This window comes from Nostoc sp. FACHB-190, assembly GCF_014696905.1.
Lineage (GTDB): Bacteria > Cyanobacteriota > Cyanobacteriia > Cyanobacteriales > Nostocaceae > Nostoc_B.
In genome coordinates this window covers 1-56,700 of the sequence record NZ_JACJQW010000043.1, presented here as the reverse complement: position 1 = coordinate 56,700, position 56,700 = coordinate 1, and the positions used below count along the sequence as shown (strand labels likewise).

The following is a 56,700-nucleotide window of genomic DNA, read 5'->3' as shown; positions in this document are numbered from 1 at the left end:
TATTTGAGTCACCCCATCCACGTCACCCACTCAGGAGCCTGTGCTACCAACTCCCCGAACACCTCTGGCTGCGCCTCCTCAAACGCCAGCATCACGCCCCACCGTTCATCACTTGTGAGGGTGGAGAGGAACTCTTTGATTAATTCCACACCATCTTTCACTCGTTCCATAAACCCAGCAGCGTAAAACTTGATCTGCTGCCACCAAGAATCCGTAGAGTTTTCCTGTCCGCCCGTATCCTGATTACTGGGGAGTGATAGTGATGTTGTGTCAGTGATTGGTGTTGGTACATTTATATTACTAGTGACTGACACCGAGCTATTCGCAATTACCGCTTCATCTCGATTTAACCACTTCTCAAAAATCCCATCACGCCCATCATCAGGAGCAACAAACTTATAAACACACTCCCGCTTACCCCGTGGCCCCAACCGACCAACATACGATAGCCGCAGATCAATCTTGTCCAGCAACTTTTGTGCGATCGCCACAGGAGTCAGCTTCTCCGAAATAGTCACATTCAGGTAATTCTTGATCAAATACCGATGCTGTAGCGCGATCGCCTTAAACTCCTGCATTTTTTCATCAGAACCCCGCAACTTCTTCCCAGGCGTGAGCAACTGCAACAGGTTCAGTTCTTCTAACAACAATACAGAAGACGACATCTGCCCTTTGTTAAAGTCAGGCTTCCAAATCGCATTCTCTCCAGCTTCAGCTTGTGCCTTAGCCCTTTTGCTGTCCCGGCTGGTCAAAAACTCCCGTCCCACAGTCAGGTAATAGTGCAGACGCAGTTGAGGATACCAGCCGTCATCATCTTTTTCTACCAACTCAGGCGTAACATCAACTTCATAACGCCGGGATAACTCCCCCTTGCGTTGCTGATAACGTTCTTCTTCAGTCTTCACCCGCTTCTCCTGCAACTTCTTCAGTTCGGCATCAGACACATCATCAGATTTAGAAACTCCCAGGCATTGACCAGAATATAATTCTTTGGAGGCTGCTTTCACCTCTTTAACAACTTCCTTGGTTTCGTCAGGGTCAGAATCGTCGGCATCAATAATCTTATAGCCATCAGCTACCAAACCCTTCAGCACAAATTCCTGGTAACGGCGCATTTCCACGTTAATGACCGCACCTCGCTTACCCCAAGTCTGCAAAGATTCGGGCTGAAAGTTCTGGTCAATAAACGAATAATCGTCATTGTCAGCCGCAGACAACAGAGCAATATTCGCCTGGGTTGCAATATCCTGACTCCGCAACAATCCACCCATAGAAGTTGAACCATTGCCCACAGTCCCCATCCCATACCGACTAACCCAGATGTGACGGTCAACAGTTTCTCTTAACCGTGCTAACATCTGCCGTACTGAGTCCACAGGCTGAACTCCCTGGAATATTCCCCAGACTGAACTAAAATGACCTCGAATATCGATAGACACACCTGTTTCCAAGCTGGGTGAGGCGATGACTAAATCATACTGCGTGAGGATTTCGTTGAGATGGGCAATACACTCAAAAGCTGGGTGTTTCGGGTCTAAAACTGAATGACTGTCAATTCGCAGTATCCGCAGATAGGGGAATTTCTGCTTGAATCGTTGTTCTAATGCCTGAGTACCCCATTTGGACTTGGCTTTTTGGGCAGAACAGCATAATAAATGATGTCCCCCCAATGCGATCGCCTTATCAAGTGCCGCAATCAAATTCTTGGGGTTGCTACCAGAGTAGTTGTAACACTTGCCAGATACGGGCTGATAATTATTTACGATCACGAAGGGATTCACCCGATATTCTCCAGCCAGAGAAAGAATGTATTTGACATCGGTATCTGAGGCATCGGCAGAAGACAGATAGATTTTGCCGTGTTCGCTACCCAAGACGTTTTGAACCAACTGCTTGAAATTTCGTAGTATCGCTACCCGCCGCTTGGCCACATCAGTAGTAGAGTGGAGCAGATGCCAGAAAACTTGGTCGCATTCATCAATAATAATGACATCGTTTGACCAGTCGTTAGGGTTGAAATGGGCTTGACTATCTTTGTGCAAAGAATCCACGCACACGCCATACCCAAGCAAACCACCTGTGTCAGAAGTTTTAATCTCGCTAACGTAATCCACACCGAAGCGATCGCACAAAGCCTCACCCAACTGAATACGATGGGTGATGATGAGAACCCGTCGCCCCTGGTCGTGGGCTTTTGCTACTTCCTGAGACAACCACTGAGTTTTACCTGTGCCTTTTGGGGCTTTGAGGACAATCAGCTTTTCGCCTTCTGGTGCAATCAAACCACCCAAAAATCGCTGGTTGAGTGCGATTGCTGGGGGATAGGTCAGCAGAGTAAACAGCTTAATTTCCCATAACTCCAACGTTTCGGCTGTATTGTACAGTGAGTGAAAAGCCGCCTCACCATGAGCTACAACAAAATCATCAACGCCTTTTTGTGACCCTGGTAGATCAATCACTCGCATCTGACAACCTTCGTTTATCAACAGTCGCCCCATACGACTGATAGCGGTTCGCACTCGTTGAACAGTCTCAGGTTTGGTATCGTTGTCAAAGCAAATGTTAACTTGTCTGCCTTGTGTTGCGAAATGTTTCAAATCAGGGATGAGTGACGGCTTACCAGTGGCAGTAATGGAATCATCTTTTGGTGTGCGGTAGCCAGCATTTACCCCAGGGATAGCGATCGCCGCATAACCAGCACTCAGTAAACAAGCAGCTTTTTTAGCTCCCTCGACAATTACAATTGGTACATTGTTTTTCCAAACCCAATGCCAGAACCCACCTGGATGCTGTAAATCCTCGTCGGTGATGGGAATGCCGCAGCGATTTGAAACTTTGACCCAAATCTTTTTAGTGACTTGCAAAAAGAAAGCGCGTGTTTGCTCCCTGTAAGGATGCTCGTATTTAATGAACTTGTGGATTTTCTGTGAATCTCTGCGGGGTTTGTCGGGCTTGAAGCAACCCCAGAGCATTTGTTCATAATTGCTCAGTGGGTCAACGCCGTTACACCACCAACCGCCCAATTCAATGTGTTGGTATTTCTTCAAATCGCGATCGCGTAATCGCCCATCGTTGCGGCGGGAGATTTTTGGACTGTACAGCAGGTATTCATAAGGTGTTCTGCCGACGAGCGATCGCAGATTGAGAGCAATCAGTTCTTCATCAACGCCACTGTTGAGCCATTCTTGTAAGTGATGAGATTCGAGACTCATAATTCCCTCCGATAGACGCATGAAAGAGTTAGCGGTATGAGTGCATACCGCTTTGAAGTGTTTAAAAATAGGTCAAAGAATTACCAAGAAAAGAGGGAAGAACTTGTAGCGATTCACCAAGTTTTAAATTGCAGATTGCGAATTGCTAGTTGGTATAAGTTTCTTGAAACTTAGTAAAGAAAAGTAAAGGTTTGAAAAAACTCGTATATAACTAAATCAACTATTTTTCCTCCCCGCGATCGCGCTTTCTTCGTTGGTGCGATTGCTTTTTATTGATACATAAGGCTGCTTGTCCTTCTGAAATTTGGGCGCACGAACCCGTCGCAGCATGGTTGCATTGCCGCCTGGGATTTTGGGAATTTGCAACTGATAGCGGTAGACTAGTAATAATTACTTATCACCTGTCACTTGGAGCGATCGCACACCATAACACCCGCGATCACTTTTAATTTTCAGCCAGCCAAGGCCATCGGTTGATGTCTGGGTGATGAGCGTCAAAGAACAGGAACTCGTTCTCGTCCCAGTCGAGATGAAGAATCAAATGAATTTCACCGGGGTGAAGTTGGGGCGCGGGTTTACCTTCCCAGCAGTTAGTATTTGTTGGTTTCCAGTTGTAAGATTCTGAATAAATCTCAGCCTTGACTGCTCTGGCTGCTGCATCTTCCACTATTGCAACTGTAGTCGGAATTTTGTTCTTGTTCTCATCAACAAAAAACAGATTGTATGTTGGTGACATCTGCACTAATTCCAGGAAGTACTTGAGAACTCCGGGAACCGCGTTTTGGAGTACTATGCGATCGCACTCCAGCAGAATCAGCTGATCCTCTGGGGCTGGATATGAGAATAAGCGATGGCTGCGCCAACGCCAAGGGCGAACACGGATTGAGATATGCCGTTGGCTAACTCCAGAAATGCTCAAGTTTTGCTGGAGTTGGTGAATGTTGTCGCGGATTTTGTGAAACAGAAGCAAGAAATCAGTCGCTTCTTGCATTGTGTCTGCGCCATTTTTCGCCCAGATTTTGGAACTTGCCTGAATGCGATGGATTAGGGCTTCATCTTCAACATTACTACTACCTATCTGGGCAAGTTCAAGGTAAATGCTTTTGTCTGCCAGCAATGACGGGTATGTAAACCTGTGATGTTGAGCGTATTTCAGACAAATGCAGTCATGAAGCAAAGCAGACAACCCTTCAGTAGTGAGTAAGTCGGGGTTGTCTTGTCGGAGTTTGTTGATAGCTGGTAAGTTAGACATGACTAGTTCTTTGATCTAGAGTTAGTTCAGGCGATCGCGCTCTTGGCCGGGAGCGATCGCTTTAGTTGTTGTTATCTAGTTTCGTCATTTCTGATGATTTCCTTGAAATCAACCTCTCTGCCTGCCAATTCAGATGCTAATTCTAAGAGTTTATATATAGTGTCAATTTGACACCTATCTAAAAATCCACGCCTAGCAGATGATAATGTGCGTTTATCGAGTCCAGTCATTTCATGCGCTCGTTCAACAGAGAGATTTGTTTCTTTTGTCCAGAATTTTGACAGATCAATAAACCTAGTCATTTTTTGCATCGGAATACGCTCGAACATTTCAAGCATATTCTGATCAACTCGTTGATGTATCAACATAGTTGATGTTCCTTGTGTATTTTGGCGACACACATTAATAACATTGGCGTAATAAACACATTAACGTAGTAATTTTCATACGTCAACACTATTGACACACTAAATACGTCAACGTATGATTTAACCATGAGAGGAAGCAAGTCCCAGCCTCTTAGTAAATAAAGCGGTGCTTAAAGCAATACCTTAGCCAATTTACGAGGGTTCGATACCTGTAGAAACGGGATGAATACGTCCCAGGGAAGTAAGCTTGGCAAAAATTTGGGCTAATAAAATAGGCTCAGGGATTTCGGGAAGCATTTTTAACATTTCACGGACATATCGAAAACCACGGTAATAAGCTTTCAGATCAATAATGCCAGAACCAGGATTATATTTACGGAAATCAGCGAGAAGATGGTGGGATAAATTAACCATAAAAAATGCTAAATTAGCAGCATTAGTCACAGCAGTTTGTCCCAGATTCATAAAATCTTCTAATCCCCAAAATTGCTTGGCATCACGGAAGTTAAACTCAATTTGGAAGCGCAGTTTGTAGTAGTCGATTATTTTTTCGTATGACAATTTTAGGTCACTAGAAAATAGGATTACATGACTACGAGCGTTAGTTTTAAGATTGGTTTTGACCAAAATTACTATATTCAGTGCTTGGGCAAATTCCTTGTGGAGTAACGTAGTTTGATAACTGTCAGTTTTGATATCCTCCTCAATGCTACTTTTATACAAATATGCGTCAGGTATATTACAATAATCCAGCTTATTACCCTTCGGGTTCAGCAGTCCCCTGCGACGGGAAAGCCGTCTTCAGGGCTGCTTCACCGTATTTACGACGGGAGCGACGATTAGGATCAGGGTTTCGGTAAGGTATGTATAATGCCGAATCATGGCGTAACTTGGAAATTATGTGCAAGTTAACTTGTCGAGCCATCTGCAAAGCATTATTGTTCCCAAAATGACCATCTAAGACTAAGTACGTCAGGGGGATAAAGTTAGCTATTAACTTGACTAACTCATTAATCATCTTCTTAATTCTTAGTAATTCAGATGTGAGAATAACCTCTGCTTTATTCTTGTTCTTGCTCCCTTTTGGTCGTCCACGCTTACGTTTCTCTTCAGGTTTTATTTTTGGGGTTGGTGGCAGGCTACTTTTTTCTATATCGCTCTTGATTACCTGTTCTATCCGAATCGGAAAGGAGTGCCTTTGTTTCACACTTACTAATGATAATGTAAAAAAAGATAGTCCTAATATAGGTTTGCTAACTAGGCTAGAAAAAAATCTATCCAGCCCATAAGTTTGTCTTCCTGATTTACTCACTACCACTTCATCTCCTGCAAGCAAATACACCTCATTCGCACGGAACAGAGTAATTTTTGCAGAAGCGATCGCCATACCTTAATTTCTTAACATATTTTTTTTAACCTCTTTATATTATCCTAAGAATAAAAGCCAAATAAATATAACCAAGATATTTAAATAAATTCGCTATGCACATTAGTGTATTTGTTTCAAGTCCAGATTTAGTCCAGTGAAATTGTGATTTGAAACTAAACTAGCCTTATTGAGATTAAATACTTTTTAATCTAGATTAAACCTGATACTTTTCCCATTATCTGAACCGTATTGCGGCAGAAAAAATGAATCAAAATCCTGTTGTTGCTGCTCACACCTTAGAAATAAATGCTTCGCGGCAGTTTACGCCTTGGCTATTTGAGCAAAATCTGAGTTTAGCATTCACCACCTATCAAGCAGGTAAACTATTATTTATCGGTTTGCAGCCAAACGGGCGATTATCAGTATTTGAGCGCACATTTGAACGCTGTATGGGTCTGTATGCCCAAGGCAGTAGCTTGTACATGAGTTCTCTGTATCAAATATGGCGCTTTGAAAACACCTTAGAACCGGGAGAACTTCACAACAACTATGATGCGGTGTATTTGCCTCAAGTCAGTTATGTGACTGGAGATTTAGACATCCATGATATTGTCCTGAGTCATTCGTCATTCCAGGGTGAAAGAAGTCACAGTCATGGCAGATCAGAAAGCCTCATATTTGTCAATACCCTATTTAGCTGTTTAGCTACCATCAGTCACACCCACAGTTTCGTTCCCCTGTGGCAGCCGCCGTTTATTACTAAATTGGCGGCAGAAGATAGGTGTCATCTCAACGGATTGGCACTGCGAGATGGACAACCCAGATATGTCACTGCTGTTAGTCAGTCCGATGCCGCCGAGGGATGGCGAGACAAACGGGCTAATGGTGGTTGCGTGATTGATGTGGAAAGTAAAGAGATCGTCCTGGAGGGGCTGTCAATGCCTCATTCGCCTCGGTGGTATAAAGACAAACTATGGTTACTGAACTCTGGTACTGGGGAATTTGGCTTTGTTGATTTAGAACAGGGAGTATTTGAACCAGTTACATTTTGTCCGGGATATATGCGTGGTTGTGCGTTTCATGGAGACTTTGCGATCGTGGGAATTTCTCAACCCAGGCACAACAAAACTTTTATTGGGTTGCCTTTAGACGAGAAATTACAACAAAAAAATGTTGAACCTCGGTGTGGGTTGCTGGTGGTTGATTTGCGGAGTGGAGATATCGTGCATTCCTTGCGAATTGAGGGAGTGGTACTGGAATTATACGACGTAGTGGCACTTCCGGGGATACGTCGGCCAATGGCGATCGGCTTCAAGAGTGATGAGATTCGGCGGATGGTGCGGGTGGGATGAGTTCAGATTTACTGACAACACAAGTAAAGACAACAAAGAGGATTAACAACAATGGCTAATCTAGTTTTGAATCTATCTGACCTCAACGGCAGCAACGGCTTTGTGATTAACGGCATTGATACATTTGACAGTTCAGGTAGCTCGGTAAGCAATGCAGGAGATATCAACGGTGATGGCCTTGACGACTTGATCATTGGAGCCTATCGTGGTGATCCCAATGGTCTGTATGGTGCAGGAGAGAGTTATGTAGTATTTGGCAGCAGGAATGGCTTTGGAGCCAGTCTTAACTTGTCTTCCTTAAATGGCAGTAACGGCTTTGTCATTAATGGCATTGATGTGTTTGATTTATCAGGTAGCTCGGTAAGCAATGCAGGAGATATCAACGGTGATGGCCTTGACGACTTGATTATCGGGGCAAGTGGTGCTGATCCCAACGGTCAAAATTCCGCAGGGGAGAGCTATGTAGTATTTGGCAGCAGGAATGGCTTTGGAGCCAGTCTTAACCTCTCCTCCCTAGATGGCCGCAACGGCTTTGTCATTAATGGCATTGATTTGTTTGATTTATCAGGCAACTCCGTCAGCAGTGCAGGAGACATTAACGGTGACGGCATTGACGACTTGATTATCGGGGCATCTAGTGCCAGGGCCAACGGTCAGTTTTTTGCAGGAGAGAGCTACGTGGTGTTTGGTAGTAGGAATGGTTTTGGAGCCAGCTTCAACTTGTCTTCTTTGGATGGCAATAACGGCTTTGTCATTAATGGCATTGATGCGTATGATGGCTCAGGTGGCGCAGTGAGCGGCGCAGGAGACATTAATGGCGATGGCATTGACGACTTGATTATTGGAGCAAGTGGTGCTGACCCCAACGGTCAATTGTTTGCCGGGGAGAGTTATGTAGTATTTGGCAGTAGGAATAATTTTGGAGCCAGCCTCAACTTGTCTTCCTTCGATGGCAGCAATGGCTTTATCATTAATGGCATTGATTCAGCTGATTTACTAGGTATTTCGGTGAGCGCAGGGGATATTAACGGCGATGGCTTTGACGACCTAATTATTGGGACAGGGAGTGGCAGTTTCAACGCCATCAACATTGATGCAGGACAGAGCTATGTGGTGTTTGGTTTTGCAAATACCTCTATTAATCGACCTGTTGCTATTGATGACACAGCGATTACAAACGAAAATACCAGTGTCAATTTTTCGCTTTTAGCTAATGACAGTGACCCAGACAATAACCTCTTAAGGATAACTAGCGTCAACAATACATTAATCACGGTTGGCACTCCGATTACTTTAGATTCAGGTGCTTTACTTACCCTCAATGCTGATGGAACTTTCACCTACGACCCTAATGCTCAATTTGAACATTTAGCTGTCGGTGAAATAGCCACAGAAAGCTTTACCTACAATGTCAGCAATGGGCGCTTTACCAGTACAGCTAACGTCACCCTGACCATTAACGGCGCAAATGATGCACCTAGATTTGCTTCTGTGTTGAATTTATCTGAGCTTAATGGCAGCAACGGCTTTGTCATTAACGGTATTGAAGCAAACGGTTTCATCTCAGGATTTTTTGCTGGTTCTTCTGTTAGTGGAGCAGGGGATATAAATGGTGATGGCATTGATGACCTAATTATTGGCGATCCTAGAATATTTCCTGTTAGTTCCTATGCTGGCTCTAGCTATGTAGTCTTTGGTCAAGCCAGAGAATTTAGCCCCACGCTCAATCTTTCCTCTCTAAATGGCAGCAATGGCTTTGTTATTAACGGTTTTAATGCCTATGAAAATTCAGGACGTTCAGTAAGCAATGCGGGAGATATCAACGGCGACGGCATTGACGACTTGATTATCGGAGCAACGAGTGGAGGGCGGAGCTATGTGGTGTTTGGCAGCAGGAGTGGGTTTGGAGCCAGCCTTAATCTTTCCTCCCTCAATGGCAGCAATGGCTTTATAATCAACAGCCCTAATACGTCTGCTTTCTCTGGTGGTACTGTGAGCAATGCAGGAGATATCAACGGCGACGGCATCGATGACTTGATTATTGGAACGACAAGTGGAGGGCGGAGCTATGTGGTGTTTGGCAGCAGGAGTGGGTTTGGAGCAAATCTTGACCTCTCTTCCCTCAATGGTAGTAACGGCTTTGTCATTAACAACTTCAATGTGTATGCTTTCTCAGATGGCACGGTGAGTGGAGCGGGAGATATAAACGGTGATGGTATTGATGACCTGATTATTAGTGCAAGGGGGGGTTATGGCTTCTACGATCAGAGTTCCGCAGGAGAAAGCTATGTGGTGTTTGGTAGCAGGAGTGACTTTGGAGCAAGTCTTAACCTTTCCTCCCTCAATGGCAGTAACGGCTTTGTCATTAACGGCATTGATGCGAATGTGAATTCAAGTATCTCTGTTAGCAATGCAGGAGATATCAACGGCGATGGCATTGATGACCTGATCATCGGGGCAACTGCTGGTAGCCCTAACGATCAGAGTTCCGCAGGAGAGAGCTACGTGGTGTTTGGTAGCAGTAGTGGGTTTGGAGCAAGTCTTAACCTTTCCTCCCTCAATGGCAGTAACGGCTTTGTCATTAATGGTATTGATGAGTTTGACAACTCAGGTATCTCAGTTAGCAGTGCGGGGGACATCAACGGCGATGGCATCGACGACTTGATAATTGGGGCAAGTAGTGCTGACCCCAATGGTCTGTATGGTGCAGGGGAGAGCTATGTAGTGTTTGGCAGTAGGAATAATTTTGGAGCCAGTTTCAACTTGTCTTCCTTGGATGGCAATAACGGCTTTGTGATTAATGGGATTAATTCAAATGACTACTCAGGCAACTCAGTGAGCGGTGCAGGGGACATTAATGGCGACGGCATTGACGACTTGATTATCGGGGCATCTAGAGCAACCGCGAACGGTAGATATTCTGGTCAAAGTTACGTCGTGTTTGGCTTTGCAAGCAGTGCTACTACCAACGAAGATACTGCCCTTAACATCCTTGCCAGCAATATCCTGCGTAGATATACAGACGTTGATGGTGATACTTTAAGAATTAGTAGCTTCGCCAATCCTAGCAATGGCATACTGACTTTCAATGACAATGGCACTCCTGACAATCTCAGTGACGATTTCTTCATCTACATTCCCAATGCCAACTACAATGGCACTGATAGCTTCAGCTACACTGTGAGTGATGGTAACGGCGGCAGTGTTAATGGTACATTTAACTTGAATGTTTTAGCAGTCAATGATGCACCCGTTGCGGTCAATGATAGTCTGACTACCGCCTTCAATACCCCTGTGACTATCCAAGCTATTACTCTGTTGGCTAATGATACCGATATTGATAGCACCAGCCTCAGTATTACTGGCGTGAGTGGTGTAACTAACGGTACTGTCGCACTAAATGATAATGGTACTCAGGGTAACTCGGCGGATGATTTCATTGTGTTTACCCCAACTATTAACTTCAGTGGTAACGCCAGCTTCAATTACACTGTGAGTGATGGCAATCTGACTAGTAACGCGACTGTGGCGATCGCTGCCAGTCCGAACAACACTAGTTCTGATATTATTGGCACTAACCGCAACGATACTCTCTCTGGGACTTCAGGGAATGACACCATTTTCGGTGGTGATGGTAATGATACCCTCAATGGTGGGAATGGTAATGACACCATTTCTGGGGACAATGGTAATGATACCCTCAATGGTGGGAATGGTAATGACACCATTTTCGGGAGTGATGGTAACGATACTCTGACTGGTGATGCTGGTAACGATACCCTCAATGGTGGGAATGGTAATGATACCCTCAATGGTGGGAATGGTAATGATACCCTCAATGGTGGGAATGGTAATGATACCCTCAATGGTGGGAATGGTAATGATACCCTCAATGGTGGTAGAGGTAATGACTTATTGTTTGGTGGTTTTGGTAGCGATCGACTGACTGGCGGTGCTGGTAGTGATACATTTATTTTAGCAGCCCAACAAGGTACTGATATTATTACCGATTTTGGTCTTGGTCATGACTTCATCGGGCTGTCTGGTAGTCTGAGTTTTGCTCAACTGAGCTTTGCAGGTCACAACATCTTGCTAACTTCTACTCATGAAATTTTGGCAACGGTGACTGGTTTTAATACTACAACGCTGACTGCTGCTGATTTCGTTAATCTGTAGTCTTTTCCCAACCCACAATGGATTGTTTGGGTAATCAAACTTGAAACATTCTGGCTGGCTTCGAGACGACGTTGACTCAGAATAACTTGATTTTTGCTTGAATCTGTTGAGTGGGCAAACAGTTGCCCACTCTCCAATAATTTTTTTGTTTAAGTAAATTCCTATGATCAAACAACAAGGTGCAATTGTTTGGCTAACAGGGTTAAGTAGTGTCGGCAAAACAACTATTGCTAATGGGGTAGCCCAAGAACTACAAAAGCAAAATTACCAAACAGAATTGCTAGATGGTGATATTGTTCGTACCCATCTTTCTCAAGAATTAGGCTTTAGTAAACAAGACCGAGATATAAATGTGCGTCGTATAGGTTTTGTTGCTAACTTACTCAGTCGTAATGGCATAATTGCGATTGTTGCTGCCATTAGTCCTTACCGTGCAGTTCGAGATGAACTCAAAAAGACGACTAACAATTTTATTGAAATTTATGTTCATGCTCCATTAGCAGTTTGTGAATCCCGTGATGTTAAAGGACTTTACGCATTAGCTAGAGACGGCAAAATAAAAAACTTTACTGGTATTTCTGACCCTTATGAAGCACCCTTAAATCCAGACATTATTTGTCAAACTGATAAATTTACTGTTGAGCAATGCGTTAATCAAGTGCTTGATTATTTGGAATACCTAGGAATAATTTTTTCTGAGAATAACCTGTTTGCGTCAATCTAGGTAAAAGAACATCATTGCCCGCCCCAAACCTCTGCATCATCTCCCGCAGATCATACCAATTCGCAATTCGCAATTGTTTTAGCTAACCCATCCACTCCACCCACTCAGGAGCCGCCGCCACCAACTGCCCAAACATCTGCGGCTCTTGCTCCTCAAATGCCACCATCACCCCCCAACGCTCATCACTCGTGAGGGTGGAGAGGAACTCTTTGATTGATTCCACACCATCTTTCACTCGTTCCATAAACCCAGCAGCATAAGATTTAACCTGCTGCCACCAAGAAACAACAGAATTTTCTTGTCCGTCCATCCCCTCCCAATTATGACTGCCATCTTCATTAATGGGGGGGTTGGACGGAGCGTTGCTACCATACATAGCCTGCATCCTAGCCACATACGCCGCATTCTGCGCTTGCTCTTGTTGCCGCCGCCGTTTTCGTTCTGCCCTCTGTGTTTGCCGATACACCAACACCTGACGAGCAAACGCTACATCATCAGGGTCAAGATGATAATACCGCACCCGTTGACCATTTTCGGTAGGCCGCCGCGACTGGGTAGTTAAAGCCAGTTGACCCAAGTACTGACTCAAAATCCACACTGGGGATTCATCCAGTGGGATTGTTAAGTTGAGGATACCCTTAATGTGGGGTGCATTGCGTTTAGAAAAATCCGCCAATGCCTGAATCATTGGTTCATCGCCTTTAATCTCCACCCCATCCATCAAATCCGTCAATATCGCCCGTAGTCCCAACCGATGACGCATTAACCAGGATGTAGAGTGATTACCCCAGTCAGTACAAATAGACAAGCGATCTCGTTCAGAGCGATCCCTTTCTGCAACCACATCCGGCGGTGTGACGAACTCCCGCCTGTGTTCATCTGTGATTACTTCCCCCGGCGCTGCTAAGATTGCTTCGAGTGCAACCAACTTTTTAATCAACCGCCCACTGTCGTCTTTCTCCACCAACTCAGGAGTGACGGCCATCCCGTAGGTATCCCAAATACGGAATTTTTCACACTCTAACGCCTCCTCTGGCTTGAGATAATCCTGGTGCTGTCTTGCGGTGTAAGTTTTTCTATCAATATCTTTGGCATTGGCAACGTTACGATAATGCTCCGCATCAATGGCATTTCCCGCCGCCTTCATCAAGTGCCGCGCCGCTTCATCCATATTGTCCCCGGCGCTAACAATCGTATTGCCCATTTCAACAAGCAGCGATCGCAAATCAGCACGTAAGTTGTTAATTGACCAGTTCCTTTGTGCTTCAATCTGACAAGATGTGTCTAGCGCCCAATCTTTCTCAGCGCCACGCTTGCCCGTTTCCTTGTCAATACGAATGAGAAACGCAGTCATTTCATTTTTCTGAAGAATTTTCTCTTTGATGTGACGTGCGTTAGTTTCGGCGTAACCGAAGGGTGGACGCGGAGCAACCCAAACGTGCATGGGAACATTAGGACGATACCGCCAAAGCTGTTGAACGCATTCGGTGGCAGACTGGGACACAGCATGAAACACACCAAAAATTACATCAAAGTGATAAGTGGAAATATCAACACCAGTACCAAGGCTGGGAGTAATTAACAGCGCGTCAATATCTTGAATGGCAGTGTTAATTTCCCTGATAAAAATGACGTTTTCTTCACTGCCACTGTTTTCTGAGTGAATAGTCCAAATCCTAAGCTGTCGATCTTCTTCTGATTCTGGTGTACTGTCTTCGGGTAATTCGCAGTTTAAAAAATTGCGACTTGCGACTTGCGAATTGCGAATTGATCTCTGCGCTGCTACTTCATTCAAAGCACGTTCTAACTTTTTGATGAACCGTTTACTATCGCTGACAACCATCGGCTTTTTCCCCAACATTAGTTGAAGATGGATTTGGGCAACGATGGTGCTGCTGTCTTCACCTTCGTACCAATGAACTTGACGACCACCAGAGCGATACTCGTTTTTGATAATGTAGGGTTTCTCGCCTTCTGGTCGCATCTTCATGAAAAAGTCGATGGTTAAATCATCAAGATGGGCATCTGCTAATACTACCAGCTTGGCGTTGTACACGAGATATTCTAGTACTTCTAGAATAGCCCCCCGGTGTTCCTTGCAAGTTTTGGACTTGAGCAAGTGGGCGAGATATTGACAAGCTTCGTCTATGAACAGAATATCGTAAGCCTGCAAGTTATTCGCCATTTTATACAATGAATCTACGGTGATGCTTAAAGCTTTAGCCCTTGCCCAATCTCCGCAAGCGATCGCCGAATACATTGCTGTTTGTAGGCGATCGCTGAGGTTTTTGAGCAGGTTCACCCGATGCCCATTGTTCAAAAAACTCAAGTCGGGGTTATCCCTTCTGACAATGGACATAAGTTCAGTTTTACCAGTACCCATATCTGAAGCCAAACCAACAACCCCAGATTTTGGGAAGGATTTGATCACCTCGGACAAATAACGAGTATTAACGGTTACATCCGGCTTATACTTGTGTAAGCCTCTGGTTTTCTTGGCGAAGAACCGCTTTTGATATTCTTGAACGGTGAGAGCATCAGCAATCATGGCTGACACTGCTTTTTCGGCTTTATGCGAGAGTGCCACCACCCAGTCGTCAATCCCTTTTTCTGGCCCTGGTAACAATGCCACTTCACACTGGCAGCCAAGTTGGGTGATGACGTTGGCGGTGCGGCGGGTGGCTTGAAAGACTTGCCATTTTGTTTTGGGTTTGGTTTCGTAGTCAAAGAGAATGATGAATTTACGTTCGGCTTGGGCCATTGGCACTAAATCAGGGTGCAGTCGTTCAAAACCTTCCTTACCAACTCGACCATTCCAAATGCCGGGAAGTGCGATCGCTGCATACCCCAACGACAGCATACAACCAGCTTTCTTTTCGCCTTCTGTAAGAAAAACTGGAATCTGGGGATTTTCCATCACCCAAGCCCAGAAGCCCAAAGCTTCACCTTCTTGAGTAATGACAATGTTATCGGGCATTGGCACGTCGTAGCGCATGGATACTTTTTGCCAGATGTGCAGAGGAACACGGAAATATGTGACGCGGTTGGGAGTTTTGGGCGGGGACTCGTATTTGATGGGTTTTGGGGAAGAAGCGGAGGTGCAGGGGTGCAGAGGGGCAGGGGAGAGAGAAGAAGCTTCGGGGCAGAGGTGCGGAGGGGCTGGGGAGAGGTTATTGTCATTTCCCCCCTGCTCCTCTGCACCCCTGCTCCCTTGCCTTAAAGTTTCTGCCTCAAATCTGGGACAATCAGGTTTTGCCCGTCCCCATTCCATTGGTTGCCAATTATTGTGAGGGTCAAGTCCACTGGCCCACCATACTCTGGTAAGGGCAGCATATCGAAGTAAGTACCCATCTCGTAACCGTCCATCGTTTCGTCGGGCAGTTTGAGGTAGGGCATACAATAAATATTCATAGATTTCATTGCCGGACAGCGATCGCACATTCAAAGCAATCAGTTCTTCATCAACGCCACTGTTGAGCCATTCTTGTAAGTGATGTGATTCAAGACTCATAATTCCCTCCAATAGACGCACGACAGAGTTAGCGGTATGCACTCATACCGCTAGAGTGAAAACTGACACTGGCTAAAAAACTAAATCAGGTTGTTAGTACACCTGAACTAAGGCACGAATACTTTACGCCATTCTGAAAAATTGGGTTGAAACTCAAAACAATTAAGGAGGCGTGATTGAACAAGTAGTTTTTATCTGCCCCCGGTGTGTGGTCGAAAAGTCAGATTAATCCTCGTCCACACCACTTTGTTTGTCTTCGGAACCTGATGTACATGGGTAGACTGACATCCTGGGTGCATCAAAAGCAGACTGCCGTGTTCCAACCAGAAATCTGTAGAACTCCTACCTATCGGTTTAATCTGGAATTTACGAACAGCACCAAGACTGATGGAAGCGATCGCAGGGTCAAGTCCCATAGATGAATCACTGTCCGAATGCCATCCGATGGAGTCCGAGCCAATACGATATTGATTGGCGATAACAATGCGGAAGTTATAGCCAGTAAATGCGATGATTCTGTCCCTCAGTTCGGCAAGTTGGTCAGTCCAAGGCAGGGGTTTGAGTAAAACACTTTTGGAATACAGGTAATTACAACCCGCGTCCCCGTAGATACATTCCAGGCGAGGGACAGGCAAAGTCTTCCCCAACATTTTGATTTGGTTTTGTTGCCATTGAAGTTGTAGGCAGTGTTGATATAGTTCGTTGGATTCTTGAGCAGTTAGGAATTCTGGGTAATAGGTGACTGGTAGGGTTGGTGTGGATTCAGGAAATAAATTGAGTTGTTGCATGGTGGTTTCTCCATCACTTAATTTTGGTTGGCACAGAAAACCTCAATCAAAACGCTTTCGGGATACAAGCCGACTCTGCCAAATCTGGGGTCATGAATGCGTTCAATTTCTATGCACTGTTTACGGCACAAAGCACTGGCCTTTTTTCCTTTGGCACTCGCTTCTTTTGCTGATATTTCTAAACCTTGAAGATTAGCGAAACCCACGATGCTGTACTTGTGACCACAGGGAGTATTTACTCTGTCTTGCTCAACTTCGACGGCTTTGAGCCTTTCCAAGATTTCGGCTTGCTGTTGTTGCTGTTGGAGTAAACGTTGTTCTTGCTCGGCCATTTGTTGGGCGATCGCGGCGAGTAACTGTATCTGGGTCATAGATTGCTGCTGTACAGTTTCTTGGCCTGTCATCACTTTCATCAAAGTTCTGTTAGCCCACAAGCGAAACTCAACAGATACCCACTGTGCCAAATCAATCGCTATTTCTGGATGAACCCAAGTTCCTTGAGAACTGCCATAGCCATCAATTTCAATGACTAAAGACGATATCGGAATTCCGATGTCGTTGGAAAGTGCTGCCCAGTAACCTTTTGTAGACTTCCTTTCTTTGTAATGTCCCCAAGATTTATTGTTGGCATGGCACATTTGCGTTGCATTCACATAACCCTTGGGGATGCTGTACTTGCCTATTTCCTCATCTTGGGGCATTTGGTTAATTTCGGAGTCTCGCCATAAATGTGTCAGCATGATTGATTCTCCTGTTATTGTTCAAACTGTTTTAAATCGCTCAGACATTGACTCGTGCTAAGTCTTCTTCCCGCACCAAAGAAAAGCGATTGGTGGTGATGAGTGGTTGTTTAAAAGTAGGTAATACCAATTCCACCAGATAGAACCAGGACTTCTCGATTAACTCAATCCCCAGAATTAACCTTTGCTTTGTACCGTGATTGGGAATTTTCAACAGTACGCGCTCTCCCAACACGAAAGCAGGTTTTTTCAAAATCCTGGGTTGTATATTACCAGTGGCAATAATTTGGTGTTTGGTTGCATAGATGAAATCATTTTTGACCTCAATAATGTAATTCCAGCAATCGCCATACCATTGCACACCCAAGCAGTAGCCGAATGTTCTGTTGTCTTTGATGTAGACTTTCTCTAACACATTGACTTCAACAGGCGGTATGGCTTGTCCCCAAGGTGGGGATAAAAACCAGCATCTTTCTAAATCTGTAATTTGTTCTTTCATACTTTCCTCTTCAACAAATAATTAATGGCTTCGGAATCTAAAGATGCAATGCGTTGTTTGATTTGATGCGGAGGGTTTTCTAAAAATTTTTTGAGATTCCCCGGTTTGACTTGATAGTATTTGGGACAACTTTGATTTGCTTTGAGCCAGCCTCTTTGAATCCAATGTCTGACAGTTAATAAATTCAGAGATAGAATACTGGCGATTTGGTGACAGGTGTAATTTTCTGGATTTGTTAAAGTTTTATTCATGTCGCTTTGCTCCAATTCAAAATTCAAAATTAAAAATTAAAGATTAGAGGGGAAGCCATAGCTTTGAAAGATTAACTAATTCAAAATAATTTGCATTTTGAATTCAAAAAAAGTCATAATTTCTTCCCCACAAGATAGTTAATGGCTTCAGGCTCAAGAGAGGCAATGCGCTCTTTAATTTGATGTGGTGGATTGTCTAGAAACTCTTTGAGATGCCAAGTTCTGATTTGGTAACAGCTTGCAGATCGCTTACTAGCTTTAAGCCATCCACGACGTACCCATCTACAGAGAGTGGACATTTCCAAACGCAAGACTTTGGCAATTTCTTGGCAGCTATAGTTATCAAGTGTGGGGCGTGTAGAATAACCCAAACGATTTAACTTCAGCTTAATTGCCATAGTTGAACGATGATAACCTTGCCTTTTTAACATCCTGGCTATTTGCTCTTTGGTGTAAAAATCAGCCTTTTCTTCAAGAATGGCAATCTCTTCTTTAGACCATTTAGCACTCATTTCATTACCTCCAACTTTTCATCTGACCAAGAGAAAAAGTGTTGTGAGAATATTAGGTTGTTTATGTTGCTTGAACTTCGTTAACAATTTGTGTGCTAATCGATTCAAAATCGACTTGGGAAATATTTAAATCAGTTTGCATTTGACCACTGTTGTAAAGGTCTACTATTTGCTGTTTGATGACTTCTTGGTTTAGATCATCTGGTATTTCAATGTGAGCTTCGCTTGTGATTCTTTCAACTACTGTGACAATGACTCTCATGCGATAACCCTGTATAGTTAATCGAGGTAGATAGGAATAAAAAGAGACATGGGTGCAGAGTGTAAAATTTAAGGGTGAAGTATTTTTACTCCTGCCCCAAGTCTTTTTTCTTTACTTCAAGGTATTCCAGCCTTTTATGCTGATAGAGATTAGACCTAATTTGATTTAGTTACTCATTCCTTAACCTCCAAACTTATGGAGTATGTAATAATTGGTTTGTCGTAAAAAGATGTACTTAATTCCCTTAGCAATTACCTGAATGCAAATCCTTATTCAGGCAATTGCTTTCTCAATCTGAACTCTCAGTTAAAACTAAAGACTGTTGATTATCTTCTAGTTCGCATTTCAAATACGAGAGTGCTGTTTGAGCATCACCAATGGTTAGATCAGGGTGATAGTCAAGTGCTTGATAATCAGGATGTTTTTCTATTTGAGATATCAGATATTTAGCAGATTCAACTAATAGCAATAAATCTGGTGAATCCATTTGAGTCACTTCCTTGTGTAGTTAAAATTTCTCGACAACTGCCAACAAAAAGCCGTGTCCAGTATTCTTGATTTGCACTAATTTCTTGTCCAACAAATACTGAATGATGGTTTGCGAAAACTGAATCCGGTGCAGAGGAATAGCACCACCCGAACCTTTGAGCGATCGCAGTAGTCTTGCAGCAGTTCTTTCCACATAACAATCGATAACTTTAGGCATCGTTTGAACCTCCTGAGATGGCCACTAGTTGCTGCTGAAGTGCTTTGATTTGCTGTTGATATTCTTCGATTTCTGTCTGTAGTTGTGTTTGTATTTCTGCAATGGAAAGGGTTTGAATCTGCTCGTCAGAGTAATGGCGAACTTCATCTGAATGCTTATCAGGAAGTACCGTATAACGCCAAGAATTACCGTACTCGTGGGCTAATTGTGTATCGGCAGGTTTGTACTCTAAGCCAATAATTAATCCTTGCTGTGTGCGCTGTCCAAATGTAAATCTGGGGTATTTCCAATCTTTTGGAATGCTAATTGTAGGTTGCATAAATTTGTTGATAAATGAGGAATTGCTGAATTGATTAAGCTGCAATGTTTTCGTTAGTTTTCTTGGCCATACTTGCAGCTTTGAAAAAATCATCCACTGCCACTACTGCGTTCAGTGGCTTGGCGTACTGTTGATTATCGATTTCGTTTGACCAATAGGTTAAATGCTCGAAAACCAAACCCAACATCTGTTCACTCTGATAAATCCGGTAGATCCTGGGACAAGCGCCAAAACAGTAAACGAGCTTGTAACCAGAAATTTCGATTACCTCTGTATTTTGATGATTTGGGGATAGAAGCATTGGTTCGCAGCACTCCCCCCAATCTGCTTCTTGATGGAAAGACATATTTGCTGTACCTTGTAGCGGAATTCGGCAATTTGTCATAGTTGTATGGCGATCTCCGTTAACTCAACAGCGATCGCCTTTTTTACTTGCGGTACTACGCCGCTACAGTTTCTCTCACACCCAAAAGAGCGATCGCCGCATCGATATCAACAGCTGTCCGACTGCCTCCCAACTGGCTTTGTCGGCTATACCATTGGCCTTGAAGATTACAGCCAAGGAAGCCAATACGCTGACGGTTCACATATAAGGTTGTGCTGAAGGAAAGCCAGTCCACTTCCCCGTGTGTCAAACCGTATTTCTGACAAGCTGTTTCTAATTCTTCGCTGAGGCGTTCATTCCGTTCTCTGGGTGTTTCGGGTAATGTTACTTTAACTTCTGCAACCCGTGAAGCAAACCAGTCTCGCTCAAACGCTAATCTTCCGCCGTCAACCAACTGAACCCATACGGTGATTCCACCTTCAATCCACAGAGTACGGATTGATTCGGGTTCTATTTGGATAATCTCGCTAATGATGTGGCGGTCACGAGATGTTAAGAAGTCTGTCGTTGGGGCTATCGCCTGGGCTTGCTCCGCAACGTACTGATTCAGTTCTTCTTGAGCAATCGCTTGTTCGTCAGCAGCAATTCTTTTGAGGTGCGGTAAGGCGCAACGGATGGGCGGTTGCTGGGCAGGGGTGGTATGTGGCATGATGGGAATCTCCTATTTATAGGGAAAGAGAAAGCACTTCAGATTGGTAGTCGGGGGTGCTTTCTCTATACTCATTATGCGTGAACTTTTTCACACTGTCAACTTTTTCACATGAAGAAAAACATGGTAAGATAATGCTATGAATTAGCGCATGGGAGAAATTTTCGTGTCTAGGATTGCAAAACTCAGAGAAGAAAAACAGTTGACTCAACGGCAAATTGCTGAAGCGTTAGGGCTTGATGTCTCTACTGTTCGCAATTGGGAAAAAAGCCGAGATGGAGTCAAAATGTTCGTTCGTGTAGCCAAACTCTGTGAGTTACTCGATTGTCAACCAAAAGACCTCTACGAATCTGTGGAGGCTGAAGAGGATGCTGAACTTTAAACAGGTTTATCCTCTGAGTTTAGTTAATTACTTAGAGCCATTAATACTTAATTAAAAGAGGTGGACTTATGAATAAGCCACCTTTTAAGCGTAAAAAAGACACCATCTCCACATTCAGCAATCCAGAAACGCCCAGCAACTCAGACATCGCCTCTTCAGAAGACCCGGCTTCAGCAACCATCGACGTTCCTGCCGTTGAAGTACCAGAATTAACCGAGCAGGAGCAGAGCGATCGTTTGTTTTTGGAACGAAAAGTTGAAAGGGCATTTTTTGAAGCGGGTAAGGCACTCATGGAATTGCGCGATCGCAGGTTATACAGATCGACTCACCGCACATTTGAGGAATACTGTAAGGACAGGTTTAGCTATACTTACCGTCATGTGAACTATTTAATAGCTGGTTCAGTGATAGTTGACAATATAAAAATGGGAACTAATAGTTCCCAAAATGAGAAAGCAGAAGAAAAGGGAACTAATAGTTCCCAAATTTTGCCCACATCAGAAGTACAAGTGCGCCCTCTCACAAAGCTTGAACCCCAACAGCAGTATGAAGTTTGGCAAATGGCAGTGGAAGAAGCCAAGGGCAAAGTGCCAACTGGCCGCATCGTCAAGGACGTTGTGCAACGAATTATGGAGCGTACCAAACTACCCAACACCTACCAAATCGGTGAAGTCTGCCAAATCCTTGCAAAGGATAACCCCGAACTCAGGGGTAAAAGCGGTTGTTGGTGCATAGTGGTTGCCGTCCATGACTTCAGTTGCACTGTTAGGCTTTGGGATGGTGAACTTACTGTAGGGGTGCAACATCTCAAGTCATTCGATTACCTGCCCCAGGAATGCCAGCAGATGCAGCAGGTGTGCGATCGCATCACACGGTTGCAGGAGAGCGAGAATTTGGAAGAAGCTGGTAGGGCTATGTTGAAGTATTTGGGGGAACTGAAGCGATCATATTTGACTGATGTGGAAGAAAAGCTGCTAAGTGTGATTGAGCAAGAATATGGGGTTACGGATTGATCTAAAGTGTAAAAAAACTCGACAATAGAAAATACTCATCTTATGATTAGGTAATCAGCTTGATGTTTGGCAAGTCGAAGTGGGGTCAAAAACCCTGGGGGGTTCGTCAAAATCGCCAGAACCTTGACAACAAAATAATTACAGCGTTTCACCAATCAGGGAAGTTGAGAATGAGTTGCAATAATAGCGGCTGAAATCGACTCTTTTTTGAGGTTCGTCAAATCGCTTCCCAGGAAGCTTGCTCTGTAACAGTTTCAGCTTCGAGCAGTTTCCAAACCCAATTACCCCGCAAGGGGACTGAAACAACTAGCAGCGAGAGAGCTACTTTGCGATAGCAAGTTTCCAAACCCAATTACCCCGCAAGGGGACTGAAACTGGTTTATATCTTTTCAATCGCTATCCAGTGCAGACTTGTTTCCAAACCCAATTACCCCGCAAGGGGACTGAAACATGCAAACATTTGATTGGTACAAAGAAAGAATAAGCGTTTCCAAACCCAATTACCCCGCAAGGGGACTGAAACGTAGCATCCAAAATTTGAGTTAATGTACGCTTTGCTAAGGTTTCCAAACCCAATTACCCCGCAAGGGGACTGAAACCCGGGAACTAACTCAATTAGATGGAATCAGATGGTGGTTTCCAAACCCAATTACCCCGCAAGGGGACTGAAACTAGAAAGTTCCTGCACTTGGCTTCTTCCATATAGAGGTTTCCAAACCCAATTACCCCGCAAGGGGACTGAAACCTGAAAGGTATGAACGCTAACGCCCGCGACTACCTGAAGGTTTCCAAACCCAATTACCCCGCAAGGGGACTGAAACCAGTCTATAGATTGAACGAAGTAGAAGAAAGATTTTGAGGTTTCCAAACCCAATTACCCCGCAAGGGGACTGAAACAATAGTTTGAGCTTTACTACCAAAAGTAAAACCGAGGGTTTCCAAACCCAATTACCCCGCAAGGGGACTGAAACGCTAAAAGAAGCATTGGACATTTTACACTCATTAAGTTTCCAAACCCAATTACCCCGCAAGGGGACTGAAACAGAGAATATACTTAGGAGTCCCGTTTCCTCTTATACAAGTTTCCAAACCCAATTACCCCGCAAGGGGACTGAAACAAGATGACTATAACTATCAAACTCAAGCAGGACGTAAGTTTCCAAACCCAATTACCCCGCAAGGGGACTGAAACAATAGTATTAATATTGCTGGTTGCTGCGGCATGATTTTGTTTCCAAACCCAATTACCCCGCAAGGGGACTGAAACCAGAAAGAAAATCACTCATGATTCCTCCTCAATTACTGTTTCCAAACCCAATTACCCCGCAAGGGGACTGAAACATGAAATCTCTGATAAATTTCAAGAAATTTATGTGTCGGAGTTTCCAAACCCAATTACCCCGCAAGGGGACTGAAACGATAGTTCCCCATTACCCGCACTCCCAAACCTCAGCCGTTTCCAAACCCAATTACCCCGCAAGGGGACTGAAACTAGTGAGGAAGAATCCTAACAGTAGACCCAACCGGGATGTTTCCAAACCCAATTACCCCGCAAGGGGACTGAAACTTCATAGTATCTATTTTCTGCCAAAGTGGCTATAAAGTTTCCAAACCCAATTACCCCGCAAGGGGACTGAAACGACGTGACGCTTGCATATCAGTCCAAGCCATTTAAAGTTTCCAAACCCAATTACCCCGCAAGGGGACTGAAACCCTGCTCTAGTTGTTGATTTAGTTTAGCTGCTTCTTGTGTTTCCAAACCCAATTACCCCGCAAGGGGACTGAAACACTGGTGCGCCGGGTATCATGTCGGCGCTCATATCGTTTCCAAACCCAATTACCCCGCAAGGGGACTGAAACATTGAATCGCCGTCAATATCACGGTCATCAGCATGTTTCCAAACCCAATTACCCCGCAAGGGGACTGAAACTTTTATTATTAGTTCAGAAAGTAACAATGCTACAAAGTTTCCAAACCCAATTACCCCGCAAGGGGACTGAAACATGTGATTCATTTTCAACTGTGAACTCGACTTTAACGCCTGTTTCCAAAGACTATTACCCCGCAAGGGGACTGAAACCAGTGATCCCCACTTTTATCCGAGTTTTACCAACCGTTTCCAAACCTAATTACCCCGCAATATCTCCCTTAGAATTAGGTTTTATATAAATTCCAAGTATTTAGAATTTCTAAAGCCATTTCTGTTCTCATCTCCCAAGGCAGTATAACTTCTACTTTTGACCCTAAAGCACGTAACCATCTAACAACATAGTAGTCTTCCATTCGGTAATCAACTTGGTAATAAGCATCTGTGCTAGGACGCGATCGAATAATATCTAAAATAGCTTTTCGATGTTCAAGATTTAGGGTGTATTGTTGTGTTAACTTAAGAGTTTCTTCATAGCTAATTCGCGTAAATGTATCATGAACACTAATTCTATCAATATAGCGTTGATGAAAATCTTGCTCAAATCGCAATACCATTGAGGCTTTGTCCTTATAAAAATCACATCCCCATGCTTCTTTTAACTGAGCGTTCACTATTTTAGGAGTTGGCAGATTGTTATCTTGATACTTCTCTCTCAATAATTGCGGGACACGAATGTCTTCCCAATCTAGAAACTCAAGGCGTTTAGAAATAATTCTATCTAAGCGATATTTATACCAGTTAATATCGCCTTTTGGAGTATTGCCATAAGTACATAAGTATTTAGCACGTTCCATAAAGTAAATACAAACTGGATAAACAACACATTCTTTAATTTGATTCTGATGGGCACTGTGATACGTCAGCAGAAGAGGTTGAATGTTTTCTGTATTCCAAATTTCCTGCAATTCGCTTTGAATCTCATCAACTGCGTCTTGCACATCGCTTGATTCCGGTACAACATAGTCAACGTATAAAAAAACACGATAATTATCTTCATCAACTTCTTCTGAAAATTCCTCAGCTAATAAAGGATATGCAGGATCTAGAAAACTAAACATACCTAATGCTCCCGCTAAATATGCTTGTTTCTCTAGCGTTAATTTACTATCAACACTTTCTGAAGTAATGAAATTTGGTAGTTGACCTGCTCGACAATAATGCTTGCTTCTACCAGATGTGTTATTTAACAGTTGTAAGCATTTTCGAGCAACTAATAAATCTAAATCACTTTGAAGGGATTTTCGGACTTGAGCAAACAAAGGTTCATTCAAAAGCTTGTCAATATCAGAAATTGATATATTTATATATTTTTGTAACAAATTCTGCCATTCTTCTATGGATACTCCCCATTCTAAAAACCATTGTTTGCTCGTTTTAATACAAGCGCAGTCGGGATCTTGATGGTTGAGAATGTCTGCTAGTTTTTCATCCTTGTGAGTTTTAGTAAAGAAAGCTTGTCGCCAGTCGTTATAAGTAAAGTTGTCAGCAAGAGTAGCGTATGCTTTATCACTATATAGCCAGCGTAATAATGCCCATAGCCGTATAGCGCGAGAGAGATTATGATTTTGCTCTATAGAGCCATTGGCAAGCTGTTGTAGTAGATGGGGGTGTGGAAGTTTAGTAAAAGTTATACTCATGATCAGTTAAAGTATCTCAAGTGTTTTTACTAAAGTAGCAGGTATTGGACGGGGGTACTTCCGATACTGTGTAATATGGGTTATGCCAATTTAAAAAAACTAAACACATCTACCACATGACTACATCCGAGTTTAAACCGTACAAAGTAGACCACTTGTTTTTGCTGATTGGTGAGAATCCTCTACCCAACTATGTTGCAGCAAAGCTGTTGTTGAAGGAGGGTGGTACTGTTTACTTGGTACACAGCACAGATACAACTAGTAAAGCAGCTTGTTTGGAAAGAAGTTTAAAGGGTATAAATGTCAAACCAATCTCATTGGTCAAACATGAGGCCAACTCATGTGTTATTAAAAGTAAAATCCAAACGGAAGTAAAAAATATTTTAACAAACCATCCAAAGCATACTTTTGGTTTGAATTATACAGGTGGGACAAAGGCAATGTCCGTTCACGGTTATCGGGCTTTATTCGAGGCTTCAGGAGTTCAGAATCCTGTATTTAGTTATCTAGATGCTCGAACTTTACAAATGTTCATCGATAGGGACAATGATTCTCCTAAAGCTGAAGCAGTAGATATAAAACTCTCTTTAAAAGAAATCTTTGCTTTGCATGATCTACGCTGGGAAACAACACCAATAACTAACCCATTACTACCTGAGTTAGCAATAGAATTTGCAAAACTGCATACTGATAAAAAAGTAGTAATTGCGTGGCACTGGTGGTGTGATAATGTGCTAAAACCTGGGACAAAGATATTGAAAAAAAAGTCTAATAAACTATCTGAATGGGAATGGAAGAAGGAGGTTAATTCAGAACTTAGTAAAATTGAAAAGGATTTAATAATTCCTTTAAATCCTGACATCGTCAGCTATAAGTTAATTGAAGAATTAGATAAACTACAAATTCAGGAAGAAGGAAAGAATATCTTAGAAAATTTTAAAGAAAATAACTTTCAAAAAATTAGAGAAATATGTAATTATTGCAATGCTCTTTGGGATATAGACCATGCACAGTATATAGAAAAAATTGGTGATTTACTCCGAAAATATTTAGACTCTTCACTAACTGAGTTAGCACTTAAAAAAGCAGCAGATAAAGCTGGTTTTGAGAAATTAAAGCATCTTTGTGAATGGCTCCAAGGGAATTGGTTAGAGCATTACGTGTTGCAAAAAATTCAAGAGGTTTCGCAAGCAAATCCTGGGTTGATACATGATACAGGATTATCATTTAAAGTCAGAGATAAGAAAAAACGAGAAGAGGGAAAAGATAAATTTGAATTCGATGTTGCCTTTATGAAGGGCTATCAGTTATTTGCATTATCTTGTACTACTGATGCTAGTAAATCTTTATGTAAATCCAAACTATTTGAAGCTTATATAAGAGCGCAGCAATTAGGTGGAGAACAGGCGCGAGTAGCTTTAGTATGTTGTTACGACAAACCCAAAGAACTAGAAGCAGAACTTAAAGTTGATACTGAAGTAAAAAAAGAAGATCCAAAGATCATTGTTTTTGGATGTGAACATCTTGATGATATTCAAAAATATATAAAAAATTGGATTGACGACAATAATCGTTATTACGCACCATGAATAAATACATAGCAACTGTAATTGATACAACAGGAATACAACCATATATTTTTGGAAGTAATCGTTTACGAGAAAATATAGGTGCATCGTATTTAGTAGAACAAGCAACCAATGGTTGGGTTAAGTACGCTTTACGCCAAATATTTGGAGAAAATGTTTATATTCCTGAACCGAAACAAGAAGAAAAATGTATTGAACACGATAATCTTGATGCTGAATTAGTCTATACCGGAGGTGGTAATGTAGTTATTCTTTTCAAAGACAGAAAAGATAAAGAAAGTGCTATTAAATTTACTAAAAGATTGAGCAAAAGAGTATTGCAAGAAGCATCAGGCTTAAAAATTGTAGTAGCCCACAGTGAACCCTTTGAGTGGGGAAACAAATTATCAGGAATTGTTGATAGTTTGATGAAAGAATTAGAGCGAAAAAAACGCGAATACAATCCTTCTGTCCCTTTGCTAGGTTTGGGAGTTACAGCTAACTGTCTTTCTACTGGATTATCTGCTGTAGATACTAGCGATCGCTACAGTGTACCCACTAGCTATCCAGTCTCCAGAGAAATCGTTGAAAAGCTCCGAGCCGTTGACCCTAAAAATAAAGCTCCAGCCAATCAAGAACTAAAAGATACTATATTTAAAAATTTGCCGCTAGGCAATTATATAGTCCCTTATGATGTTGATGATTTAGGCCGCACTGAGGGTAAAAGTAGTTACATGGCTATAGTTCACGCTGATGGTAACGGGATGGGCGATCGCTTTAAAGAACATGGTAGGAAATGTAAAACAGACCGTGAGTATATTACTGCCATGCGTGAACTATCTAAAACTGTGAATCAGGCAGGTGTTAATGCTTTAAAAAAAGTTGCTGAGAGAGTTATCCAATTAGCAGATGGTAAATTACAGGAGCAGTTTGCAATTACAGAAAGAGATGGGGAAAAGTATCTGCCTTTTCGTCCAATAGTTTACGGTGGTGATGACGTTACATTTGTATGTGATGGACGCTTGGGACTATCGTTAGCAGCACTTTACCTGAAGGAATTTGCAGATCAAAAAGTAGCAGATGGAAAAAATTTAACAGCTTGTGCAGGAATAGCAATTGTCAAAACACATTATCCATTTGCTAGAGCATATCAATTAAGTGAATCGCTGTGCAGAAATGCTAAAAACTTTGTGCGTTCTGAAAAAGAACGACTGGGAATATCAGATTTTTCTGCACTTGATTGGCACATTGCTCCTAGCGGTTTGTTAGGTTCAATCAGCGATATCCGTCAACGAGAATATCAAGTTACGGAAGGAAATCTCACCATGCGACCTTTGTACTTGCAATCTGATAGTGATTGGCGCAATTGGGATGATTTTTCTGAGGTAGTGAATCAATTCAACACGCACCCTGACTGGATAGGTCGCCGTAATAAAGTGATAGCTTTGCGAGAACAGTTACGGCAAGGTTCAGATAAAACAAAGCAGTTTTTACAGGTTTACGGTTTGAATGAGAAATATTTAACCCGATTTAGCAAATCAAAATATGACGACTTGTATCAATCTGGTTGGACTGAAGACCCCAGAACAAATACGAGAGTCTGCGGTTATTTTGATGCCATTGAAGCAATGGAATTTCACATTCCTTTAAAGGAGAAAACCGATGGAGATTTATTACCTGAAAATGCTACTTTTGAGTGATACAACTTTTGGGCGTGGTGATGGAGTAGCAGGTTTAATCGACCAAGAAGTAGAGCATGATGCTAACGGATTTCCCTACTTACGTGGACGTACTTTAAAAGGCTTGTTGAGTGAAGAATGCGACAATTTGATTGGTGTGCTTTCTGAACCACCCCTTTCCCGTTGGGAACAAGCCGCCGAACATTTATTTGGCATACCTGGTAGCACCCTGGAAACTATCTCCAAGATGCACGTTGGCGATGCTTGTTTACCCCAAGACTTGCGAAAGGCTGTAAAACTTCAACTTGACCAAGAACAGGAAAGAGAACGCAGAGGTCAGGAAAGAAGACTCACAGAAGTAGACGTTCTTGCTTCTCTTACCACTATTCGCCGTCAAACTGCTATTGACCCTGAAGATGGCGCACCTGTGGAACATAGCTTACGCTCTAGTCGGGTTATCTTGCGAGATTTATGCTTCACCGCACCATTGTTATTTGAAAAAAAACCAACAGCAGATATGGTAGCACTCTTAGCAGTCAGCACATTAGCACTGCAAAGAGTTGGTAGCGGACGTAACCGGGGTCGGGGTCATGTTCATTGTATACTACATGACTCAATTGGTGAAGAAATTACTCAAGAGCATTTTCGTTATTTTGAGCAGGAAACCAGGGGATGAAAGCAATTACTTTTTTACTGCACACTACACAACCATTGTTAGCAACTTCGCTTCAGGGAGACCCGAACAGTGATGTATCTTTTCCTTATATTCCAGGTAGCATGATTCGGGGAGTGTTGATTGGTCGATATCTCCAACGTCACAATTTAAAAAGTACAGATGATATTTTAGATGAATCAAAATATCCAGATATAAAGCGTTTATTCTTTAATGGTAATACCCGATATTTAAATGCTTATTTGTACGATCAACAAAAACAAAAGCGCACTCTACCTGTACCGCGCTCTTGGTTAAAGAAAAAGGGTGATGACATTTCCAATTTAGACGAGATAACTGTTTATGATTTCAGTTACGAAACACCGGAAGAAGATATTTCATACAAATCACTAGATGAGAGTTTTTGCACTGTAGATGATAAAGATATAGTGCTTTACAAAGAAAAGCGACGCATTAACATTCATAATATGCGAAATCGCAAAAAAGGCAGAGGTGATGAAGATAATGGTGCAATATTTCGCTATGAGGCTTTAGATTCCGAACAATATTTCCAGGCTGTAATTCTCTGTGATGATCCTGACGATATAGAAAAAATTAAGCTGTTACTAGAACCACAAGAAATTTGGTTAGGCGGTTCTCAAAGTGCGGGATATGGACATACTCAGATTATTCCTATAGAAGAGGATGAAGAGCATGATTATTGGGACGAAGTGGGAATTGAGCCTGAAGACCGTAACGACAGAGAACTAATCCGTATTACTCTTCTCAGCGATCTAATTTTACGGGATAAATGGGGTCATTATGTTGCCACGCCACCAAACTCAACAGGAGATGAAATTAATCAAAAAGTTGAGTCATTAACTCAGATATTAGAAGAATTACTAGATATAAAGTTAGAACCACAATCTAGTTATACCAGTAGTCTTATTGTTGGGGGATTTAACCGTAAATGGGGATTACCTTTACCGCAAGTCCCAGCTTTAGCAGCAGGTAGTGTTTTTGTATTTAAGTATAATAAAGAAGATAGAGAACTAGATTCAGAAAAAATTTGTTTAGTAGAAAATCAAGGTATTGGTGAAAGGCGGGTTGATGGTTTTGGAAGAATTGCTATCAATTGGCTAGAGGAAGAAGCAATATTTAATGCTTGTTTACCAAAAAGAGAAACTAACAGGGAGCAACCACAGCTAGTCCCAAATTCAGAAGACAGTCAACTAGCGCAAAAGATGGCGAAGAGATTATTGGAACAAAAGCTAGATAGGCAACTTTTAGAGAAGGTTGATAATTATAAACTCAAACCCAACAAACTCAGCAATAGCCAACTTTCCCGGTTAATGATTGTATGTAGACAATCTTTAAATCAGGGAAGCAAAAATCCAGTTATTCAATTACTGGGAAATTTACCCAAAAATGCCAATAGTCAATTTGAAGACACAAAAATTAATTATAAATCTTTCAAAATCCAAATTTACGAATGGTTAAATAACCCCAATAGTTGGATAAATTCAAGCTATTTAGAAGTCAATGTTGCAGGTGAATCAGTTCCATTAGATTTAGTTGAAAAACTGAAGCTAGAATACACCCTACGGCTAATTATTGCGGTTGCCAAACAAGCGATAAAGGATAAACAAGATGAATAGAACACGCGAAAGACGACATATTATTAAGCGCATCATTGTACGCGGTGTTTTGGTTCTGGATAAGCCAACTTGTTTGGGAAATGGTGATGCTGAAGGTGCTACAGATATGATGCTGTTACTTGACAGTATTAGTCATAACCCTTTACTAACAGGGTCATCAATTGCTGGTGCTTTACGCAATTATTTACATGAATATCAGTGTAATTACACGAAAAGTGAAAGCCGTGATAATATAGCTGCAAAATTGTTTGGTGATTTATTTGCTTACAAGGATGAAAGTAATAAAAATGAAGCAGAAAAAATTGCATTAAGAGAAAAAGATAGTCAAAGTCTTTTAATTATTCATGATGCAATAGGTAGCACTATTCACAATGTTGAAATACGAGATGGAGTCAAAATAGATGGTGCAACTGGTACTGCGTCTCACAAGGCAAAATACGACTTGGAACTCTTGCCAGCAGGAACTAAGTTTCCTTTGAACTTTGAGTTGTTAATTGAAAAAGATAAAGATGAGAATGAATTAAAACAAGCATTTGTTTTAGCTTTAGAAGGTTTAAAGAATGGTGAAATTGCTATTGGAATGAAAAAGCGACGGGGTTTTGGTCGCTGTCATGTAGATGAGTGGCAAGTTTGGGAATTTGATTTAACTAAACATAGTGATCGCATTGCTTGGTTAACATTTGAAAGACCTTGGGGTAAACCTTATGCTACTAAATTACCAAGCGACAAGCTATTGAGTAATACACACCTCCAGAAGCTAAAGGTAGATAAGCCAGATAAGCGCGATCGCCTCTTCATCACTGCCAAATTCCAACTAGCCAGCCCCTTACTCATTCGCTCTGGTCAAGATTTAATTCAAAACAAATGTTCTCCCGATGTGGTACATTTGCACTCCTATAGAAAAGACAAACCTGAGCCAGTTGTTTCTGGTACAAGTTTAGCAGGAGTGCTGTGGCATAGAGCCGAGAGAATAGTGAATACTTTAGATAAGAATTTACAAATTGTGTATGACCTATTTGGCTTTGTTAAAGAAGAAAGTAAACAAGCAAAGGCTAGTCGTTTAGTTATTCATGAAAGCTTGATAGAAAATACAGTTGACATTGTACAAAGCCGAATTGCTATTGACCGTTTTACAGGCGGAGCATATAACGGAGCATTGTTTCAGGAACAACCTGTTTTTAGTATCTCTAAAAAAGAGGATAGTCAAAAAATTAATAAAGTTAAAGGTAAATTAAAAAAAAGTAGCAATACAAGTAGTAACACAGCGCATATAAAACTAGAACTGGAACTACGTCAACCAAAGGGATATGAAATTGGGTTACTTCTGCTGCTACTTAAAGATTTATGGACGGGTGATTTACCAATAGGTGGTACTAGCAGTATTGGGAGAGGACGTTTGCAGGGAGTTGAAGCAACTATAGTTTGGCAACAACACAAGTGGGTAATCTCTGAGGAGAATCGGAAACTACTAATCAGCAAACAAGATAAAGATGAAATGGAAGAGTTTGTTAAAAAGTTTTTGGAGCAAGCACCATGAATCAAGATTTGTGTCAGGAAGTTTCAACAGAAACAATTGAACTATCACTAGAGGATTGGTTAAAGCAACAAGCAATTACTAAAGATTATCAGTTACGGTACGTGTTAGCTCATGCAGAGGATGGAGTTGTCTGGGGACATTTTGAAGTAGAAAGCGGCATTTTAGAAACTTCTAAGCAAGCTTTTACTGAGTATGATTTTCCTACATTACGTCTGTCAACATTACAACAATGCCGGATATTTGGAGAAGCTGGTGAGGTCTTACTATGGAATAGTAATGGAAAATGGCGATCGCGGCTAATTTTACAAAGCCAAGTATCAGAATTACTTGAACAAGAAAAAATAGGTTTAATACCAGAATCACAAATTCTCTGGGGTACTCAAGGAAAAGCAAACGGTAACTTTACCATACTTTCAGATGGTTCTCAGGGGCTTAAATATGCTGCTCCCATCACAGGGATTACTTTTAGCCAGGATAAACAGAAACAGTATCGTCCACTTCGACTAGAAGTACATCACTATTTTTATTATGACCAAGATGGAGTAGCTCGGATTTTTCTCAGTCGTCTTGTATCTCTCACAAAAGAAAAAATTTATGAATCCTAAACATCTAGAAAAAGTGCCTGATGACCGTAAAGCAGTTGCTCCTTATAACTTTGTAGAGATACCAGAAAAAGTAGTTGAAGCAAAACTTGAATGTAATGGTAAATTACGCGATAACAACCGCTACTATTCTGACCGTCACACTGGCAAAATTGTATGTACCTTAAAAACTGAATCACCTTTATATATTCGTTGTGGCTTAACACCTGCTGATTTTGCAGATTTTGGAGATAAACCGAACGAAGAACTAACACCAGAACAACGCAAAAAAAAAGGCTGAATTCTTTCAGTATCCTTCAAAACAGTATCCCGTTTTGCCTGGTAGCAGTTTGCGTGGAATGGTGAGAACTCTAGTTGAAATTGTTAGCTTTGGCAAGATTGAAAGAGTCTCAGATGCTTCAAAATTTTTCTTCCGTGCAGTTGCTGCTGATAAGCAAGATCCTTTGGACGAACTATATAAAGATTTGCTGAAAAGTGTAAAAGCTGGTTATCTAGTCGAAACTCAAGAAGGTTGGTTTATTCGTCCAGTTTCCCAAACAGTTGCGGGAAATAATAATACATCATTTGTCTGGGTTAAAGAGGATAGAAGAGCAAAAAGAGCAGCTGGTGAACAAGATATCCGAACAATTGCTAATCAGTTCACTCCTAGATTTATTACTTTAAATCAAGCAGGTTATCTACCACAATATCAAGAGGTAAGCTTTGAAACTACCTATTCAAAGAATGGACGCACTTTTGCCAAGAATATTAGTGCCAATCCAAACACTTATCAATATAGAGGATGGCTTGTAACTAGCGGAAATATGAAGCAAGAGGGTGACAGCAGTAAATCTCCTCGGCAAAATCACGGCATTGTGCTAGCTGAAGACAAAACCGGAACTCAACTTTTAAAAATTGATGATGCTGCTATCAAGCATTACCGTGACGCACTTACAGATTTTCAAAAGCAGCAACCATTTGATAAAAATATGGGAGTTTTGGAAGCTGGCAGACCTATTTTTTACAGTGAAATGTTCTCATACTGTGAAATCAAGTCCAAACAGGTAGTTAGGTTATTTGGTCAAAGTCCTAACTTTCGTATTCCTTATTCTCCTAAAAATGATGGTAAAGCCGCATCAGCAGTTGATTTTATCCCTGAAGAAGTAGGTGAATCTGACAAAATTGACTTAGCTGATGCCATTTTTGGCTTTGTTAGGCGTAAAAACGAGAACAAAGAACAAGGTTCTGATAAAAATAAAAAAGAAAAACGGGAAAAATCTCGTGCTGGACGTATATTTTTCAGTGATGCTCAATATAAAAGTGAAGAAAATGGTATCTGGCTGACTGATGACACCATTACACCACAAATTCTGGCTACTCCTAAACCAACAACATTTCAGCACTACTTAGTCCAAAAAAGCCACGAAAAGAAAAGCCTGAAGCACTATGCTAGTCAACCCAATCAAGACACAGTAATTCGGGGACATAAACTATATTGGCATAAGGGAAATGTAGGCATAGACAGAATTAAAACCAAAGCAACTGAAGCTGAAATTAAAGATAAACAATCCCAGTACACGGAAATTAAGCCAATTCAATCAGGAGTTTCTTTTGAGTTCACCATTTATTTTGAGAATCTCAGTGATGTAGAACTGGGTGCACTTTTATGGGTGTTAACCCTATCAGTCGAAGATGTAGAGAAAGTCAAATTACTTGGCCTTGATAGCAAAGAAAAATATCGGCTTTCCCTTGGTATGGGAAAGCCATTAGGTATGGGTGCAGTAATGATTGAAAAATATGAACTTTCCCTTAATGAACGATATCGTAATGAACCTAAGCAGCGATACACACAGCTATTTGATGATAATAACTGGTTAAGTGGCGATCGCCCTGCTACTTATGATGAGCATAAAGAATTTATTCAGAAGTTTGAGGAATATGTAACTACGCACATTAGTGAAGCTGACTTTCCCCAAGATTATCCAGACAAACAAGATTATGAAAAATTGAAGCTAAAGGATGTACCACGTATCAAAATGTTACTAACTATGCTGAGATGGGATATTTTTCCACCTGTAAGTAGAACACGATACATGGAAATAGAACGAGACATAACAACAAATGACTACATCTGTCAGCCTGTTAAGGAAGATGATAAAACAGTTAATGAGTATAAATGCCGTCTGATACTGCCAACTCCATTTCAAGTAATGGATATGTCAGACAATCGAAGACATCAAACCCTAAATTTAGATAATTTAAAGCCATACTGCCAAAATGAAATTATAAAGTCTAAACCATCTCAAGAATTTCAAATTGGTCAAACTTTAGATGCGGAGGTTATCAAAATCATTGGGATTAAAGTCACTTATAAAATGTTAGTTGATATTAAGCGAACTACAGATGAACACAAAAAAGCTAAGTATTTACAGGAAGGACAAATGGTTAAAGTCCAAATTACTGCTTTAAAAGATAATGGACAAATTAAAAATATCAAATTATTGGATTGATTAGTTTCATTATTAGTGAATCATCTTTGTTATGTGCATAATAATTTTTTCGTCTGAACCTTCATCCTCCCGCCATAACCTTTCGGAAAACCCCTCTTCCAACCATGCGGTATGTTTAGAGACGAAATTTCTTACTCAGACTGATTCATGATAGATGAATACTTCCAAACCCTAACCACCTTCCCCCCGCGCAACTTTCAACGAGAAACTATTACTAAACTCCTCAACCACCAAAACATCCTTCTCCGCGCACCCACTGGTTCAGGGAAAACCGAAACAGCGATCGCACCTTTTCTTTTGGCTAAACATCTCAACCTTGATTTCCCCAATAAACTGATTTACGTTGTCCCCCTGCGAACCCTAGCCAACAGTCTGCGCCAACGTGCTGAAAATTTAGTTGACAACTGGGAAAAAGCTTATCCATCATCTCGTTCCCCTGTAATAACTCTGCAAACAGGAGAGAACCCAGAAGACCCGCGTTTTGAAGGTGATATCGTTTTTTGCACCATTGACCAGATGTTGAGCAGCTTCCTAAATATTCCCTACTCAGTTGGTCGTGGTTCTGCTAATGTGAACTCAGGAGCAATTTTCGCTTCATACTTAGTATTTGATGAATTACACCTGCTTGACCCAGACCGTTCTTTCGCTACTGTTCTTAAAGTTTTGCAACAGGTCAAAGGTATCGCACCATTTTTACTGATGACCGCCACACTCACAAATGAACTTGCAACCCAAATCAAAGACTTGATTGACTAGTCATGGAAATTATTCAAATTGAAGACGCAGACTTACAGGCGATAGAAGGTCATCGCTGCCGTACCTTCCAAGCTCTACCTCATCCGCTTAACGCCTCAGTCATCATAGACGATATTCAAGCTTACGGGCGTAAACGAGTGATAGTCATCTGTAACACAGTCTCTCAAGCTCAGGGATTATTCAGGGATTTAGAAGAACTCAACCACGGTGGCAGATTACACATTACGCTTCTACACTCTAGATTCTTACCAGAACACCGCGCCCAGAAAGAAACCGAACTCAAAACTATATTTGCTCAAGATTGGAAAGATGATGGCAATTGCTACGTTTTGATTTCTACGCAAGTAATTGAAGCGGGAATCAACATTACTTGCCAAGTCATGTACACTCAACTTTGCCCCATGAACTCGCTTCTACAACGGGCAGGACGATGCGCTCGATTTGCGAGTGAGCAAGGAGAAGTTTTTATTTATCCTACAGTTGAAGTTAATCCAGCTTCGACTGCCATAGCGATCGCGGATTTAGAAGAAGATGAATCTGACCCTAAAAAGCAAAGCTTTCTGCCTTATTCTAAAGAAACGTGCGAACTGACATGGCAAGTTTTAGAAGCACACACCCACTCAGCACAAGCCCACGAAAATGTTGGATTTCGGACTGAAGAAGCTTGGATTAATCAGGTTCACACCGCAGAAGATTTATTACAACAACAGCGCAGACAAAATAACCAAATGCAGTTTGAACAGCATTTTGAAGCTGCATATTTTAGAGGATGCCAATCTGCTGCCAGCGAGTTAATTCGCTCCGTAGATAATCGCAGCTTGTTTGTCTGGGAACAAACGCCAATGATTGACATTGAAGAAGAAACCATCGATCCTCGAAAACTACTAGCTTTTTCAGTACCGATCTCTACTCTTTGCAAAGCCTGGAGGGAATTTCAGAGTGCAGGTTTTGGAGCAAATTGGCTCTTCAAGCGAATTGAACCACCAAAAGATAAAACCGAAACCTACAGCCAACCTGTTTGTACTCCTATTACCTCCCGTGCGGCATTGGTTAGTAGTATCCAGATTTTGGTTAATCCCCGCTATCTCTACTATGACGAACACATAGGTTTACTGATTGGTATCAATGAGTTTGGGAATGGTTTTGCATCACCGCCAAAACCACAACGCTTCATCAAAAATGAGTACCGCTACCACATGGATACATATATTGGTCACTTGATCTATATGTGGACTTGTTGGCGAAAACCTTTTAAAACTAAACTTCTGAAAAATGGTGAAGCTGTTGATAAGGTTTATGGGAGCGTGCGAGATGAACTTTTAAAAGCAGGCGGACAATTAATTAAAAGCAAAATCTTTCCCCAAATCCAACAGCAACAAGCAGAAGCATTGTTTGAATTGCTGGTATTGTTAGCTATTTTCACCCACGACTTAGGTAAACTTCAAACCAAATGGCAGGAAGTAATGCGGGGATGGCAAGCGATCGCTCACTCTTCATTCCAAGCCAAAAACCCCAAAGCACACTTACTGGCACACACTGACTATAATCCCGAATGCCAGGAGCAAAAAGCTGCTCTCAAAGCCTACGAGAAAAAACATCAGCGTCCCAATCATGCTGTCGAAAGTGCATACTTGGCTCAAGATATTTTGAATCAATGCTTAGTGCCTTTATTACAGAATGATTTCTCTGCCAACAAAGAACAGATGCAATACATACGGCACACAGTCATACTAGCAGCAGGCCGCCATCACTCTGCTTGGGCTGGGGGATGGGAACAATCAGACTTAACTCGGATTAAAACCATACAGCTACACCCGCAAGCACAACAAGCGATCGCTCAAAGTTGGAAAACAATGCTGCGGTATCTACCCCCTACTTTATCCTTGCCACCAGCCACTCTCAGCAAAAATGTTTACCAAATCAAACAAAAATTCGATTTGAATCGATTTACTACTGACCAAATTGAGTATTTGCAACTTTATCTACTGGTGGTCAGAGCTTTAAGACTATGCGATCAGCATTCAGTACAACTACATAATACATAGCTTTGAAGCGATTGGAATACCCCTCTTCCAACGGGGTATAGAATCATATTCAGTTCACCACTCTCATCGGTCAAACGTCCAGATGATAGAGCATTTATTCGTTACTAAAAAATACGGGAATTATGCTGATACATTGCTTTTACTGGGTTTGGTGCAACTTGTCGAGTATGCCTTAAGACAAACAAATCAAAAAAGCGATGTTGGGCTGTTCGATGAAGGTACGCGCTACCGCATCCAATTAAAACAGGCTGTAAATCTAGAGGAGATCGCCAAGCTTGATTATACTAATCCTTTCCCACCAGTTAAAGGTCAAAAAACGGACATCAGCAAAATTCCTTCAGAAACAGACTTTTTTGACACAGTAAAGGAGAGCGAAAAACGGAAACTGTATAAAGACTACGTATTTCAGCAACGGGGTAAACCGCAATGGAATGAAGAAGCGCCAAAACCACCCCATCCTAGTACTCAAAATGGAGTAATTCTCACCTCCATGAGGCACGATCGCAATCATAACGAACTGTGGCACTTAGGATATCAACTTAAAGAAAACTACGGTGCTTTACTGGTTGCACTATTCCAAGCATTTAGTGAAGAGATTAACTCTCAACTGGATACAGAAACTAACCGTTGTCAGAAATTATTTACTCAAGCTACTAACTGTAAATTGCCAGAGGTAGCCAGTGCAGTCAAAATTTATCTACCAACATCAGTTCAAGGAGTTAACCGAGTTAAGGCAGATAGCAATAAAGTAGATTCTCAAAAAGCAGATTGGTTAAGTTTATGGTTGATTGCTGGGGGTTTATTTAGCTTTGGTGTCACTGAACGGATTAAAATTGCTGACCGTGTTTTTGACTGGCGAGTAGTTGTTCTAGAACCTCAAGATATCCGATTGAGTAAATACAAAGAAGTACTAGATCAACTGCGTAAGTATAATCCACCTTCTGGTGGGCATGGTATAGCTAGATTCGATGCGGAGTTGGTTTTGCGATTTTGTCAAGAACTCTTAAATAACCACGCTTCTCAAGCTGATGCAGAAGTTGATGAATTTGATATTTGGGAACCGATTAACCATTTTGTCAAGAGCTTTGTTGGAACTCATTTTGGTTCTAAAGGTCAAGTTTACGGAGTTAAAGAAGTCTTCAGTTTAGGGCTTCCTGCTTGGATTCGTCCAGAAAATTCTCAAGAATTAGCAGATTACCAAAGTGTTTTACAAGAGCATCTGTGGGTAATTAGCACTTTGTCAGCAGAGGATGGACACAGTGAACTATTAACTGCTTATCGAGACTTTATTACTGGCACAAGTTTGCGTCAATTTTTCCCTTTTCAAATTAGTTATGCAGATTATGTTATTAAACGGCTGGCAGATCCGAAAGCTAGACCGCCACGTTTATTTTCCGTTGCAGGGTTAAACACAATGACCAAAAAGGATACAGACTTTATCAAAATTACCCAAGACCCCAGTTTCTTACGCATAGCCAAAGCAATTAACCAAGCAACTGTATATGCAGGAAAAGTACAAACAAAAGAAGGATTAAAAGAACTGGAATGGCAGCGAACTTACGGTTTAGCACAACGTTTAAGTAGCCAATCTGGTTCAAAAAATGATTTCTTAAAGGAAATTACTGACTTTTTAGCAAAATACGAAGCTGAGAATTTACGCTTGTCTGAGCAATTACAAGGAAAAGGTAAATCTCTTAAACGAGTTTGGACAACCAAAGAAGACCTAGATCGCTTAGTGGAATTAGTTACAGAAAATGACACTGTACTAGTTGCCAACCTCTTAATTGCTTATGGCTATGCTCGTTGGACTAAACCTAAGAATGATGATTTAGAAACTGACACTGAACAAGATATTAACGACTTAGACGATACTGCAATTTCGGGAGAATCAAACGATGACTAAGACACAATTTACAGCTTACTCAATCTCTATTAGTGGTTCCTTGTCTTGGCAGCTTCATGCTTTGAATAATGAAGGAAACGAAGGTAATCAAACCCTAACTCGTCGTTATTACATTATTCAAAAAGGGATGAATGAACCAGATTCTGTCAATGGCGTTTCTGGGGATATGCTCAAGCACATTCAAGCAGAACATTTACATCGTGTTGCTATTCAAGACGAACTAGCATTATCCCAAGGTGGCAAGCAATTTCATCCTGATCGCATCGGTTATGACTTAGAAAAAGGATTGCCAATTTTTACAGATGCCGACACTGATTTAGCAGCTAAAACCCATCAAGTTATCCAACGCTGTAGCATGAGTGATTTAGAAGGATTCATGGTCACAGTCAAAGGCGGACAAACTCTCAAACGCGAGTCTGTAATTGAGTTTGGTGCAGTTGTTGGTTTACCAACTCTCGTCAAGACTCAAAGTTACTTTCATGCTAAGTACGGCACGGATAACCCAACGCCTTACAATGTGCAACTAAGTTCTGGGTTATATGCAACTGTCTTGAACATTGAAGCATTTCGCATTGGTTACAATCCCCATACTTTCAAATACAGCATTAATGCGACAGAACGTAAAAAACGTTTAGATGCTTTACTCAAAAGTGTTTTGTATACCTATCTTCAACCCAACGGAGCAAAACGCAATACTAACTTACCTCACCCTGACCATTTTGAAGGTGTGATTACTGTTAGTACCCGCCGTTGTCCTGCACCAATGATTAGTTCTTTAGAAGCAAGCTACAGCCATCAAATTCATAGCTTGGCTGATACGTTAAACAATATTAACGGTGCAGATACAATACTTTGCTTTGATTTCGATAATATTGCTCAGTTTGCCGCACAAATTCAAACCTTAATTGAGCAAGCACAACCTTGGGAGAGCGACCATGCCGAAGCGATTGAATAAGTCAAACACTCCTCAACCAGAATTGCCAGTAAATGCCAAGCAATGGCTAACTGTTACCTTTCAACCAGTTAGCCTCTTCTCCCTGAAGCGTTCGGATGCTACTAGTATGGCGGCTCGGTCTAACCTTGTGCCTACTCCTTATGCTATCAAAATGGCATTGTTAAAAGTTCTGCTGGAAAGTCAAGGAGAACAACATCAAAGAGACTTTGAGCAGTGGATGAAAAGCCAATTTGACTGGATTCGAGACTTAAGAATTTACGTTTGCCCACCTGAAAAACTAGTAGTGAATCGTAATGGTTACAAACTTCGTTATTACGACCAAACTGCCGATAAAGCCGATAAAACTCGTTCTACTTTACCAATGCAAGATGGTTTTGTTTTTCGGGAATGGGTTTATATGCAAGGTCATTTGCAAATCTGTTGCGGCCCCAGCGACCGCTTAACGCAGTTAGAGCAACTATTCTCTCTAATTAACTACTTTGGTAAGCGGGGTTGCTTTTTTCAATACCTGCCACAATACAACCAACAAACTCTTGAGCCGTTGTTTCAACACAATTCAACTTTTGGTTTTACAGTTCAGCCGATGGACGACTTGGGTGAGAAAACTACTTTTAATCGCATCAATCCCTATTCCACAGATAAAGCACAACCAGATAAAGACCGAGTAATCAAACCTGGATTTCTCCCCGTGCAACTTACATCTAGCAGCGCACGTTATGACATTTACCAAAGATATTGAAACTAATTTAACCGGGTTAAAGTTAGTTCTCAAACGCACACAAACAGTAACTAACCCCACACCATTAATCTCTTGGTTGCCCCAAACCCAACCTCAACCAGCCTGGATTGGGCTGAAGACTCATGCTGGTGTCTCTAAAATTATGCCTGTGATGCCGGATTTGAGTTTGTATCCGAAGCTGATGGAACTCATCTGTGGGCGTATAAGTCAAAGTAATTACGTCGAATGGCAGCAAGAAGCCTATGAAATGGTAGGAGTTGAAACCGATACTGATACTCTACATACGATTCAAATTTCTCTTGTTGCTGCTGCATCATTACCATCAACATTAGGAAGAGCTATTCATGCTCAATGCTTTCAATGGTTTGCTAATGCAAATCCTGCCTTAGCCCAACATTTACATCAGCAAGAAAGCGTACCCTTTACCTTGGGAATAAAATATTTTTCGTCAAAAAAAATACAGCTAAGAATTACTCTGCTTAAACAAGAACTCTTAGCACCCTTGCTTTGGGGAATACATAGCAATTTGGGAGGCGAAATAAATCTAGCAGGTGTTCCTTGCCGATTAAGCAAAGAGATAGACATTTCCCATGCTAGTAGTTTTGAGAAGTTAGTGCAAATTCCTGTTCAAAACACTATTAAACTACAATTTCTGTCTCCTACTAGTTTTAAGCAGAGTGGAGCAATACAGCCATTTCCATTACCAGATTTAGTTTTTAATGGACTACTGCGGCGTTGGAACCACTTTGCTCCACCCCAATTAAAGTTTCCCGAAATTAAATGGAATTGTTTAGTTTCAGCTTTTGAATTGAAAACCCATGCTTTTAAGTTAGAAGTTGGTGGAGAAATTGGAGCTGAAGGTTGGGTAAGGTACCGATTTAATGATAATGAACAAGCAAAAATTGCGACAGTTTTAGCTCATTTCGCCCATTTTGCTGGAGTAGGTCGGAAAACAACAATGGGAATGGGACAAACATCAATTCAAAATTCACAATTCAAAATTCAAAATTGATATGACTGAGGACTATTTGCCCCTGGCGTATCTTAACGCTTGGGAATATTGCCCACGCAGATTTTATTTAGAATATGTGCTGGGTGAAATGGAAGACAACGAACACATTATTTTGGGTCGCCACATACACCGCAATGTTAATGAAGAAACAACATTTCAAGAAGGCGGAATGCTAATTCATCAACAGCAATGGGTTTGGAGCGATCGCTTGAAAGTTGCCGGGATCATCGATGCTGTAGAAGAATGCGACGGACAACTTGTACCTGTGGAATATAAAAAAGGCAAGATGGCACAGCATCTTAATGACCATTTTCAACTTTGTGCGGCAGCTTTGTGTTTGGAAGAACGCACCGGGCGCAATATTGCTTATGGCGATATTTTTTATCATGCTAACCGCCGCAGACAGACAGTGGCATTTACCCCACAATTAAGACAAATGACTGAGCAGGCGATCGCTCTTGCTCAACTTGCTGCTAATAAGGCTATGCCTGCTCCGATTAGTCATCCTAAAAAATGCCTTTCATGCAGTCTCCAAGGAATTTGTCTACCTGTTGAAGTTAAACAATTACAAAACTTACAAGCTGCTGAAACTGATGGTTGAATCAGTGCAAGTTCATTAACAAATTTTATTCACTACTAATTACACACCTTTGATATGTCAGTTCTTTACGTTACCCAACCTGATGCTGTTTTGAGCAAGAACTATGAAGCTTTTAATATAGCTTTAAAGCAAGAAGATGGTTCTTGGAAAAAACAAAGTATTCCAGCACAAACTGTAGAGCAAGTAGTCCTTATGGGCAATCCTCAAGTTACAGGCGATGCTCTTGTTTATGCTTTAGAGCTAGGTATGCCCATTCATTACCTTTCTAACTTCGGTAAATATTTGGGGTCGGCACTCCCTGGTTACTCCCGTAACGGACAATTGCGACTGGCACAGTATCAACTTTATAACGATCCTGTGCAGCGTTTGGAATTAGTCAAAGCAATTGTGGCAGCTAAAATTCACAATCAATATCAAGTTTTATATCGGAATAATGAACGAAATAATCCTCTTAAAGAACGTAAAAGCCAAGTTAAAAATCAGAAAACTATAGACCAAGTAAGAGGAATTGAAGGTTTAGCTGCACGAGAATATTTTGCTTGTTGGCCAAGTATGGTTGGAAAACAGTGGACTTTTAATGGCAGAAATCGTCGTCCTCCTACCGATCCAGTGAATTCACTACTCAGTTTTGCTTATGGTTTATTGCGCGTTCAAGTAACAGCTGCGGTTCATGTTGCTGGGTTAGACCCATATATTGGATACTTACACGAAGTTCATCACGGTCAGCCATCAATGGTACTGGATTTAATGGAAGAATTTCGCGCCTTGATAGCTGATAATGTGGTATTGACAGTATTACATAAACGTGAAATACAACCACAAGATTTTTCTGAAAGTTTGGGTGCTTATCGTTTAAAAGAAGCTGCCCGAAAATCTTTTTTGCAAGCATTTGAGCGTAAGATGAATGACGAATTCAAACATCCTGTTTTTGAATACCGATGCACTTATCGTCGGGCAATCGAACTTCAAGCCCGCTTGCTCAGTCGGCATTTGCAAGAAGGTATTCCTTATAAAGCTCTTGCTTTGCGATGACTACCTTGTTCTATCTAATTATTTATGATCTGCCAGATAACAAAGCAGCTAACAAACGTCGCACTCGTTTACACAAATTGTTGTCTGGCTATGGTAAATGGACTCAATACAGTGTATTCGAGTGCTTCTTAACAAACGTTCAATTTGCTACACTACAGACCAAAATAGAAAAATTAGTCAAGCCAGAAGAAGATGCTGTACGAATATACGTGCTTGATGCAGGTGCAGTGAGAAGAACCATCACGTATGGTTCGGAAATTCCTCGACAAGAGCAAACAATCGTCTTATGATAGATGAAGGTATCGACTTGATGATTGTCGAGTCAAAGCGGGGTCAAAAACCCTGGAGACTCGTCAAAATCGCCAGAACCTTGACAAAATAATAGTTATAGCGTTTCATAAAATGGGAAAGCTGCAAATAATTTGCAATAAGAGAGGCTGAAAATGACCAAAATTTTCGACTCGTCAAATCGCTTCCCAGGAGGCTTGCCCTGTAATAGTTTCAGAACCGGGCGGTTTCCAAACCTGATTACCCCGCAAGGGGACTGAAACACCAATACACTTTCTCCAAGTGTTGCACCTTCGGTTAAGGTTTCCAAACCTGATTACCCCGCAAGGGGACTGAAACTGGTCTATTTTAGACCGCAACTCTACAGGGACTTGGTTTCCAAACCTGATTACCCCGCAAGGGGACTGAAACCAGCAAAAGATTCTGGGATATTCTGTAATAGAAAAGTTTCCAAACCTGATTACCCCGCAAGGGGACTGAAACGTTATTGTTAATTGAAGATGAGCGATCGCCCGATATACGAGTTTCCAAACCTGATTACCCCGCAAGGGGACTGAAACAACTTTTTCCATTCCACGATTAGCAGCAGACATAAAAGTTTCCAAACCTGATTACCCCGCAAGGGGACTGAAACTTTTACAGGGGATTTGGCTAGTATCTATAAAGATATTAAATGTTTCCAAACCTGATTACCCCGCAAGGGGACTGAAACCGTAATGGGTTAACTGAGATAGCAACCCACTGCTTAGTGTTTCCAAACCTGATTACCCCGCAAGGGGACTGAAACGTACCTACGCAGTTACTGCACTCAAAGTCTTTTGGTTTCCAAACCTGATTACCCCGCAAGGGGACTGAAACTATGAAAGTCCCACTCACCAGCACCAAGGCTTGAGTGTTTCCAAACCTGATTACCCCGCAAGGGGACTGAAACCGAACAGATGGCTTAACAACTGAAGATGATCCCAAGGTTTCCAAACCTGATTACCCCGCAAGGGGACTGAAACGAGTATTCCTGTGCTTCGCCAAGAACATTAGAAATAGGTTTCCAAACCTGATTACCCCGCAAGGGGACTGAAACAGCAACTCAAGTTCATCTAATCCTGTTACCTCTCCGTTTCCAAACCTGATTACCCCGCAAGGGGACTGAAACTTTCTTCTGTCGTCATCAAATCATCATCGTCAAGGTTTCCAAACCTGATTACCCCGCAAGGGGACTGAAACAACTAGCAAAAATACTATTGAATCTTCGCTTAGAGTTTCCAAACCTGATTACCCCGCAAGGGGACTGAAACAATTAACACTTAAAGAACAAATCAAAATATCTCAGGTTTCCAAACCTGATTACCCCGCAAGGGGACTGAAACAACTTAGTTTCGTTATCCGTAGCTTTGGCTTCTATTCTGTTTCCAAACCTGATTACCCCGCAAGGGGACTGAAACAAAAATTATTTATATCCATTACTTACAATCTCCCATTGCAGTTTCCAAACCTGATTACCCCGCAAGGGGACTGAAACAGACAGCTAAAATTCCTAGAACTTATGACAAGGCTATACAGGTTTCCAAACCTGATTACCCCGCAAGGGGACTGAAACCAAACTTACTGTGAGCGACTGGAAGTAGATTTGAGTGTTTCCAAACCTGATTACCCCGCAAGGGGACTGAAACATACTTTATCGTAGAAACAATCAATTACCGTATCAGTTTCCAAACCTGATTACCCCGCAAGGGGACTGAAACTTCCCCTCAATCCATGCACCACCATTCCAACCATAGTTTCCAAACCTGATTACCCCGCAAGGGGACTGAAACCTAAAAGAATTATTGAATACGCTTATTAATCCATCAAGTTTCCAAACCTGATTACCCCGCAAGGGGACTGAAACTTTTCTTCACCAATGCGTTGATTCTCAACTGCCACGTTTCCAAACCTGATTACCCCGCAAGGGGACTGAAACCCCTCATCCCGCGATCGGCACTGAGACAATGATTGTGTTTCCAAACCTGATTACCCCGCAAGGGGACTGAAACTTTTGAGCTTCGACAAGGAGGAAATTACTTACACCCAGGTTTCCAAACCTGATTACCCCGCAAGGGGACTGAAACAGAAGAAAAGACTTGAATATAAGTCTTATATCCATTTGTTTCCAAACCTGATTACCCCGCAAGGGGACTGAAACGACCACAGAACTAGAGGAAAAGAATAAAGAGATAGCGTTTCCAAACCTGATTACCCCGCAAGGGGACTGAAACGCTTTTATTTCATATCCATCATTTATAAATCTCCTAGTTTCCAAACCTGATTACCCCGCAAGGGGACTGAAACACCTCATCATTAACTAAAATACAGACATTATTAAAGTTTCCAAACCTGATTACCCCGCAAGGGGACTGAAACCAATACAAATCTATACAGGCATCTGTGCCTTTCCATTGAAGTTTCCAAACCTGATTACCCCGCAAGGGGACTGAAACTGATGTCTTCAAGAAGTGCAGTCAGGTGCGGCAATATTCTTGGTTTCCAAACCTGATTACCCCGCAAGGGGACTGAAACCTTCTGCTGGTGCGGCAATTGGTTCTGTTGTTCCTGTTTCCAAACCTGATTACCCCGCAAGGGGACTGAAACATTTGCATCCGTTTAATTACCTAACGCCTCAATCGTTTCCAAACCTGATTACCCCGCAAGGGGACTGAAACTTCACTAGATTGACGTGTCCATACATCAGCTTCAGGTTTCCAAACCTGATTACCCCGCAAGGGGACTGAAACCTGCTGGTTTATATGCAACATTAACGCTGGGCTTAGGTTTCCAAACCTGATTACCCCGCAAGGGGACTGAAACAGCTAAATGGTTCTCGGTTTTCATGATGAACCGTTTAGGTTTCCAAACCTCATTACCCCTCAAGGGGACTCAACTCAGTGATCGCCATCCCAGCCGTTAAGTAATCACACAGAATTATTTACACATACGTTTCTAGTCTATATAAGGGTTTCATGGCTTAAATTTGTGTAATTAATTTTGTTTAGCTACTTACCTCTGCTCATTAATAATTTTCCCCAAAGGGGGATGAAATCGCCTAAAATATTCAACATTCTTCGACTCAACCCATACGATGCCCAGAGCAGCCACAGCCCCCAAGCGCAAGCCTAGAGCTAAATCAACACCGAAAGACTCAGTTCCTACGTGGACAGATGAAACGGAACTGGTAGGCTTAGTGTTTGATTTAGAGGCAACAGCAACGGCTTCTCTCTACTCGCAATATACGATTGGACTCCACGCTTGGTTTCTCGACCAAGTGCGCCAAGTTGACCCAGAGTTATCAGCCTACCTGCACGATGGCGAGTCAGAAAAAGCCTTTACTATCTCCGCACTGGAAGGTCAACTGCTACCTAGTGGCAAGCAACTGAAACTAGTCGCCAACCAAATCTATCACTGGCATATCAATGCGCTATCTCAACGAGTGGCATTGTTTCTCAAGCAGTGGTTAATCAACTTACCAAAGATTATCGATTTGAGAGGCGCATCCCTAAATTCAGCTACAGCCGAGCAGTTGATTACTGATATGCTGGCTCAACGGATTGAAGAACTGACGGAAATATTCACTGAGCAGCGAAAACGCAGGGGGGGCGATCGTACCGATAGAATTGCTGTGACGTGGGCGACTGTACTAGCCCGTCGAGAATATGGGGATTCTTTGGGGGCGATCGCAACTGACTTGGAGATGAAACCGGAGACAGTGAAAACTTACGTCAAGCTGGCTCGAAAAGCTCTCAAGGGGACTGATGAGGGGGCTGTTGGGAATCCTTAGTAGTTGGCAGATTAGGGCTTGATGCAAAGCGAGGGGTTGCAGTAGCCTTCAGTGGGGAAGGATTACGAGTTTTGCCAATTTTTTATCCAGTTGCAGATAATAGTGTTAGAGCTAATTATTTTAAGAGGTCTTTCTAATTGTGGTCTTTGCTGAAACTAGCTCCTCAAATATGGTAACAACTCGCCTGACGCTAGACGAGTATCGGGTTATGGAACAAACCAGCCTAGAACGCCATGAATACCGCAATGGAGAAATTATTACTATGTCGGGAGGCTCGGAAGCCCACAGTGCGATTGCTAGTAACTTATTAATTTACTTGGGCTTTTTGCTTAGAGATACTGATTTTCGTTTGTATAACGGTGATTTGCGCGTTTGGATTGAGGAATATCAGTGTGGGACTTATACAGATTTGATGATTGTTCAAGGTTCCCCAGAATTCAACGATGAGCGCAATGATGAAATTGTTAATCCTTTACTCATAGTTGAAGTTCTTTCGCCCTCGACTGAAGCTTATGATCGGGGCGATAAGTTTAGAAAATATCGCTCACTTGAAAGCTTTTGTGAATATCTGCTGGTGAGCCAAACAGAACCCTACATCGAGCAGTATTATAACCAGGAGGGTAACAGCAACGATCGCTGGCTATGGCAAGTTCATTCTAGTCTTGAGCGATCTATCTTCCTGCACAGTTTAAACGTAGAAGTTCCGCTAACTGAAATTTATCGTCGAATTAATTTTTGAGAGTGGCTTGTTTCAATTGTTGCTGCTTTTATTCTTTCACCGGAAACCGCCGCATCATCTCGGCTAACTCAACAGCCTCCCCATCGACCGTATAAACCACGTTACCCGACATCGCCAACACAATCCGCTGCCGCCGCGCCCACTCAAACCAAGCACTAACATCTGCGGTAACGGTGTTTTTCCCCTTAGCCCCACTCTTACAGGAGTTGATAAACAGCCCAGTCGGATTATCACACCAACCTTCTGCGATCGCATCTTTGACCCTAGCGATCGCTCCCTGAACATTATCCCAATACTTCTTGACCACACCCAAGCAAGGCTGAGGATTGATCCGCAACCGCCTCAACTCGTTACAAACCTCCGCAATCTCTTGCTTAGGCACATTTAAATCAGCTTTAGCCGCCGCCCCGGAAAGTTCGTCCTCATGATGGTCTTCCTCGTTAGTTGAGTTATCCATTTCTTGTTCATCAACGGAGCGAGTGATTTGGGGTTGCTCTGGTTCTGTGGTTTGGCGAATTGGTTCTTGGTCGTAGTTAACAATTTTGGGTTGTTCTGGTTCTGAGGTGTAGTCAACAATCTCGATTTGCTCCCCTTCTTCGTCGTAGTCCAATATCTCGGTTTCTTCCATGTCACTTTTTCTTTCCTCAGCAGCAACGTGTTGTTGTGGCTTAGAAGCTTCAGGATGGTTTCTGTGGTGTTGTTCTACAGTGAATCTCGAACGTTCAGTTTTGCACCTGCGAGGTTCAAGCAGGTTATTCAGTACATCAAAGTTCAATTTATACTGCCAAGTTTTATCTTGCCCGTTACCAGGATTCTTCTGCTTCTCGATAATCCCCATCTCCTCAAGCAGAGCGATCGCCTTCCTAATGACGTGAAGACTATGCTCACCCATCAAATCAGCATAGATTTTCTTGAGTGGCTGGTAGACCCAAGAAGTGCGATGATTTTTGATCTTCCAGTTTGTCCAATGCCGGAAATACTCAATCAGCTTCGCTGCACAGAAGTTGCCCGTGATGTCGAGGTATTCTCGACGCAATATGACTAAGATTGAAAATCTCTCAGCAGGATTAACGCTACTCATTTGCTTATCTCCTGTATCTCCTAAAACGGCATATCCTTTTGTTCTTCAACGGATGCTTGCGACCAAAATTCCCTGAGCTTTTGGAGCTTCGCTGCCTGAAATTGCTGTTTCTCTTCGGGCGATACTTCCCCAACCAAACGCTCAACCTCAGCCCGTTGCCGTTCCTTCATCTGCTCAACGGTTGCAGCAGGAAGGGCTAACGGTTGATTTTCCTGGGATGGTCGAAAGTTGCGGCGGCGGTACAAAAAGCGGAAGTGTCGTTTATCCTGCGAAGGAAGCGATCGCCAAACTTCGGCATCCCAGCCGGGGGGCATGAAGTCGGCTGAGGGCGGTAACAAGTTTTGGATTTGGGCTTGGAGGTCTGCGAAATTTTGTTGTAATTCCTGGATTTGTTGTTGCAGATGAGGAATTAGCTTGACTGATTCTTTTGCAATGGTTTCGCATTGCAGAAAGTATTTGCGTATTTGTCTACCTTGTTCACTCTTAGACAGCATCCCCATTTCTTTAAAACATTCCAGTGTCAAATAAATTTTTTCGACTGGTCTACCTGCTTTTGAGTTTTCCACATCAATGTGGAAAATATCATGGGGTAAGGCTTGGGGCGATTCATCTGGAAGTTGTACGAAATAATCGAAGTTTTGTTCAAAGTATCCAGTCAGCATTCGCTTGGCACTATCTTTTCGGCTATATCCCAGCACTGACCAAGCCCAGTCAAAATCTATAATCTGGTTGCTATTGTGCAACTTTTGAGCCAGTTCAAACGTGAATTCTAGTGTCATAAAATTGCTATTGATAGTAATTAATAAATTTGAGAAGTATTAGCAGTTTTGGCTTTTTGGTATATCTGCCAGTACCATTCATTTTTGAAAAGCAGTGTTTATTCTGTGAGCGTTTCTTCCCAAGTCACACGAATATTTAATTTCAAGCAGCACTCTTGTACTAACTGTTGGAATTTTTCGTGAGTATCACCAAATAAATGCAATCGCTTTTGATGTGACGGGTAGTATAGGGCGTAGCACGTTACTTGACCTACTGCGTATTTCCAATCAGAGGCTTGTTTTATTTCTATAATTTCTGTAGAAGTTAATACGTCTATGTAACCAGTAGGTACTATTACATTCGTTTTTCCTTTCAATTCCTTCTCAAAACGCATTTGAATTTTACGTTCAGTGCCTTGAGTACCTTGTTTAAAAATACGTTTATGAGAATCTGCTCTTACTTTTAGGTTCTTGGTATTTTCAATTGTTGTGTTTAATGCCTCACTTACTGTTAAACCGTATGACAACAAAGCCTCAATTTGTGCAAATCTCATTCTGGCAATGTTTCTACCTTTGTATTTTCTAGCAGTACAAGCAAAATATTTAGTGATTGCTTTGCAAGCATCAAAACCGACTAATACTGTTCCATAACTGTCATTTAGTGAAGTTCGTAATTCTTTGCTGGCAAAGGGCTTCAAGCATTCTGCAAGTTCGTTCGTTTTGAAATCGGAATCACGAATTTTTTTGAGCAACTGAGTGATGGTGTGTTGTTCTGTCCCGCAAAAATTAGCTAGAGCCGTAATGGTCATTCCGCTAACCCCATCATTTTGACGGGTGCAAAATCCTAACTCGTCCTTGATTTGAAATGTGATCTCGTCCATAGTTCCTCCGAATTTTTGATGCACGGAACTGTCGCTGCATTGCAAGGATGCCGCCTGGGGTTTCTTAAGTTCTGTAATGAAAAGTTGTAGGCTAGTGATAATTACTCATCACCTGCTACTCTGAGCGATCAAACGGTACTTTTTTCTATATCGATCGAGTGGCGATCGCTTGTGCTTTGCCCTGATACTTATAGTTGCAGATAACTATTGAATTTGTCAACTAAATATTGCATAATATGGCAAGGCAAGAAAAAGAAGAAGAGGTTGTAATGCTACCACTAAGTGAGGTGGGGTCAATTAAATGGACAAAGGAGCGTGGGGAGAAAATGCGCTCGTTACGTGGTGAGATGCCATTGATGGCATTGTCTAAAAAGCTTGCCGAGAATGATGTTGAAATTTCTCGCCAGTATTTGCACAGAATGGAGACTTATTCAGATGTTAAGGGTGCTTCCCCTGAGCTTGTGGCAGGGTTGTGTAAGGTATTTAACTGTACATTAGCTGAATTGTTGTGTTTGAGAGAAACCAAAATTGTGCAATTAGGGGTTGACAATCGCAACTTTTAGTTGCACTATAGTAATCAAGGCAAAGGAATAGCAACTGCCGCCACCTGAACGGTAAAAGAGTTGCAGTCAAACAAATTGAGTTAACGTCCGAGTCCAAACATAGTCCTGAGACATGATCCTGGGGTATAGCACAAGGTCGCAAGACTGGGTAAAGGGGGAGCCTGGAGATGCAATCAACGGACATCAAGCCATAGACCACTTTCGCTAATCACGAGAAATGCGTAGACGCTCTGCGGTGAAGGGGCCAGAGTCTTGGCGGTTCCCGTCGAGTCTGAATCCCTGAACCCGGAGGGCTTGCCGTTAGGCATCGCAATTTTATGAGGGCTGCGATCGCACTTTTTGACTAAGAATCAATTTCTCGGAGCATTTCGATATTACTGAACCGAAAACCACAGGATGTAAACAACTTTCGGGCGTTTTCATTCTCGACTGCTGTATCTAATCGAATCTGCTTGATTCCCATTTGTTTAAAACGTTCTACACACAGCATGACCATCTGTCGAGCAATACCTTTTTGACGGTGTTCTGGCTCTACCCACAGATCGTAAATAAACGCATATTCCTGTAAACGGTAAATTGGTATTTCTTGCTCTATTGCTGAGATGAGAAATGCTACAAGTTGTCCGTTATCTTCTGCTACTAAAAATACGGTACGCTCGTTTTGCGCCATTCGCGTTAACCATTTTTCGTAACGCTGTTCTATATGTGCTACGAAACCATATTTGGCGTTATCCCAAGACTCGTGTAAAGCACAAATCTTGGCCACCATTGGTAGAACTGCGGGTACATCATCTGGTGTAGCAGAACGGATTAACATGAGCTTGTGCAGTGTACTGTACAGCGAAATCTATCAGAAATAGAGCAGATAAATAAAGTACCTTCAATTACAGCTTTGCTACATCTAAGGTGAGATTGAAGTGAAAAGATACAGTACTTTTTCTACCACAGGTAACAACAAAAGTGCGATTGCCCTCCCTTTGGTAAGCAATGGCATTTCTTACTTGTAATCAAGCTTCGCTAAATTTCGCTGAGTGCGTTGTGGATTCCTACAACGTTCTCGTTCAAAACAAAAGGCGATCGCCTGTCTTCCAAACAGTGCGATCGCTTTACCAATTATTTGAGATTACTATCATGCCACAGATTACAACAACACAACAACTGCGCTCAGTAAAAATCGACTTCTACAACTACGAGATTTACGACGGACAAAAGCTCATCGCCCGAATCACTTATGATCACAAAGACTTAACGCAACCTTGGGTAGTCGAGGTGAACAACCAAGAAGTATTCCGTCGTGCTTGGTGGCAGAAATCTTTTGACGATATTTCTTGGTACTACAAAAAAGGCTCTCTGCCAGTACAAAAAGAGGACAAGGAGCAGGGAGCGGGGAGCATGGGAGAGAATCTTTCCCCTCTGCGCCCTGCACGCCTGCCTCTTCTGCTACAACAGGGAACGAGGTGATGGCTAAAATTGCCGAAGCGTGTGAAGTTCTAGGTTACGAACTCCGAGACGACGGCATATATCACAACAGCAAGCGCCTGAAAGAAATCGTTTACAAAAACGGTACTTATTGCTACGTCCAGTCTTTACTGCCGCAGCCGGAAAGCCCTGGCGAGGCTTTGGATTTGCTGGATAAGCCGTTTGATCAAATAACTCCTGAAGAATGGCTGATGCTGGCGGAGTATGAGCCAGTACATGAGTTGGTTGCGGCGTAGTTAAGAAAAAGGGCGATTGTGTACTCTCCAAGCAATCGCCTCCGTTCCAGATTGTTATCAAGATTTTTAATCATGGCATAAATCAGAACACAAGGTGAATCTTGTTCAAAAATGGCTTACCAGTACAATGAATGGCTGTTGAGTGTTTTGTGCAAGAAACGATTGTACCCTGACAAACCCAGCTTTTTGCCAAGCTCGGAGCGCACGTTGATTGAATGCTGCGACTGTAACGCGTAAGAATTGGGGGTTGAAAGTTACACGAGCCAATTCCAGGACATCTGCAATATACGTCTGTCCGTTTCCCTGTCCTGTTAAGTCTGGTCGCACTCCTAAGCCGATGTCGAGTGCTTCTCTTTGATAATCGCCTCCTGGCACTTGGGCTTCTTTACCAAAGCAGCAAAAGGCAACCAGTTCATCATTGTCAAGAATGCTGTAGTAAGCGTTTTGAGGATCTACAAAATACTCAATCACCGTTGGGTCAGATGTGTTGTTATACATTTGGTACGGTGGCTCGTAATGCCAGTTTGTCAGTTTTTCGGCATTAGCCACATTCATCGGTTCAAAGTGGAAGCGCATTGACATACTCCCAATTGCTCACCCGGTCTGGACGCTAAAAGTAGACTTGAGCCTGACAACTGATGACTTTGGATGAAAACAACTTCCCCAAAGTCTAGTGTCAGTTGCAACATTGTTGGCTGAAAAATGGCGATTGCATAAACATCAAGCAATCGCCTCCAAACTGTAATCAAGATTTTCTATCATGCCACAAATAGAGACAAATGATTTAACCTGCTTGCCCGAAGGGCCAACGCATAAAATTCTGCTGCCCCCAACAGACCCAAACGCAGAGATATTATCCATCTCTGGCTACAAGTTGGTTTATTGCAATGGTTCGTGTCCCAGAGTTTATCGGGTATATAAAGGTGATTCAATGCTGGGTTTGGTATTCGAGCATCTCACGCACTGGTCAAACGCTGTAGACAACATTCGGCATCAGGAGCCGTTGAGTGCGGTACTCGCATTAGATGAGTTTATGCAAGCGGCTGGTGTCATCAGAAAGGCAAACGCGGAGCGTTTGGGGGCTGTGGCTTAGGGAAGGTTCAGATTTAATCACACCAAGCGATCGCAGTTGTAATTCAAGAATGATTGCCTACCACCAAGTCATTACAAATATGTTGTAACCAAGATTACAATTTGTAGATTTTTCCTGGAATTGTCCAAGGGGTATGAAATATGGAACCGAGTGAAATACTCAAGACATTTAATAGCTGCTACGTCCAGCTTCAAACGATGGCTGCGCCAACGTCAAAGACGAACGCTCAAGATGTCCAATGGCTGGCATTAGCAAATCGTGGTGATGTTGACCTAGAGATGAAAACTCACTTAGGTGATGTATTGCATTATCTGGGGGAAGCAATGGACTGTATCGAGCCATTTGTAGAAACTACTGCTGAATCTGAGGTGCAAATTTGAAATTCTACTTAAAAGATGTTTCGCTAAATCTCCCCCCGTGGGCAACAATCACATCACAAACTTCAGATTTGGTAGAGCTAGAAATCAACGAGCATCACCTTGATTTTCAATCGTTGTTCAATGAATTG

The 56,700-nt window shown here is 42.1% G+C and carries 50 protein-coding genes, 1 pseudogene and 2 CRISPR repeat arrays; of the genes and pseudogenes, 29 read left to right on the top strand and 22 right to left on the bottom strand.

The genetic code is table 11. The features are described from left to right. Positions 1–8 precede the first annotated feature (8 nt). From H6G28_RS30270 to H6G28_RS30255, 4 genes and pseudogenes are all read right to left on the bottom strand, one after another. Complete coding sequence (locus H6G28_RS30270; RefSeq protein ID WP_190676467.1) at positions 9–3,212, bottom strand: plasmid replication protein, CyRepA1 family; 3,204 nt, start codon at positions 3,210–3,212, stop codon at positions 9–11. Positions 3,213–3,657: 445 nt separating this feature from the next. Next, positions 3,658–4,464: a hypothetical protein gene (locus H6G28_RS30265; protein ID WP_190676465.1), complete on the bottom strand. Its 807-nt coding sequence runs from the start codon at positions 4,462–4,464 to the stop codon at positions 3,658–3,660. Between the two features lie 71 nt (positions 4,465–4,535). Continuing rightward, positions 4,536–4,832, bottom strand: coding sequence for a hypothetical protein (locus H6G28_RS30260; RefSeq protein ID WP_242054679.1), 297 nt, complete (start codon positions 4,830–4,832; stop codon positions 4,536–4,538). A gap of 192 nt (positions 4,833–5,024) precedes the next feature. Then, positions 5,025–6,192 (bottom strand): annotated as a pseudogene (locus H6G28_RS30255) (transposase); the annotation flags it as partial. Between the two features lie 272 nt (positions 6,193–6,464). Here H6G28_RS30255 and H6G28_RS30250 point away from each other — a divergent pair. The 3 genes from H6G28_RS30250 (at position 6,465) to cysC (ending at position 12,453) form a co-directional block, all read left to right on the top strand. Beyond that, positions 6,465–7,553 carry a TIGR03032 family protein gene (locus H6G28_RS30250; RefSeq protein ID WP_190676463.1) on the top strand — a complete coding sequence of 363 codons (1,089 nt, stop codon included), beginning with the start codon at positions 6,465–6,467 and terminating at the stop codon, positions 7,551–7,553. 51 nt (positions 7,554–7,604) lie between these two features. Then, positions 7,605–11,729 (top strand): beta strand repeat-containing protein, encoded by a 4,125-nt coding sequence (locus H6G28_RS30245; protein WP_190676461.1) that lies wholly within the window; start codon positions 7,605–7,607, stop codon positions 11,727–11,729. A 166-nt stretch (positions 11,730–11,895) separates the two neighbouring features. Continuing rightward, complete coding sequence (gene cysC, locus H6G28_RS30240) at positions 11,896–12,453, top strand: adenylyl-sulfate kinase (RefSeq protein WP_190676477.1); 558 nt, start codon at positions 11,896–11,898, stop codon at positions 12,451–12,453. 82 nt (positions 12,454–12,535) lie between these two features. On the opposite strand, the gene H6G28_RS30235 is transcribed toward cysC, so the two are convergent. The 12 genes from H6G28_RS30235 to H6G28_RS30180 all read right to left on the bottom strand — a co-directional run bounded on the left by H6G28_RS30235 (position 12,536) and on the right by H6G28_RS30180 (position 21,075). Next, positions 12,536–15,964, bottom strand: coding sequence for a plasmid replication protein, CyRepA1 family (locus H6G28_RS30235; RefSeq protein ID WP_190676459.1), 3,429 nt, complete (start codon positions 15,962–15,964; stop codon positions 12,536–12,538). A 191-nt stretch (positions 15,965–16,155) separates the two neighbouring features. Further along, entirely contained in the window at positions 16,156–16,752 is a 597-nt protein-coding gene (locus tag H6G28_RS30230; RefSeq protein ID WP_190676457.1) for an alpha-ketoglutarate-dependent dioxygenase AlkB family protein, read from the bottom strand. 17 nt (positions 16,753–16,769) lie between these two features. After that, complete coding sequence (locus H6G28_RS30225) at positions 16,770–17,492, bottom strand: KilA-N domain-containing protein (RefSeq protein WP_190676455.1); 723 nt, start codon at positions 17,490–17,492, stop codon at positions 16,770–16,772. A gap of 40 nt (positions 17,493–17,532) precedes the next feature. Continuing rightward, positions 17,533–17,991, bottom strand: a complete 459-nt coding sequence (locus H6G28_RS30220; RefSeq protein ID WP_190676453.1) for a DUF1392 domain-containing protein — start codon at positions 17,989–17,991, stop codon at positions 17,533–17,535. After that, positions 17,988–18,242 carry a MerR family transcriptional regulator gene (locus tag H6G28_RS30215; RefSeq protein ID WP_190676451.1) on the bottom strand — a complete coding sequence of 85 codons (255 nt, stop codon included), beginning with the start codon at positions 18,240–18,242 and terminating at the stop codon, positions 17,988–17,990. The genes H6G28_RS30220 and H6G28_RS30215 overlap by 4 nt, the downstream gene beginning before the upstream one ends. Positions 18,243–18,355: 113 nt before the next feature. Beyond that, positions 18,356–18,754, bottom strand: a complete 399-nt coding sequence (locus H6G28_RS30210) for a hypothetical protein (RefSeq protein WP_242054678.1) — start codon at positions 18,752–18,754, stop codon at positions 18,356–18,358. Between the two features lie 61 nt (positions 18,755–18,815). Beyond that, entirely contained in the window at positions 18,816–19,016 is a 201-nt protein-coding gene (locus tag H6G28_RS30205) for a hypothetical protein (RefSeq protein WP_190676449.1), read from the bottom strand. A 289-nt stretch (positions 19,017–19,305) separates the two neighbouring features. Continuing rightward, positions 19,306–19,503, bottom strand: coding sequence for a hypothetical protein (locus H6G28_RS30200; protein WP_190676447.1), 198 nt, complete (start codon positions 19,501–19,503; stop codon positions 19,306–19,308). 21 nt (positions 19,504–19,524) lie between these two features. Further along, positions 19,525–19,722, bottom strand: coding sequence for a hypothetical protein (locus H6G28_RS30195; RefSeq protein WP_190676445.1), 198 nt, complete (start codon positions 19,720–19,722; stop codon positions 19,525–19,527). Then, positions 19,715–20,041 carry a hypothetical protein gene (locus H6G28_RS30190; RefSeq protein WP_190676443.1) on the bottom strand — a complete coding sequence of 109 codons (327 nt, stop codon included), beginning with the start codon at positions 20,039–20,041 and terminating at the stop codon, positions 19,715–19,717. The genes H6G28_RS30195 and H6G28_RS30190 overlap by 8 nt, the downstream gene beginning before the upstream one ends. A 34-nt stretch (positions 20,042–20,075) precedes the next feature. Continuing rightward, complete coding sequence (locus H6G28_RS30185; RefSeq protein ID WP_190676441.1) at positions 20,076–20,426, bottom strand: hypothetical protein; 351 nt, start codon at positions 20,424–20,426, stop codon at positions 20,076–20,078. A 55-nt stretch (positions 20,427–20,481) separates the two neighbouring features. Beyond that, on the bottom strand, positions 20,482–21,075 hold the full coding sequence (locus H6G28_RS30180; RefSeq protein WP_190676439.1) for a hypothetical protein: 594 nt from the start codon (positions 21,073–21,075) through the stop codon (positions 20,482–20,484). Positions 21,076–21,241: 166 nt separating this feature from the next. Here H6G28_RS30180 and H6G28_RS30175 point away from each other — a divergent pair, with 166 nt between their 5' ends. After that, positions 21,242–21,457, top strand: a complete 216-nt coding sequence (locus tag H6G28_RS30175) for a helix-turn-helix domain-containing protein (RefSeq protein WP_313950023.1) — start codon at positions 21,242–21,244, stop codon at positions 21,455–21,457. Between the two features lie 68 nt (positions 21,458–21,525). Continuing rightward, a complete protein-coding gene (locus tag H6G28_RS30170; protein WP_190676435.1) occupies positions 21,526–22,470 on the top strand; it encodes a hypothetical protein in 945 nt (314 codons plus the stop codon). A 267-nt stretch (positions 22,471–22,737) separates the two neighbouring features. Next, positions 22,738–24,551: direct repeats of the CRISPR family, unit length 37 nt; unit sequence GTTTCCAAACCCAATTACCCCGCAAGGGGACTGAAAC. Between the two features lie 74 nt (positions 24,552–24,625). On the opposite strand, the gene H6G28_RS30165 is transcribed toward H6G28_RS30170, so the two are convergent. Beyond that, positions 24,626–26,038, bottom strand: coding sequence for a TIGR03985 family CRISPR-associated protein (locus H6G28_RS30165; protein WP_190676433.1), 1,413 nt, complete (start codon positions 26,036–26,038; stop codon positions 24,626–24,628). A 116-nt stretch (positions 26,039–26,154) separates the two neighbouring features. On the opposite strand from H6G28_RS30165, the gene H6G28_RS30160 reads away from it, so the two are divergent. From H6G28_RS30160 to H6G28_RS30075, 19 genes are all read left to right on the top strand, one after another. Further along, positions 26,155–27,627 (top strand): Card1-like endonuclease domain-containing protein, encoded by a 1,473-nt coding sequence (locus H6G28_RS30160; protein WP_190676432.1) that lies wholly within the window; start codon positions 26,155–26,157, stop codon positions 27,625–27,627. Continuing rightward, a complete protein-coding gene (locus H6G28_RS30155) occupies positions 27,624–29,306 on the top strand; it encodes a Cas10/Cmr2 second palm domain-containing protein (protein ID WP_190676430.1) in 1,683 nt (560 codons plus the stop codon). Before H6G28_RS30160 ends, H6G28_RS30155 begins: the two co-directional genes overlap by 4 nt. Beyond that, positions 29,269–29,961 (top strand): RAMP superfamily CRISPR-associated protein, encoded by a 693-nt coding sequence (locus H6G28_RS30150; protein ID WP_190676428.1) that lies wholly within the window; start codon positions 29,269–29,271, stop codon positions 29,959–29,961. Before H6G28_RS30155 ends, H6G28_RS30150 begins: the two co-directional genes overlap by 38 nt. Beyond that, entirely contained in the window at positions 29,958–31,595 is a 1,638-nt protein-coding gene (locus tag H6G28_RS30145; protein ID WP_190676426.1) for an RAMP superfamily CRISPR-associated protein, read from the top strand. Before H6G28_RS30150 ends, H6G28_RS30145 begins: the two co-directional genes overlap by 4 nt. Continuing rightward, entirely contained in the window at positions 31,588–33,132 is a 1,545-nt protein-coding gene (locus tag H6G28_RS30140) for an RAMP superfamily CRISPR-associated protein (RefSeq protein WP_190676423.1), read from the top strand. The genes H6G28_RS30145 and H6G28_RS30140 overlap by 8 nt, the downstream gene beginning before the upstream one ends. After that, positions 33,129–33,737, top strand: coding sequence for a type III-D CRISPR-associated protein Csx19 (csx19, locus tag H6G28_RS30135; protein ID WP_190676421.1), 609 nt, complete (start codon positions 33,129–33,131; stop codon positions 33,735–33,737). The genes H6G28_RS30140 and csx19 overlap by 4 nt, the downstream gene beginning before the upstream one ends. After that, complete coding sequence (locus tag H6G28_RS37090; RefSeq protein WP_242054677.1) at positions 33,727–34,014, top strand: hypothetical protein; 288 nt, start codon at positions 33,727–33,729, stop codon at positions 34,012–34,014. The genes csx19 and H6G28_RS37090 overlap by 11 nt, the downstream gene beginning before the upstream one ends. A gap of 34 nt (positions 34,015–34,048) precedes the next feature. Next, positions 34,049–36,223, top strand: coding sequence for a TIGR03986 family type III CRISPR-associated RAMP protein (locus tag H6G28_RS30130; RefSeq protein WP_242054676.1), 2,175 nt, complete (start codon positions 34,049–34,051; stop codon positions 36,221–36,223). Between the two features lie 147 nt (positions 36,224–36,370). Then, positions 36,371–36,979 (top strand): DEAD/DEAH box helicase, encoded by a 609-nt coding sequence (locus tag H6G28_RS30125; protein WP_190676419.1) that lies wholly within the window; start codon positions 36,371–36,373, stop codon positions 36,977–36,979. A 2-nt stretch (positions 36,980–36,981) separates the two neighbouring features. Then, positions 36,982–39,024 (top strand): CRISPR-associated helicase Cas3', encoded by a 2,043-nt coding sequence (cas3, locus tag H6G28_RS30120; RefSeq protein WP_190676417.1) that lies wholly within the window; start codon positions 36,982–36,984, stop codon positions 39,022–39,024. Positions 39,025–39,106: 82 nt separating this feature from the next. Next, positions 39,107–40,927, top strand: coding sequence for a hypothetical protein (locus tag H6G28_RS30115; RefSeq protein ID WP_190676415.1), 1,821 nt, complete (start codon positions 39,107–39,109; stop codon positions 40,925–40,927). Further along, positions 40,920–41,882 carry a DevR family CRISPR-associated autoregulator gene (locus H6G28_RS30110; protein WP_190676413.1) on the top strand — a complete coding sequence of 321 codons (963 nt, stop codon included), beginning with the start codon at positions 40,920–40,922 and terminating at the stop codon, positions 41,880–41,882. The genes H6G28_RS30115 and H6G28_RS30110 overlap by 8 nt, the downstream gene beginning before the upstream one ends. Then, positions 41,863–42,621 (top strand): hypothetical protein, encoded by a 759-nt coding sequence (locus H6G28_RS30105; RefSeq protein ID WP_242049352.1) that lies wholly within the window; start codon positions 41,863–41,865, stop codon positions 42,619–42,621. The genes H6G28_RS30110 and H6G28_RS30105 overlap by 20 nt, the downstream gene beginning before the upstream one ends. After that, positions 42,599–43,633 carry a CRISPR system precrRNA processing endoribonuclease RAMP protein Cas6 gene (gene cas6, locus H6G28_RS30100; RefSeq protein WP_190676411.1) on the top strand — a complete coding sequence of 345 codons (1,035 nt, stop codon included), beginning with the start codon at positions 42,599–42,601 and terminating at the stop codon, positions 43,631–43,633. The genes H6G28_RS30105 and cas6 overlap by 23 nt, the downstream gene beginning before the upstream one ends. Position 43,634: 1 nt before the next feature. Beyond that, positions 43,635–44,234, top strand: a complete 600-nt coding sequence (gene cas4, locus H6G28_RS30095) for a CRISPR-associated protein Cas4 (RefSeq protein WP_190676409.1) — start codon at positions 43,635–43,637, stop codon at positions 44,232–44,234. 54 nt (positions 44,235–44,288) lie between these two features. After that, positions 44,289–45,266, top strand: a complete 978-nt coding sequence (cas1d, locus tag H6G28_RS30090) for a type I-D CRISPR-associated endonuclease Cas1d (protein ID WP_190676407.1) — start codon at positions 44,289–44,291, stop codon at positions 45,264–45,266. Continuing rightward, entirely contained in the window at positions 45,263–45,556 is a 294-nt protein-coding gene (cas2, locus tag H6G28_RS30085; RefSeq protein WP_190594912.1) for a CRISPR-associated endonuclease Cas2, read from the top strand. Before cas1d ends, cas2 begins: the two co-directional genes overlap by 4 nt. Positions 45,557–45,780: 224 nt before the next feature. After that, positions 45,781–48,470: a CRISPR direct-repeat array (repeat unit 37 nt; unit sequence GTTTCCAAACCTGATTACCCCGCAAGGGGACTGAAAC). A 196-nt stretch (positions 48,471–48,666) separates the two neighbouring features. Then, on the top strand, positions 48,667–49,362 hold the full coding sequence (locus tag H6G28_RS30080; RefSeq protein ID WP_190676405.1) for a hypothetical protein: 696 nt from the start codon (positions 48,667–48,669) through the stop codon (positions 49,360–49,362). A 139-nt stretch (positions 49,363–49,501) separates the two neighbouring features. Further along, entirely contained in the window at positions 49,502–50,101 is a 600-nt protein-coding gene (locus H6G28_RS30075) for a Uma2 family endonuclease (RefSeq protein WP_397330343.1), read from the top strand. Between the two features lie 28 nt (positions 50,102–50,129). Here H6G28_RS30075 and H6G28_RS37085 read toward each other — a convergent pair whose 3' ends face one another. From H6G28_RS37085 to H6G28_RS30060, 3 genes are all read right to left on the bottom strand, one after another. After that, positions 50,130–51,182 (bottom strand): hypothetical protein, encoded by a 1,053-nt coding sequence (locus H6G28_RS37085; RefSeq protein ID WP_242054675.1) that lies wholly within the window; start codon positions 51,180–51,182, stop codon positions 50,130–50,132. Between the two features lie 20 nt (positions 51,183–51,202). Then, positions 51,203–51,961 (bottom strand): DNA-damage-inducible protein, encoded by a 759-nt coding sequence (locus H6G28_RS37080; protein ID WP_242054674.1) that lies wholly within the window; start codon positions 51,959–51,961, stop codon positions 51,203–51,205. 98 nt (positions 51,962–52,059) lie between these two features. Further along, positions 52,060–52,821: a hypothetical protein gene (locus H6G28_RS30060; protein WP_190676402.1), complete on the bottom strand. Its 762-nt coding sequence runs from the start codon at positions 52,819–52,821 to the stop codon at positions 52,060–52,062. Between the two features lie 236 nt (positions 52,822–53,057). Between H6G28_RS30060 and H6G28_RS30055 the strand changes: the two genes are divergently transcribed. Beyond that, the gene (locus H6G28_RS30055; RefSeq protein ID WP_242054673.1) at positions 53,058–53,384 is read left to right on the top strand and encodes an XRE family transcriptional regulator; all 327 of its coding nucleotides are present in this window, start codon (positions 53,058–53,060) and stop codon (positions 53,382–53,384) included. Between the two features lie 343 nt (positions 53,385–53,727). Here the strand turns inward: H6G28_RS30055 and H6G28_RS30050 are convergent, their stop codons facing one another. Continuing rightward, positions 53,728–54,201, bottom strand: a complete 474-nt coding sequence (locus H6G28_RS30050; RefSeq protein ID WP_190676400.1) for a GNAT family N-acetyltransferase — start codon at positions 54,199–54,201, stop codon at positions 53,728–53,730. 221 nt (positions 54,202–54,422) lie between these two features. Here H6G28_RS30050 and H6G28_RS30045 point away from each other — a divergent pair, with 221 nt between their 5' ends. After that, positions 54,423–54,845, top strand: a complete 423-nt coding sequence (locus H6G28_RS30045) for a hypothetical protein (protein ID WP_190676398.1) — start codon at positions 54,423–54,425, stop codon at positions 54,843–54,845. Continuing rightward, on the top strand, positions 54,845–55,099 hold the full coding sequence (locus H6G28_RS30040; protein ID WP_190676395.1) for a hypothetical protein: 255 nt from the start codon (positions 54,845–54,847) through the stop codon (positions 55,097–55,099). Before H6G28_RS30045 ends, H6G28_RS30040 begins: the two co-directional genes overlap by 1 nt. A 105-nt stretch (positions 55,100–55,204) precedes the next feature. Here the strand turns inward: H6G28_RS30040 and H6G28_RS30035 are convergent, their stop codons facing one another. Beyond that, entirely contained in the window at positions 55,205–55,675 is a 471-nt protein-coding gene (locus tag H6G28_RS30035; protein ID WP_190676393.1) for a GNAT family N-acetyltransferase, read from the bottom strand. A 184-nt stretch (positions 55,676–55,859) separates the two neighbouring features. Here H6G28_RS30035 and H6G28_RS30030 point away from each other — a divergent pair, with 184 nt between their 5' ends. Both H6G28_RS30030 and H6G28_RS30025 read left to right on the top strand, forming a co-directional pair. Beyond that, positions 55,860–56,192 carry a hypothetical protein gene (locus tag H6G28_RS30030; RefSeq protein WP_190676391.1) on the top strand — a complete coding sequence of 111 codons (333 nt, stop codon included), beginning with the start codon at positions 55,860–55,862 and terminating at the stop codon, positions 56,190–56,192. A gap of 140 nt (positions 56,193–56,332) precedes the next feature. Continuing rightward, on the top strand, positions 56,333–56,572 hold the full coding sequence (locus tag H6G28_RS30025) for a hypothetical protein (RefSeq protein WP_190676389.1): 240 nt from the start codon (positions 56,333–56,335) through the stop codon (positions 56,570–56,572). Positions 56,573–56,700 lie beyond the last annotated feature (128 nt).

What these genes read in the sequence shown, in the direction of transcription:
- H6G28_RS30270 (WP_190676467.1), bottom strand. Translation starts at nt 3,212, where the DNA reads ATGAGTCTCGAATCTCATCACTTACAAGAATGGCTCAACAGTGGCGTT.
- H6G28_RS30265 (WP_190676465.1), bottom strand. Translation starts at nt 4,464, where the DNA reads ATGTCTAACTTACCAGCTATCAACAAACTCCGACAAGACAACCCCGAC.
- H6G28_RS30260 (WP_242054679.1), bottom strand. Translation starts at nt 4,832, where the DNA reads ATGTTGATACATCAACGAGTTGATCAGAATATGCTTGAAATGTTCGAG.
- H6G28_RS30250 (WP_190676463.1), top strand. Translation starts at nt 6,465, where the DNA reads ATGAATCAAAATCCTGTTGTTGCTGCTCACACCTTAGAAATAAATGCT.
- H6G28_RS30245 (WP_190676461.1), top strand. Translation starts at nt 7,605, where the DNA reads ATGGCTAATCTAGTTTTGAATCTATCTGACCTCAACGGCAGCAACGGC.
- H6G28_RS30235 (WP_190676459.1), bottom strand. Translation starts at nt 15,964, where the DNA reads ATGAGTCTTGAATCACATCACTTACAAGAATGGCTCAACAGTGGCGTT.
- H6G28_RS30230 (WP_190676457.1), bottom strand. Translation starts at nt 16,752, where the DNA reads ATGCAACAACTCAATTTATTTCCTGAATCCACACCAACCCTACCAGTC.
- H6G28_RS30225 (WP_190676455.1), bottom strand. Translation starts at nt 17,492, where the DNA reads ATGCTGACACATTTATGGCGAGACTCCGAAATTAACCAAATGCCCCAA.
- H6G28_RS30220 (WP_190676453.1), bottom strand. Translation starts at nt 17,991, where the DNA reads ATGAAAGAACAAATTACAGATTTAGAAAGATGCTGGTTTTTATCCCCA.
- H6G28_RS30215 (WP_190676451.1), bottom strand. Translation starts at nt 18,242, where the DNA reads ATGAATAAAACTTTAACAAATCCAGAAAATTACACCTGTCACCAAATC.
- H6G28_RS30210 (WP_242054678.1), bottom strand. Translation starts at nt 18,754, where the DNA reads ATGAGTGCTAAATGGTCTAAAGAAGAGATTGCCATTCTTGAAGAAAAG.
- H6G28_RS30205 (WP_190676449.1), bottom strand. Translation starts at nt 19,016, where the DNA reads ATGAGAGTCATTGTCACAGTAGTTGAAAGAATCACAAGCGAAGCTCAC.
- H6G28_RS30200 (WP_190676447.1), bottom strand. Translation starts at nt 19,503, where the DNA reads ATGGATTCACCAGATTTATTGCTATTAGTTGAATCTGCTAAATATCTG.
- H6G28_RS30195 (WP_190676445.1), bottom strand. Translation starts at nt 19,722, where the DNA reads ATGCCTAAAGTTATCGATTGTTATGTGGAAAGAACTGCTGCAAGACTA.
- H6G28_RS30190 (WP_190676443.1), bottom strand. Translation starts at nt 20,041, where the DNA reads ATGCAACCTACAATTAGCATTCCAAAAGATTGGAAATACCCCAGATTT.
- H6G28_RS30185 (WP_190676441.1), bottom strand. Translation starts at nt 20,426, where the DNA reads ATGACAAATTGCCGAATTCCGCTACAAGGTACAGCAAATATGTCTTTC.
- H6G28_RS30180 (WP_190676439.1), bottom strand. Translation starts at nt 21,075, where the DNA reads ATGCCACATACCACCCCTGCCCAGCAACCGCCCATCCGTTGCGCCTTA.
- H6G28_RS30170 (WP_190676435.1), top strand. Translation starts at nt 21,526, where the DNA reads ATGAATAAGCCACCTTTTAAGCGTAAAAAAGACACCATCTCCACATTC.
- H6G28_RS30165 (WP_190676433.1), bottom strand. Translation starts at nt 26,038, where the DNA reads ATGAGTATAACTTTTACTAAACTTCCACACCCCCATCTACTACAACAG.
- H6G28_RS30160 (WP_190676432.1), top strand. Translation starts at nt 26,155, where the DNA reads ATGACTACATCCGAGTTTAAACCGTACAAAGTAGACCACTTGTTTTTG.
- H6G28_RS30155 (WP_190676430.1), top strand. Translation starts at nt 27,624, where the DNA reads ATGAATAAATACATAGCAACTGTAATTGATACAACAGGAATACAACCA.
- H6G28_RS30150 (WP_190676428.1), top strand. Translation starts at nt 29,269, where the DNA reads ATGGAGATTTATTACCTGAAAATGCTACTTTTGAGTGATACAACTTTT.
- H6G28_RS30145 (WP_190676426.1), top strand. Translation starts at nt 29,958, where the DNA reads ATGAAAGCAATTACTTTTTTACTGCACACTACACAACCATTGTTAGCA.
- H6G28_RS30140 (WP_190676423.1), top strand. Translation starts at nt 31,588, where the DNA reads ATGAATAGAACACGCGAAAGACGACATATTATTAAGCGCATCATTGTA.
- csx19 (WP_190676421.1), top strand. Translation starts at nt 33,129, where the DNA reads ATGAATCAAGATTTGTGTCAGGAAGTTTCAACAGAAACAATTGAACTA.
- H6G28_RS37090 (WP_242054677.1), top strand. Translation starts at nt 33,727, where the DNA reads ATGAATCCTAAACATCTAGAAAAAGTGCCTGATGACCGTAAAGCAGTT.
- H6G28_RS30125 (WP_190676419.1), top strand. Translation starts at nt 36,371, where the DNA reads ATGATAGATGAATACTTCCAAACCCTAACCACCTTCCCCCCGCGCAAC.
- cas3 (WP_190676417.1), top strand. Translation starts at nt 36,982, where the DNA reads ATGGAAATTATTCAAATTGAAGACGCAGACTTACAGGCGATAGAAGGT.
- H6G28_RS30115 (WP_190676415.1), top strand. Translation starts at nt 39,107, where the DNA reads ATGATAGAGCATTTATTCGTTACTAAAAAATACGGGAATTATGCTGAT.
- H6G28_RS30110 (WP_190676413.1), top strand. Translation starts at nt 40,920, where the DNA reads ATGACTAAGACACAATTTACAGCTTACTCAATCTCTATTAGTGGTTCC.
- H6G28_RS30105 (WP_242049352.1), top strand. Translation starts at nt 41,863, where the DNA reads ATGCCGAAGCGATTGAATAAGTCAAACACTCCTCAACCAGAATTGCCA.
- cas6 (WP_190676411.1), top strand. Translation starts at nt 42,599, where the DNA reads ATGACATTTACCAAAGATATTGAAACTAATTTAACCGGGTTAAAGTTA.
- cas4 (WP_190676409.1), top strand. Translation starts at nt 43,635, where the DNA reads ATGACTGAGGACTATTTGCCCCTGGCGTATCTTAACGCTTGGGAATAT.
- cas1d (WP_190676407.1), top strand. Translation starts at nt 44,289, where the DNA reads ATGTCAGTTCTTTACGTTACCCAACCTGATGCTGTTTTGAGCAAGAAC.
- cas2 (WP_190594912.1), top strand. Translation starts at nt 45,263, where the DNA reads ATGACTACCTTGTTCTATCTAATTATTTATGATCTGCCAGATAACAAA.
- H6G28_RS30080 (WP_190676405.1), top strand. Translation starts at nt 48,667, where the DNA reads ATGCCCAGAGCAGCCACAGCCCCCAAGCGCAAGCCTAGAGCTAAATCA.
- H6G28_RS37085 (WP_242054675.1), bottom strand. Translation starts at nt 51,182, where the DNA reads ATGAGTAGCGTTAATCCTGCTGAGAGATTTTCAATCTTAGTCATATTG.
- H6G28_RS37080 (WP_242054674.1), bottom strand. Translation starts at nt 51,961, where the DNA reads ATGACACTAGAATTCACGTTTGAACTGGCTCAAAAGTTGCACAATAGC.
- H6G28_RS30060 (WP_190676402.1), bottom strand. Translation starts at nt 52,821, where the DNA reads ATGGACGAGATCACATTTCAAATCAAGGACGAGTTAGGATTTTGCACC.
- H6G28_RS30055 (WP_242054673.1), top strand. Translation starts at nt 53,058, where the DNA reads ATGGCAAGGCAAGAAAAAGAAGAAGAGGTTGTAATGCTACCACTAAGT.
- H6G28_RS30050 (WP_190676400.1), bottom strand. Translation starts at nt 54,201, where the DNA reads ATGTTAATCCGTTCTGCTACACCAGATGATGTACCCGCAGTTCTACCA.
- H6G28_RS30040 (WP_190676395.1), top strand. Translation starts at nt 54,845, where the DNA reads ATGGCTAAAATTGCCGAAGCGTGTGAAGTTCTAGGTTACGAACTCCGA.
- H6G28_RS30035 (WP_190676393.1), bottom strand. Translation starts at nt 55,675, where the DNA reads ATGCGCTTCCACTTTGAACCGATGAATGTGGCTAATGCCGAAAAACTG.
- H6G28_RS30030 (WP_190676391.1), top strand. Translation starts at nt 55,860, where the DNA reads ATGCCACAAATAGAGACAAATGATTTAACCTGCTTGCCCGAAGGGCCA.
- H6G28_RS30025 (WP_190676389.1), top strand. Translation starts at nt 56,333, where the DNA reads ATGGAACCGAGTGAAATACTCAAGACATTTAATAGCTGCTACGTCCAG.